The sequence below is a fragment of the Saccharothrix sp. CB00851 genome, assembly GCF_001905065.1.
GTDB lineage: Bacteria > Actinomycetota > Actinomycetes > Mycobacteriales > Pseudonocardiaceae > Actinosynnema.
In genome coordinates, this window is sequence record NZ_LWLC01000030.1 from 56,476 (window position 1) to 101,292 (window position 44,817).

38 protein-coding genes and 1 pseudogene (1 of these 39 only partly in view) are annotated in these 44,817 nt (G+C 72.0%); 19 read left to right on the forward strand and 20 right to left on the reverse strand.

Annotation, left to right across the window (positions count from 1 at the left end):
- The 4 genes from A6A25_RS27255 to A6A25_RS27270 all read left to right on the forward strand — a co-directional run.
- Positions 1-1,267 carry the 3' portion of a pectate lyase family protein gene (locus A6A25_RS27255; RefSeq protein WP_198932878.1) on the forward strand. 329 nt of this gene lie to the left of the window's left edge, so only the last 1,267 of its 1,596 coding nucleotides appear in the window; its start codon lies beyond the left edge, outside the window; the stop codon is at positions 1,265-1,267.
- Positions 1,268-1,580: 313 nt separating this feature from the next.
- Positions 1,581-3,071, forward strand: a complete 1,491-nt coding sequence (locus A6A25_RS27260) for an alpha/beta fold hydrolase (RefSeq protein WP_073894900.1) — start codon at positions 1,581-1,583, stop codon at positions 3,069-3,071.
- 23 nt (positions 3,072-3,094) lie between these two features.
- A complete protein-coding gene (locus tag A6A25_RS27265; protein ID WP_073894902.1) occupies positions 3,095-3,976 on the forward strand; it encodes an alpha/beta fold hydrolase in 882 nt (293 codons plus the stop codon).
- Positions 3,977-4,384: 408 nt separating this feature from the next.
- Positions 4,385-5,848, forward strand: a complete 1,464-nt coding sequence (locus tag A6A25_RS27270) for a family 43 glycosylhydrolase (RefSeq protein ID WP_198932879.1) — start codon at positions 4,385-4,387, stop codon at positions 5,846-5,848.
- Positions 5,849-5,904: 56 nt separating this feature from the next.
- Here the strand turns inward: A6A25_RS27270 and A6A25_RS27275 are convergent, their stop codons facing one another.
- From A6A25_RS27275 to A6A25_RS27290, 4 genes are all read right to left on the reverse strand, one after another.
- The gene (locus tag A6A25_RS27275; protein ID WP_073894906.1) at positions 5,905-6,834 is read right to left on the reverse strand and encodes an AEC family transporter; all 930 of its coding nucleotides are present in this window, start codon (positions 6,832-6,834) and stop codon (positions 5,905-5,907) included.
- Positions 6,831-7,961 carry an L-talarate/galactarate dehydratase gene (locus tag A6A25_RS27280; RefSeq protein WP_073894908.1) on the reverse strand — a complete coding sequence of 377 codons (1,131 nt, stop codon included), beginning with the start codon at positions 7,959-7,961 and terminating at the stop codon, positions 6,831-6,833. Before A6A25_RS27280 ends, A6A25_RS27275 begins: the two co-directional genes overlap by 4 nt.
- Positions 7,962-7,976: 15 nt before the next feature.
- A complete protein-coding gene (gene kdgD / locus A6A25_RS27285) occupies positions 7,977-8,885 on the reverse strand; it encodes a 5-dehydro-4-deoxyglucarate dehydratase (protein ID WP_073894910.1) in 909 nt (302 codons plus the stop codon).
- 74 nt (positions 8,886-8,959) lie between these two features.
- Positions 8,960-9,850, reverse strand: coding sequence for a LysR substrate-binding domain-containing protein (locus tag A6A25_RS27290; protein WP_073894912.1), 891 nt, complete (start codon positions 9,848-9,850; stop codon positions 8,960-8,962).
- Between the two features lie 43 nt (positions 9,851-9,893).
- Here A6A25_RS27290 and A6A25_RS27295 point away from each other — a divergent pair, with 43 nt between their 5' ends.
- Complete coding sequence (locus A6A25_RS27295; RefSeq protein WP_143193450.1) at positions 9,894-10,727, forward strand: endonuclease/exonuclease/phosphatase family protein; 834 nt, start codon at positions 9,894-9,896, stop codon at positions 10,725-10,727.
- On the opposite strand, the gene A6A25_RS27300 is transcribed toward A6A25_RS27295, so the two are convergent.
- A complete protein-coding gene (locus A6A25_RS27300; protein WP_073894914.1) occupies positions 10,715-11,212 on the reverse strand; it encodes an MmcQ/YjbR family DNA-binding protein in 498 nt (165 codons plus the stop codon). The two genes, A6A25_RS27295 and A6A25_RS27300, sit on opposite strands and share 13 nt — an antisense overlap.
- Before the next feature lie 85 nt (positions 11,213-11,297).
- Positions 11,298-12,305 (reverse strand): lytic polysaccharide monooxygenase auxiliary activity family 9 protein, encoded by a 1,008-nt coding sequence (locus A6A25_RS46690; protein WP_073894916.1) that lies wholly within the window; start codon positions 12,303-12,305, stop codon positions 11,298-11,300.
- Between the two features lie 491 nt (positions 12,306-12,796).
- Between A6A25_RS46690 and A6A25_RS27310 the strand changes: the two genes are divergently transcribed.
- The 3 genes from A6A25_RS27310 to A6A25_RS27320 all read left to right on the forward strand — a co-directional run bounded on the left by A6A25_RS27310 (position 12,797) and on the right by A6A25_RS27320 (position 16,100).
- Complete coding sequence (locus tag A6A25_RS27310; RefSeq protein WP_073894918.1) at positions 12,797-13,465, forward strand: polysaccharide deacetylase family protein; 669 nt, start codon at positions 12,797-12,799, stop codon at positions 13,463-13,465.
- 11 nt (positions 13,466-13,476) lie between these two features.
- Complete coding sequence (locus A6A25_RS27315) at positions 13,477-14,730, forward strand: SGNH/GDSL hydrolase family protein (protein ID WP_073894979.1); 1,254 nt, start codon at positions 13,477-13,479, stop codon at positions 14,728-14,730.
- Between the two features lie 140 nt (positions 14,731-14,870).
- Positions 14,871-16,100: a sialidase family protein gene (locus A6A25_RS27320; RefSeq protein WP_073894920.1), complete on the forward strand. Its 1,230-nt coding sequence runs from the start codon at positions 14,871-14,873 to the stop codon at positions 16,098-16,100.
- A gap of 21 nt (positions 16,101-16,121) precedes the next feature.
- Here the strand turns inward: A6A25_RS27320 and yczR are convergent, their stop codons facing one another.
- Positions 16,122-17,336 carry an aminotransferase class I/II-fold pyridoxal phosphate-dependent enzyme gene (gene yczR / locus A6A25_RS27325; protein ID WP_073894922.1) on the reverse strand — a complete coding sequence of 405 codons (1,215 nt, stop codon included), beginning with the start codon at positions 17,334-17,336 and terminating at the stop codon, positions 16,122-16,124.
- A 17-nt stretch (positions 17,337-17,353) separates the two neighbouring features.
- Between yczR and A6A25_RS27330 the strand changes: the two are divergent.
- Positions 17,354-18,340, forward strand: a pseudogene (locus A6A25_RS27330) (trans-sulfuration enzyme family protein); the annotation flags it as partial.
- Positions 18,341-18,574: 234 nt separating this feature from the next.
- Here A6A25_RS27330 and A6A25_RS27335 read toward each other — a convergent pair.
- The gene (locus tag A6A25_RS27335; protein ID WP_073894924.1) at positions 18,575-19,444 is read right to left on the reverse strand and encodes an AraC family transcriptional regulator; all 870 of its coding nucleotides are present in this window, start codon (positions 19,442-19,444) and stop codon (positions 18,575-18,577) included.
- A gap of 167 nt (positions 19,445-19,611) precedes the next feature.
- Between A6A25_RS27335 and A6A25_RS27340 the strand changes: the two genes are divergently transcribed.
- The 4 genes from A6A25_RS27340 to A6A25_RS27355 all read left to right on the forward strand — a co-directional run bounded on the left by A6A25_RS27340 (position 19,612) and on the right by A6A25_RS27355 (position 22,660).
- Positions 19,612-21,291 carry a sigma-70 family RNA polymerase sigma factor gene (locus A6A25_RS27340; RefSeq protein ID WP_073894926.1) on the forward strand — a complete coding sequence of 560 codons (1,680 nt, stop codon included), beginning with the start codon at positions 19,612-19,614 and terminating at the stop codon, positions 21,289-21,291.
- 82 nt (positions 21,292-21,373) lie between these two features.
- Positions 21,374-21,769, forward strand: coding sequence for an ATP-binding protein (locus tag A6A25_RS27345; RefSeq protein WP_143193451.1), 396 nt, complete (start codon positions 21,374-21,376; stop codon positions 21,767-21,769).
- A gap of 28 nt (positions 21,770-21,797) precedes the next feature.
- Positions 21,798-22,172 carry an STAS domain-containing protein gene (locus A6A25_RS27350; RefSeq protein ID WP_143193452.1) on the forward strand — a complete coding sequence of 125 codons (375 nt, stop codon included), beginning with the start codon at positions 21,798-21,800 and terminating at the stop codon, positions 22,170-22,172.
- Positions 22,173-22,330: 158 nt separating this feature from the next.
- Positions 22,331-22,660, forward strand: coding sequence for an ATP-binding protein (locus A6A25_RS27355; protein ID WP_073894981.1), 330 nt, complete (start codon positions 22,331-22,333; stop codon positions 22,658-22,660).
- A gap of 12 nt (positions 22,661-22,672) precedes the next feature.
- Here the strand turns inward: A6A25_RS27355 and A6A25_RS27360 are convergent, their stop codons facing one another.
- The 5 genes from A6A25_RS27360 to A6A25_RS27380 form a co-directional block, all read right to left on the reverse strand.
- Positions 22,673-24,367: a serine/threonine-protein kinase gene (locus A6A25_RS27360; RefSeq protein ID WP_073894983.1), complete on the reverse strand. Its 1,695-nt coding sequence runs from the start codon at positions 24,365-24,367 to the stop codon at positions 22,673-22,675.
- 312 nt (positions 24,368-24,679) lie between these two features.
- On the reverse strand, positions 24,680-25,180 hold the full coding sequence (locus A6A25_RS27365) for an arsenate reductase/protein-tyrosine-phosphatase family protein (protein ID WP_241828940.1): 501 nt from the start codon (positions 25,178-25,180) through the stop codon (positions 24,680-24,682).
- Positions 25,177-26,655, reverse strand: coding sequence for a hypothetical protein (locus A6A25_RS27370; protein WP_073894933.1), 1,479 nt, complete (start codon positions 26,653-26,655; stop codon positions 25,177-25,179). The genes A6A25_RS27365 and A6A25_RS27370 overlap by 4 nt, the downstream gene beginning before the upstream one ends.
- A gap of 31 nt (positions 26,656-26,686) precedes the next feature.
- Positions 26,687-28,951 (reverse strand): alpha-N-acetylglucosaminidase, encoded by a 2,265-nt coding sequence (locus A6A25_RS27375; protein ID WP_073894935.1) that lies wholly within the window; start codon positions 28,949-28,951, stop codon positions 26,687-26,689.
- 15 nt (positions 28,952-28,966) lie between these two features.
- A complete protein-coding gene (locus A6A25_RS27380; RefSeq protein WP_073894938.1) occupies positions 28,967-32,254 on the reverse strand; it encodes an AfsR/SARP family transcriptional regulator in 3,288 nt (1,095 codons plus the stop codon).
- Between the two features lie 190 nt (positions 32,255-32,444).
- On the opposite strand from A6A25_RS27380, the gene A6A25_RS27385 reads away from it, so the two are divergent.
- The gene (locus A6A25_RS27385) at positions 32,445-33,956 is read left to right on the forward strand and encodes a hypothetical protein (protein WP_073894940.1); all 1,512 of its coding nucleotides are present in this window, start codon (positions 32,445-32,447) and stop codon (positions 33,954-33,956) included.
- Between the two features lie 270 nt (positions 33,957-34,226).
- Positions 34,227-35,747, forward strand: a complete 1,521-nt coding sequence (locus A6A25_RS27390) for a C40 family peptidase (RefSeq protein ID WP_073894942.1) — start codon at positions 34,227-34,229, stop codon at positions 35,745-35,747.
- Between the two features lie 273 nt (positions 35,748-36,020).
- Here A6A25_RS27390 and A6A25_RS27395 read toward each other — a convergent pair whose 3' ends face one another.
- Positions 36,021-36,377: a hypothetical protein gene (locus tag A6A25_RS27395; protein WP_073894944.1), complete on the reverse strand. Its 357-nt coding sequence runs from the start codon at positions 36,375-36,377 to the stop codon at positions 36,021-36,023.
- 217 nt (positions 36,378-36,594) lie between these two features.
- On the opposite strand from A6A25_RS27395, the gene A6A25_RS27400 reads away from it, so the two are divergent.
- Positions 36,595-37,491, forward strand: coding sequence for a hypothetical protein (locus tag A6A25_RS27400; RefSeq protein WP_073894946.1), 897 nt, complete (start codon positions 36,595-36,597; stop codon positions 37,489-37,491).
- Positions 37,492-37,532: 41 nt separating this feature from the next.
- On the opposite strand, the gene A6A25_RS27405 is transcribed toward A6A25_RS27400, so the two are convergent.
- The 5 genes from A6A25_RS27405 to A6A25_RS27425 all read right to left on the reverse strand — a co-directional run bounded on the left by A6A25_RS27405 (position 37,533) and on the right by A6A25_RS27425 (position 40,624).
- On the reverse strand, positions 37,533-38,249 hold the full coding sequence (locus A6A25_RS27405; RefSeq protein ID WP_073894987.1) for a spermidine synthase: 717 nt from the start codon (positions 38,247-38,249) through the stop codon (positions 37,533-37,535).
- A gap of 168 nt (positions 38,250-38,417) precedes the next feature.
- Positions 38,418-38,831 carry an arsenate-mycothiol transferase ArsC gene (locus A6A25_RS27410; protein ID WP_198932881.1) on the reverse strand — a complete coding sequence of 138 codons (414 nt, stop codon included), beginning with the start codon at positions 38,829-38,831 and terminating at the stop codon, positions 38,418-38,420.
- Positions 38,828-39,529, reverse strand: coding sequence for an aquaporin (locus A6A25_RS27415; protein ID WP_073894948.1), 702 nt, complete (start codon positions 39,527-39,529; stop codon positions 38,828-38,830). The genes A6A25_RS27410 and A6A25_RS27415 overlap by 4 nt, the downstream gene beginning before the upstream one ends.
- On the reverse strand, positions 39,530-40,219 hold the full coding sequence (locus tag A6A25_RS27420) for an arsenate reductase/protein-tyrosine-phosphatase family protein (RefSeq protein WP_073894950.1): 690 nt from the start codon (positions 40,217-40,219) through the stop codon (positions 39,530-39,532). It abuts the gene before it with no gap.
- A gap of 48 nt (positions 40,220-40,267) precedes the next feature.
- Positions 40,268-40,624 (reverse strand): MmcQ/YjbR family DNA-binding protein, encoded by a 357-nt coding sequence (locus A6A25_RS27425; RefSeq protein ID WP_073894952.1) that lies wholly within the window; start codon positions 40,622-40,624, stop codon positions 40,268-40,270.
- Positions 40,625-40,793: 169 nt separating this feature from the next.
- Here A6A25_RS27425 and ligD point away from each other — a divergent pair, with 169 nt between their 5' ends.
- Both ligD and A6A25_RS27435 read left to right on the forward strand, forming a co-directional pair.
- A complete protein-coding gene (ligD, locus tag A6A25_RS27430) occupies positions 40,794-41,777 on the forward strand; it encodes a non-homologous end-joining DNA ligase (protein ID WP_241828941.1) in 984 nt (327 codons plus the stop codon).
- A 62-nt stretch (positions 41,778-41,839) separates the two neighbouring features.
- Positions 41,840-42,322 (forward strand): DinB family protein, encoded by a 483-nt coding sequence (locus A6A25_RS27435; RefSeq protein WP_198932882.1) that lies wholly within the window; start codon positions 41,840-41,842, stop codon positions 42,320-42,322.
- Positions 42,323-43,017: 695 nt separating this feature from the next.
- On the opposite strand, the gene A6A25_RS27440 is transcribed toward A6A25_RS27435, so the two are convergent.
- Entirely contained in the window at positions 43,018-43,509 is a 492-nt protein-coding gene (locus tag A6A25_RS27440; RefSeq protein ID WP_073894954.1) for a hypothetical protein, read from the reverse strand.
- Between the two features lie 121 nt (positions 43,510-43,630).
- On the opposite strand from A6A25_RS27440, the gene A6A25_RS27445 reads away from it, so the two are divergent.
- Positions 43,631-44,767, forward strand: a complete 1,137-nt coding sequence (locus A6A25_RS27445; protein ID WP_158073830.1) for a VanZ family protein — start codon at positions 43,631-43,633, stop codon at positions 44,765-44,767.
- Positions 44,768-44,817 lie beyond the last annotated feature (50 nt).

Sequence of the window (44,817 nt, forward strand, 5' to 3'; positions counted from 1 at the left end):
CACCGGCAACTACTACTACCTGGGCCTCACCAACGCCGGTAGCGCGGCGCTCGGCAAGCGGGTCGGCGGCGGGTTCACCGTCCTGGCCACCGCACCGGCCACCGTCGCGGTCGGCATCTGGTCCACGCTGCGGCTGGAGGCGTTCGGCAGCACGCTGCGCGGTTTCGTCGACGGCGCGCAGGTCGTGACGGCGACCGACGCGACCTTCGGCAGCGGCCGGATCGGCGTGGCGACCCACTACGCCGCGGCGACGTTCGACGACGTGCTGGTCACCGACGTGGCCGGACCCGGCGGGCCGACGAGCACCACGACCACGACCACCACCTCGCAGCAGCCCGGCACCTGCGCCACCTCCGGCCGCCCGACCGGGTTCGCCTCGGTCACCGCGTGGGGCCAGGGCGGCACGACCGGCGGCGCGGGCGGACCCACGATCGAGGTCGACACGGCCACGGAGTTCCTGTCCGCGATCGCCCAGACCGGGCCGCTGAACATCTGCGTGCGCGGCATGATCGCGCTGCCCGGCCCCATGCACAACGTCACCTCCGACAAGACGATCGTCGGCATCGGATCGGCCTCCGGCTTCACCGGCGGCGGGCTCAACATCGGGCTGCCCGCCTCGAACGTCACCACACCGCCCGCCGACGCGGTGCACAACGTGATCATCCGCAACCTGGTGTTCCGCGACTGGGCCGACGACGCGATCAACGTGCAGATGTTCTCCCACCACGTGTGGATCGACCACAACGACCTGTCCCACGGCTACGACGGCGCCATCGACATCAAGCGCGGCTCCAGCTACGTCACCGTCTCCTGGAACCACACCCACAACCACACCAAGAACATGCTGCTGGGCCACGACGACAACAACGGCGCCCAGGACGTCGGCCGGCTCAAGGTGACCTACCACCACAACTGGTTCGACCGGACACCGCAGCGCAACCCGCGCGTGCGGTTCGGCGAGCCGGTGCACATGTTCAACAACTACTACGTCTACAACACCGACGTCGGCGTGGCGTGCCAGGCGGACTCGGGCTGCGTGGTCGAGGGCAACTACTTCGAGGACGTCGAGGAACCGGTGAGCAACAGCTACGCCGGTCCGGGCGGGCGGTGCGTGGCGCGGAACAACGTGTTCGTCGGCGAGTCCGGCCAGCCCGACTGCAGCGGCACCGTGCAGGAGCCGCGCGACTACTACCCCTACACGCTGGACGACCCGAACACCGTCAAGGCCACCGTGACCGCCGGCGCGGGCGTCGGCAAGATCGGCTGACCGACAACGGCGTGGCCGACTTCCCGTCGGCCACGCCGCCCTTCTCCCGCCGCTTCCACCCGCGTGTCGAACCTCCAGGTCCCGCGTGTCGTACCTCCAAGTCCCGTGTGTCGTCCACTCAGGACCCCCGAGCTCCACGCTCGGGACCCTGTCGGGCGACCCGAGGCCGAACGCGAACGGAGAACTCGGGGGTCCTGAGCGTTCGACACGCGGGGCGCGAGCGTTCGACACGCCGGGCGTGACGATCCCCGCGGTCGGTCGTTGGATCACTGCGGTCCCCGCGACCCAGCGCCCCGACGACCCGGAGGAACCCATGCGCCTCGTGATCGCCCTCGCCCTGGCGGCTGTCGCCGTGACCCCACCGGCCGCCGCGAGCACCGATCACCCCGCTCCGGACCACGTCTGCGTCGCGAGCGTGCCCGAGACCGACCCGCTGGAACCCGGACCGGTGAACATCTGCGTCAGCGTGTTCAAGCCCGCCACCGCCTCGCGGGACAACCGCGTGCCCGTGCTGCTGCACAGCCACGGCTGGGGCGGCAGCCGCACGTCCGCGCCCGGCTCGTTCCGGCGCTACCTCGACGCGGGCTTCGGCGTGGTCAGCATCGACCAGCGCGGTTTCGGCGAGAGCGGCGGCAAGGCGCACGTGGAGGACCCCGCCTTCGAGGGCGAGGACGTCATGCGGGTCATCGACCACGTCGCCACGCTGGACTGGGTGCGCCGCAACGGCCCGGACGACCCGGTCCTCGGCGCGATCGGCGGCTCCTACGGCGGCGGCTTCCAGTTCGCCGGCGCGTTCACCGAGATCATGAAAACCGGCCGCACCCGCTTCGACGCGCTGGCGCCCCAGATCACCTGGCACTCCCTCAACGACAGCCTCGCGCCGCGCGAGGTCGTCCGCACCACCTGGGTCACCGCCCTGTACGCCGCCGCCCTCGACGCGCACACCTCGACCCTGCACGCCGGCTACGCCGAAGGCCTGCTCACCGGCGACTGGCCCACCACCATGGACGAGTTCTTCCGCGACAACGGCCCCGCCCACCACGCCGCCGCCGGCCGCCGGCTGGACATCCCGGTGCTGCTGCGCCAGGGCATCAGCGACAACCTGTTCCCGCTGGACCAGGCGATCGACAACTTCGACCGCGCGCTGACCCCGCGTGCCCGCGCGAACAGCCTGCTCATCGGCTACAACGGCGGCCACGCGCTGCCCAACGCCATCCCCGCCGGGTACGCCGTGGCGGGCGACGCGTGCTCCGCCAGGCACGGCGGCTACGACGAGCTCGAACTGCGGTTCCTGCGCGAGAACCTGCAAGGCGCACCGCGCACGATCACCGGCCACGGCCGCTACCAGCTCATGACCGCCCAAGGCGGCTGCGTCACCGCGGACTCCGTCGCGCCCACCACCGCCGTCGCGCTGCCCGACATCGTGACCGCGGCCGGCGTCGGCCTGCCGCAGGCGATCAAGATCGCGGACGGCCCGCTCACCGTCGCCGGTTCACCGACGCTCGACGCCGTCGTCGGCACGCTCGGCCTGGACAGCCGCGCGTTCTTCGCCCTCAGCGTCGGCACCTCACCGCTGGACGCCAAGGTGATCCAGAACAACGTGCTGCCACACCGCGAGAAGAGCCTGAACCTGGGCACCCGTCGCACGATCGAACTGCCGTCCGTCGCCGCGTCCATCCCGGCCGGCCAGTCGCTGTTCCTCACCGTCACGCCGATCTCGGACATGTTCCTCCTGCACGGCAGCCGCACGCCCGGCGTGATGGTGCTGCGCGACGTCACCGTGCGCCTGCCCGTCCGCGGCTAGCGTGCGTGGCTAGGTTCGGAGCCATGGACTTCGAGGAGATCGTGATCGAGACCGATCGGCTCGACTTCCCCGCGCTCGCGGCGGGCGACGGGCCGGTGGTCGTGTGCCGGCACGGGTTCCCCGACCACCCGGCCACCTTCGGGCCGCTCGCCGAGCACCTCGTCACCGCGGGCCGTCGGGTGGTGGCGCCGTTCCTGCGCGGCCACCACCCGACGACCGCGGACCGGATGACCTACGCCGACAGCATCACCCTCGCCGCCGACGCCGCCGCGGTCGCGCGGGCGCTGTCCCCGGACGCCGGGATCGACCTGATCGGGCACGACATCGGCGCGGGCATGGTGGGCCGGCTGGCGGCGGCGTGGCCGGAACGGGTGCGGCACGCGGTCACGATGGCCGTGCCGCCACCGAAGACCCTCGGCGCGGTGCTGCGCGATCCGGCGCAGCAGCAACGGTTGTTCTACCTGTGGCTGTTCCAGGTCCCCGGCGTGGCGGAAGCCGTGCTGGAAGCCGACCGCGGGCTGGTCGACCACCTGTGGGCCACCTGGTCACCCGGCCTCGACCCCGGCGCCGGGCACCGCGCACGGGTGCACGAGATGTACGGCGACCCGGACGTGCTGCGCACCGTGCTGCGGATCTACCGCGCCAACTTCGACCGTTCCCTGCACGACCCGGACCTCGCACCGCTCGCCGCCAAGACCGAGTCGACGGCCACCGTGCCGCTGCTCGTCCTCGCCGGCGAGGACGACGGCTGCATCACGCCCGAGCACTTCGCCGACGCGCACACCGCCCTCGCCGAGGGCTCGTCGGTGCGAATCCTGGCCGACGCGGGCCACTTCCCGCACCTCGACCGGCCGGACGAGGTCGCCCGGCTCGTGCTCGACTGGTTCGACCGCCCCGCCCCGTGAGCCGGCCGGCGACCCCCGGACTCGCCCCTCATCCGCGCTGGTCCACCCGGATTGTGCGACTTGTGAGCGTTAACAGGTGCTAGTCGCGGCAGAGTTACGGGGAGATCAGTGCCGGCAAAGCTACCCTTGAGCTACCTCGCCCAGTGCTGTTAGCGTTAACACACCAGCGCGAACCCGGCGCGCGTGCCTGTATCGACACTGCTTCAAGGAGGAAGCCGTGCCCTCGACCAGCGCAGTGCCGCGAAAACCGGTGCGCGACCCGGCCACCGGCCCCGTCGCCGCGATTACGAACCTCTGACCGACCGCCCTGCGGGTGGCCGGCGGCCCCGTCCCCCGCCGCCGGCCACCACCCCACCCTGCGCGCGTTCGAGCGCGACGGGGAATTCACCCTTCACCTGAGGAGTGGTTGTGCTGTTCGCTCAACGTCGAGGAACCGCCTGGCGGGCCCTGCCGCTCGTCGCCGCCGTGGTCGCCGGGCTGGTGCTCAGCCCGGTCGGCCAGGACCAGGCGTCGGCCGCGCCCGGTCCGTCGTTCACCAACCCGGTCGTCGGGGTGCCCAACAGCGCGGACCCGACGCTGGTGCAGTACAACGGCAACTACTACTACGTCGCCACCACGTGGTCCTCCGACGTGGTGATGCGGCGGTCGTCCACGATCGCCGGTCTCAAGAGCGCGCCCGAGCAGCTCGTGCTGCGCACCGGCGGCACGCGGATGTGGGCGCCGCACCTGGAGATGGTCGGCAACCGCTGGTACCTGTACTACTCGGTGGAGATGTCCGGCGCGCCACGGCGGACGCACGTCGCCGAGAGCGCCGGGTCCGACCCGATGGGCCCGTACACCTACCGGGGCGTCGTCAACCTCATGCCGAACAACGGGTGGGCGATCGACGCGAGCCTGCTCAAGCTCAACGGTGCCCTGTACATGACGTTCTCGGCGTTCCACGGTGACGGGCTCCAGTCGCTCTACATCGCACCCATGGCGAGCCCGATCCAGACCAGCGCGTTCGGTTCCCGCATCTCCGCGCCCACGCTGGCCTGGGAACGCCAGGACGGCGCGGTCAACGAGGGGTCGTTCGCGCTGCAGCGGGGTGGCCGCACGTTCCTGACCTACTCCGCCAGCCACTGCAACGGCCCGAACTACAAGCTCGGCATGCTGGAGTACCGCGGCGGCGACCCGTTGGCGCAGAGCTCGTGGACGAAGTTCGCCAACCCGATCTTCCAGCGCAACGACGCCAACGGCGTGTACGGCCCCGGCCACCACTCGTTCTTCACCTCACCGGACGGCACGGAGACCTGGATCGCCTACCACGCCAACTCCTCGGCCTCCCAGGGCTGCGGCACCACCCGAACCACCCGCGTGCAGAAGATCTCGTGGAACGCCGACGGCACACCGAACCTCGGCGTCCCGGTCTCCACCTCCACCGTCCTGCGAGGACCGTCGGGTGAGACCGGCGGCCCGACCCGGGTGGAGATCCGCAACCGGCACAGCAACCTCTGCCTGGACGACTACAACTTCGTCACCACGCCGGGCGCGGAGGTCCGCCAGTGGACCTGCAACGACCTGGCCGTGCAGGACTGGTACCTCCAGCCGCTCGCCGACGGCTACTACCAGATCAGCAACGGCCACAGCGGCCTGTGCCTGGACAACAAGGACTTCGCCACCGCGCCCGGTTCGGTGGTCCAGCAGTGGACCTGCAACGGCCTGGCCGTGCAGCAGTGGCGGATCACGTCGGTGGGCGGCGGGTACTCCACGCTGACCAACCGGCACAGCGGCCTCTGCCTGGACAACTACAACTTCGGCACCGCACCGGGCGCCGAGGTGCGGCAGTGGACGTGCAACGGCAACAACGCCCAGCAGTGGAGCCTCGCCTGACGCGGCCGTGACGTGGTCGAGCGGCCCGGGTACCGACCCGACCGGGCCGCTCGACGTCACCCCAGCACAACGGCGATCCCGGTGAGGACCGGCACGGACAGGACGGTGGTGAGCAGCACGGCGTCGCGGGCCAGCTCCGTGCCCCGGTCGTAGGCGGTGGCGTAGACGAACACGTTCTGCGCGGTCGGCAACGCCGAGGCGATGGTGACGGCCAGCAGTGCCGGGTCGTCCAGGCCGACGACCCAGCGGCCGAGCGCGTAGGCCAGCGCAGGCTGCGCCACCGTCTTCAGCACGACCACCAGCCACACCTGACCGGCCGCGCCGCCGGACGCGGGGCGCGGTGCGCCGTGCAGGCTCGCGCCGTAGGCCAGCAGCGCGGCCGGGACGGCGAGGTCGGCGAGCAGTTCGACCGGCCTGAGCACCGGCGACGGCGGCATCCAGTCCACGGCGGCCAGCGCCAACCCCAGCGCGCAACCGATCACCAGCGGTGTGCGCAGGGGTTGGGTGAGCAGCTGGGTGCGGGTCGGCGCGGTCTGCCCGGGGGCCCGGGACGCGGCCAGCACGGTCAGCCCGATCGGCGCCATGACCAGCACCTGGAACAGCAGGACCGGCGCGACGAGCGAAGCGTCGCCGAGCACGTACACGGCGATGGCGACGCCGAGGTTGCCCGCGTTGACGTAGGACGAGGCCAGCGCGCCGGTCGCGAGGTGACCGGCGCGCGGCTTCCACCGCCACCGTGCGATCACGACGTAGAGCACCGCGCACACCACCGCGCTGCCCGCCGTGGCGACCAACGTGGTGGACAGCAGCACGGCCGGGTCGGCCTCGGCGAGGGTGAGCAGCAGCAACGCCGGTGTCGCGATGAAGTACGACAGCCGCGACAGCACCCCGGCCGCACCCTCACCCAGGACGCGGGCGCGACCGGCGATCCAGCCGACCGCGATCACCGCGCCGAGGGTGGCGAAACCGGCCAGGACCGCGTTCACCCCGACACGGTGGCGTTCTCGACCGTCCAGGCGCGGGTCTGCTCGCTGAGCGTGATGCCCAGCCCGGGTCGGTCGGACAGGTGCATCCGCCCGTCGCGGGTCTCCAGGCGTTCGTTGAACAGCGGGTGCAGCCAGTCGAAGTGCTCCACCCACGGCTCGCGGGGGTAGGCGGCGGCCAGGTGGACGTGGATCTCCATGGCGAAGTGGGGTGCGAGCTGGAGGTGGTGGTGGTCGGCGAGGGTGGCGAGCCTGAGGAACTGCGTGATCCCGCCGACCCGCGGCGCGTCGGGTTGCAGGACGTCCACCGCGCCGGCCTTGATCAGCTCGTAGTGCTCGGCGACGCTGGTCAGCATCTCCCCGGACGCCACCGCGGTGGTCAGCGACCGGGCCAACCCGGCGTGGCCCTCGACGTCGTAGGCGTCCAGCGGCTCCTCGATCCAGACCAGGTCGAACTCGTCCAGCGCCCGGCCCACGCGCGCGGCCGTGGGGCGGTCCCACTGCTGGTTGGCGTCGACCATCAACGGCACGCCGTCACCGAGGTGCTCGCGGACGGCGGCGACCCGGCGCAGGTCCTCGGCGGAGTCGGGCAGCCCCACCTTGATCTTGATGCCGCCGACGCCGGACTCCAGCGTGCGGGTCGCGTTGTCCTTGATCTGCTCGACCGTCTCGTGCAGGAAGCCACCGGAGGTGTTGTAGCAGCGCACCGAGTCGCGGTGCGCGCCCAGCAACTTGGCCAGCGGGAGGTTCGCGCGCTTGGCCTTGAGGTCCCACAGGGCGATGTCGAACGTTGCCAGCGCCTGGGTGGCCGCGCCGCTGCGCCCGACCGACGCGCCCGCCCACACCAGCTTGGTCCACAGCCGGCCGATGTCGTTGGGGTCCTCGCCGATCAGGTCCGGCGCCACCTCGCGGGCGTGCGCGAACTGGGCCGGTCCGCCCGCGCGCTTGGAGTAGGAGAACCCGACGCCCTCCAGCCCCGCCTCGGTGCGGATCTCGGCGAACAGCATCGCGACCTCGGTCATCGGCCGCTGCCTGCCGGTGAACACCTTGGCGTCGCTGATGCCGGTGGGCAGGGGCAGCGTCACCGAGGACAGCGTGACCGAGCGGATCCGGTCGGAACTGGCGGGCATCGCACTCCTCCGCGGTCAGGCGAACTGTCGTACCAGGGCGGTCAGCTCGGCGCGTTCGTCGTCGGTCAGGTCGGTCAGCGGCGGGCGCACCGGGCCGCCGCCACGGCCCACGGCGGTCAACCCGGCCTTCACGATCGACACCGCGTACCCACGCCGCCGGTCGCGGATGTCCAGGTAGGGGATCACGAAGTCGCGCAGCATCCCGTACACGGCGGTCCGGTCCTGGGCGCGGACGGCGGCGTAGAACTCCAGCGCGAACTCGGGCACGAAGTTGAACAGCGCCGACGAGTACGTGGTCACGCCGAGCTGCAGCAGCGGCAGGGCGAACGTCTCCGCGGTCGGCAGGCCGCCGATGTACATCAGCCGGTCGCCGACGCGGGCGTAGGTGCGGGTCAGCTGCTCGACGTCGCCGACACCGTCCTTGAGCCCGATCAGGTTCGGGTTGCGGTCGGCGAGCTCGGCGACGGTCACGTCGGTCAGCACGGCGTTGGCGCGGCTGTAGACGATCACGCCCAGCCCGGTGGCCCGGCACACCGCGGAGACGTGCTCGACCAGGCCGCGCTGGCTCGCCTCGGTGAGGTAGGGCGGGAACAGCAGCACGCCCGACGCCCCGGCCGCCTCGGCGGCCCGCGCCTGCTCCACCGACACGGCGGTGGCACCGGTGGCCGGCGCGATGACCGGCACCTTGCCGCCCACCTCGTCCACCGCGGCCCGAACCACCCGGTCCACCTCGGCCGGGGTCAGCGAGAAGCCCTCGCCGGTACCGCCCGCGGCGAACAGGCCCGCCACGTCGAAGCTCGCCTGCCAGGCCAGGTGCTCGCGGTAGCGGGGCTCGTCGAACCGGAGGTCGGCGTCGAAGTGGGTGACCGGGAAGGAGAGCAGCCCGGAGGCGAGTCGGTCGGCGAGAGCGGCTGGGTGCGTCACGACCTCAACCTATGGACCAGTGGTGATGCTTGTCCAAGAGTTGTTTAGCATTGCGCAATACCCTGACGGTATCACTAGAACGGCGTGCGGCCTTCCAGGACGCTCAACGTCCGCCACAGCGCGGGGTTCGCCGACGCCTTCAACCACACCAGGTGCAGTTCCACCGGCTGTGCCACGGCGGTCTCCAGCCGGACGAACTCGACCCCGTCCAGGCGCAGCCGCGCCGCCGACTCCGGGACGAACGCCACACCCCGACCGGCCGCCACCAGCCACAGCATGGTGAGCACCTGGCCGACCGTGTGCACGGTGTTCGCCGGCGCTATCGGCACGGTCCGCACGACCAGGTCGTAGAAGTAGCGCGCGTCGGTGGGGGAGTGCATGATCACCGGCTCGCGGACCACGTCGGCGGCCGTCGCGGCACGCCCCAGCGTCGGCAGGTGGTGCCCGGCGGGCACGGCGACCAGCAGCCCTTCCCGGTGCAGCAGCCGCGAGCCGAACGCGGAGTCGTCGAACGGCGGCCGACCGAGGCCGAGGTCGATCTCCTCGTTCACCAGCGCGGCGACCTGCTCCCGGGTCACCAGCTCGACCAGCTCCACGTCCACGTCCGGCAGGAGCCCGGCCAGCTCGTCCAGCAGCCGGCCGAGCACGCCGTAGGTCGCCGCCGCGGTGAACCCGACCCGCACCACCCCGCTCGACCCGGACGACACCCGCCGGGCCAGCTCCGGCGCGGTCTCGGCCAGCGACAGCAGCCGCCGCGCCTCCACCAGGAACACCTCGCCCGCCGCGGTGAGGGTGACCCGCCGGTTGTCGCGGATCAGCAGCCGGGCGCCGACCGCCCGTTCCAGCTTCTGGATCTGCCTGCTCAACGGCGGCTGGGTCATCGCCAGCCGGGCGGCGGCACGGCTGAAGTGCAGCTCCTCCGCCACGGCCACGAAACCCCGCAGCTGCTCCAGCGTGAACGCCATGCCGGGAAGGTATCAATCCGCTTCGGTCGACGTCGGTCCGCGCATGAGGCCACTCGGCGGTACGGCGGGCGACCGACCGGGTGTGAGCCTGGTCGGCATGGGCCTCCCTCGCCGCATCACCGGTCTCGTCCTGGCCGTCTTCCTGCTCAGCGCCCTCGTGACGGTGCCGGCCACCGCCGCCACCGCGTTCAAGGTGCTGCAGATGAACCTGTGCAACAGCGGTGTCGCAGGCTGCTACCAGGGCGGTCGGGCCGTGGACGAAGCCGTGACGATGATCCAGCGCCGCGTGCCGGACGTGGTGTCGGTGAACGAGGTGTGCCTGTCCGACCTGTCCCGGCTGACCGCCGCCGTGGGCGCCGGCGCCGAGTACCAGTTCGCGTTCGCGCGCCGGAAGACCACGGGCGCGAACATCGAGTGCACGGACGGTCGGGGCGCGTACGGCAGCGCGATCATCGTCAAGGAAGGCATCCGGACCGGCGGTCACGGCACGTACGCGGCCCAGGACAGCGGCACCGAGGTCCGGGCCTGGGGCTGCGCGCTGAGCGAGGTCCGCGCCTTCACCGCGTGCACCACCCACCTGAGCACCACCGCCACGACGGCGTTGGCGCAGTGCAAGGAACTCGTGCCCGCGATCGTGCTGTCCTACGACCCGACCGGCTCCGCCACGACCCGGCACGTGGTCGTCGGCGACCTCAACCTCCGGTACAGCCCGGGTTCGGCGACCAGCGCCCAGAACTGCGTCCCGTCCGGCTGGTTCCGCAAGGGTGACGGCGACGTGCAGCACGTCATCGCCCGCACGCTGACGTTCGTGTCGACGCAGGAATACGCGATGTACCGCACGGACCACCCGGCGTTCGTGGTCAACTACACGTTCTGAGCCGCTTCACGCAGCACGCGCACGGCCTTCGGCCCGACACCGTGCATGGCCAGCAGTTCGGCGTCGGACAGCGCCGCGACCTGGGCCAACGTCGTCAGGCCCGCGTTCGCGAGTGCCTGCGTCGCGGGCCGTCCGATGCCCTTGGGCAGGTCGCCGACCTCGCCCGGCACGGCGGTTTCGGCCGCCGAGTCCCGCGCGGCCAGGCTCTTCGGCGCCCGCGAGAGCCACGCCCGCCGCACCCAGTGGTTGAGCGCCTGGCCGTCGATGTCGCCGAGCGGCACGAGCACGCCGCCACGGGGCAACCGCTCGGCGGTCGGGTGCGCGGCGAGGAACGCCTCCGCCTCGGCCGGCGGCAGGTTCAGGTGGACGCGGCCGTGCTCGTCCACCGAGGCGAACCGCTTGTCCCGCACCCGGAACGCGCGGTCGTGCTCGGTCGACTCGGGCAGGGACAGTGCCGTCTTGCGCAGTTGGGTGATCGTCGTCACGCACCGATTCCACCACGCCCCGCGGCACCGTCCACAGAGGCCGGCCGCCCGTGGTGGGCAGCCGGCCTCCGGTGTCAGCGTGCGGTCAGGACGCGGTGCAGGACAGGCTCGGGGTCCCGAGCGTGCCCGAGGCGACGAAACCGAACGTGGTGCTCGCACCTGCGGCGAGCGAGCCGTTGTAGTTGACGTTGCGCGCGGTCACGGACGTGCCGCTGGTGGTCGCCGCGGCGCTCCAGATCGAGTTGATCTGCTCGCCGTTGGCGAAGGTCCAGGTCACGGCCCAGCCGCTGACGGCGGCGGCACCGGCGGTCACGCGGACCTCGGCCTGGAAGCCACCGTTCCACTGCGAGGTCGTGCGCAGGGTCGCCGAGCAGCCGCGGGGCGGCGCGTCGGTGGTCGTGGTCGTCGTTGTGGTGGTCGTGGTGGTGGTCGTCGTGGTAGTGGTGGTCTGCCCGCCGCCGGTGAAGTTGACGTCGCTGCAGAAGTAGTACGACTGGTCGAGGTGGCTGGCCTGCCACACCGTGTACAGGATGTGGTGACCGGTCCGCCCGGGCGCGTTGACCTGGACGGGCGTGGTGCTGCCGGTGGAGATGCGACCGGTCTGGCCGACCAGCTCCAGGTCGCTCCAGCGCAGCTTCTGCGTCTTGGGGTCGAAGCCCTGCCGGGTGGCGTAGACCCGCATGTAGTCGGCGCCGTGCGAGGACTGGTCGTGCAGGTTCAGCGTGAACTGGGCCGGGCGGTCGACGGTCTTCCAGTTGCCGGGCTCGTCGAACGCGGCGTAACGCCCGTTGTGCGCGAGGCCCGCGCTGCACAGCTGGCCGTCGGGGATCACGGACTCGTGGCGGCCGGCGACACCCTCGCGGAACAGGCCGTTCCAGTTGTACATCGCCGAGGAGTCGGTCTGCCAGGCCTTGTAGCACATGGGGTCTTCGGTGGCCATCTGCTGCGTCGGGCCGTTGGGCCACCGGTGGTAGCAGGCGTACTGGCGGGCGGGCGGGTCGCTGACGGCACCGTGGGCGGACGCCGTGCCCGCGCCGAAGGTGACCAGCAGGGTCGTCAGCAGTGCCAGGCAGGCGCCGAGTACCGCCGACACCCGAAACAGCGCGCCCGGACGGGCCGGGACCCGTGCGGTCAGGGCGCCTCGCGACTGCTTGGGAGCGCTCCCAGAGCGGTGAAGCATGTGAACCGCCAAATCTTCGTTGATCGACGTTGGACTGCCGCGGTTCCGCGTGAGCCGGAGCCGCTTACTGCTGGAACTCGCCGACGCGGAAACCGCGTGGCCGGCTGGGCGAGGTGCTCTTAGCGCTCTCTGGGAGCGCTCCCAGCGAGGTCAGTGTCGAGAGGTGCGGGAGCGTCGGCATCGGCCATTCGGGTGATGTTGCGCAAAACCGTCTGTCGGGCGGAGCCCGGGTGGCGGAACGGGCGCACCGGCACCGCCGTTCGGCTGCTTGCGCGCCGCGGGCACCGGGTCCCCGCGCGCGAGCGGGAGGCCAGTTGAGACTCGAAACTTCCGCGAAACGTCTGGTAGGTGGGTTGATCCCGACCCGATAGTGACAGCGCTCGTCCGACGGAAGGGGTTTCACGATGCGGTGGAGAACGGTGCTGTTGACCACTGGCCTGGTGCTCGGTTTGAGCTCGGCCCCGGCGAGCGCGACCGAGCCGGTGATCGTCGACTCCACCAAGCACGGCGGCCGCACGGTCTCGTTCACCTTCGACGACGGCCCGAACCCGGCGGACACGCCCCGGCTGCTGGAGATCCTGCGCAGGCACCACGTCAAGGCGGTGTTCTGCCTGTGGGGCGACTTCGTCGTGGAGAACCCCGACGTGGTGCGCCAGATCGTGCGTGGCGGGCACATCCTGTGCAACCACAGCATGCACCACGACAACATGGGCGACTGGACGCCCGAGCAGATCGAGGCCGACCTCAAGCAGACCAGCAAGGCCATCCACGACGCCGTTCCCGGCGTGCCGATCCGCTACTTCCGCGCGCCCTACGGCAGCTGGGGCCAGACCCCGCAGGTCGCCGCCAAGCTCGGCATGACCTCGCTCGGCTGGAAGCTCGCCATCGGCGACTGGGAGCCGCCGGGCGTGGACGAGCTGGTGCGCCGGGTCAAGGAAGGCCTCACCGAGGGCGCCGTGGTCCTGATGCACGACGGCCCGAACGAGCGCGGCCAGACCGTGGACGCGGTGGCCCGGCTCATCCCGGAGCTGCGCGCCGACGGCTGGCGCTTCGACCGCCCCGCCCGCCGGTGAAGGGCCGGGACGTGAAGCGCACCGCCACAGCGGCGTTGACCGCGCTGCTGCTCCTGCTGCCGGCCGCCGCGTCGGCGTCGCCCAAGGCGACCTGGGTGGGCGCCTGGGCGACCTCGCCCACCACCGTGCCCGCCTCGGACACCACTTCGTTCCAGGACCAGACCCTGCGGCAGGTCGTGCACCTGAGCGTGGGCGGCAGCACGGTCCGCGTGCGGCTGTCCAACGAGTTCGGCACCCGGCCGCTGGTGATCGGCGAGGCCCGCGTAGCACGGCGGGCGGGCACGGGTTCGGCGATCGACCCAGCCAGTGACCGGCGGCTGACGTTCGGCGGCCGACCGTCCGCGACCCTGCCGCCCGGCACGCCGCTGCTCAGCGACCCGGTGGCACTGCCCGTGGCAGCCGACTCCGACCTGGTGATCAGCATCCACCTGCCCGAGCACACGCCCGGCAACACCGTGCACGCGTTCCCCTACCAGGACGGGTGGGTCGCGGCGGGCAACGTCACCGGCCGCGCGGAGATCATTCCGACCGCCGTGCTGGGCAAGTGGCACTTCCTCACCGGTGTCAGCGTCACGGGCGGCAAGCGCGGCTCGACCGTGGTGGCGTTCGGCGACTCCATCACCGACGGCGCGGAGACCACGCGCGGCGCGAACCGGCGCTGGCCCGACGTCTTCGCCCGCCGCCTCCAGGACGAGCGGAGCCTGCGGCACCTCGGTGTGGTCAACGCGGGCATCGCCGGCAACCGGCTGCTGCACGACCCCAACCCGCCCGTCGGTCACCCGGCGGAGGGCTACGCGGCGTACTTCGGGCAGGCCGCGCTGCGCCGCTTCGACCGGGATGTGCTGGCACAGCCCGGTGTCGGGCACGTCGTCGTGCTGCTCGGTGTCAACGACCTCGGCCACCCCGGCACGAGCGCGCCGCTGTCGGAGAAGGTGACCGCGCAGGACATCATCGGCGCGCACCGGCAGCTCATCGCCCGTGCGCACGCGGCCGGCCTGCGGATTTACGGCGGCACGATCACGCCCTTCCGGGATGACACGTTCGGCTTCTTCAGCCCGGAGAACGAGGCCGCCCGCCAGACCGTCAACCACTGGATCCGAACCAGCGGCGAGTACGACGGCGTGATCGACTTCGACCGCGCCCTCCGCGACCCGGCCCAACCCGACCGCCTGCTGCCCGCCTACGACAGCGGCGACCACCTCCACCCGAACGACGCCGGCATGGCCGCCATGGCCGCCGCCGTGCCACTGCGCCTGTTCCGTTGACCGACTGCGGGGCCGTCCGGACATTGGGACGGCTCCGCACCCGTTCATCTCGCGGCAACCCCTCGTTCGGTTACGAACTTTTGCGATCTTGGTTATGTTGGGTCGGAAGTTTCGTAGCGCCTGGACCGGGGGAGTGCCAGATGTCGCTGTTGCGGATTTGGGCTGTCGTCACCTTGGTGGCCGCCACCGCCGTGCCGCTGTCCGGTCAGGCCGCCGCCGCGGCGCAGTCGCACTCCGAGAAGATCATCTTCGACGGTGGCGGCGGCGACGTGCTCAACGGGCTCCGCTACCACTCGTTCCGCATCCCGTCGCTCATCCGCACCAACACGAACCGGCTCATCGCGTTCGTCGAGGGCCGTGCGGCGAACAACGCCGACTTCGGCAACATCAACCTGGTCTACAAGGTCTCCGACGACAACGGCGCGACCTGGTCGAACCTGCGCGAGGTGGTGGGCGCCGGCCAGGGCACGTGGGGCAACCCGACCGCCGTGGTCGACCGCTCGAACAACAAGATCTGGCTGTTCCTCAACTTCCAGCCCGAGGGCCACTCGCCGGTCGACTCGTGGGACGACCGGCAGGTGTGGCTGACCTCCAGCACCGACAACGGCAACACCTGGGCGTCGCCGGTGAACATGTCCCAGACCCTCAAGCCCCGCACGCTGGCCAACGGCCGCAGCTGGAACTGGGACGCGGTCGGCCCCGGCGTCGGCATCCAGACCACCTACCGCAACCCCGGCCGCCTGGTGATCCCCGCCCAGCACCGCAACCTCTACAGCGACGACCACGGCGTGACGTGGAAGTCCGCGCCGCTGCGGACCACGACCGGCGCGGCGATGGAGGAGACCGGCGAGTCCACCGTGCTGGAGCTGGCCAACGGCGAGCTGTACCGCAACGACCGGCCGACGTCGGCGACCGCGCGGATCCAGGAACGGCGCTGGGTCACCCGCGGCACCATCGAGTCCGGCTTCCGCCCGTTCGCACCGGCGAGCTGCCTGCTCGACCCGGTGAACGAGGGCTCGACCATGCGCTACAACGCCGACGCGCCCGCCCGGCTGGCGTTCGTGAACTCCGCCAGCACCGAGACCCGCACCAAGATGCGGATCCGGATGAGCGAGGACGAGGGCCGCACGTGGGCCTACAGCCGACCGTTCTCGGACGCGCCGCTGCCCGGCGAGGGCGGCAGCTACCGGGAGGGCGGCTACTCCAGCATCGTCAAGACCGCCGACTACCACGTGGGCGCGCTGATCGAGGTCAACGAGAACACGTCGTCGAGCTCCACCTCGCACCGGTCGATCGCGTTCCGGAAGGTGAACCTGCCGTGGATCCAGGGCGGTGTCCGGGACGCGGGCTGCGACGGCGGCATCTCCTGACCGGCGTCCGGCCCGGGCTCCTCAGACCGACATCGACGGCACGAGCGGACGACGGGTCGACTCGGCGCCGAACGCCCGCCACGCGCCGGCCAGAGCGGCGACCGCGGCGCTGATCACCGCCGGTTCGGCGGTGAACGGCACCCGCAGCCGGTCGCCGCTGCCGCCCGTCGGGTCGAGCGAAGCCCCCGGCAGCACCGCCACCCCGTGCCGCAACGCCACCTGGGCGAACGACGCGGCGTCCACCCCGGGCAGCCGCACCCACAGCGTCTGGCCGCCCTCGGCGGGCGTGAACTCCCACTCGGGCAGCTCCTCGCGCAGCCGCGCGCACAGGTGGTCGTGCTGCCGCCGCAACGCCGTGACGCGCTCCGACCGCACGGCGTCGAAGTCGGCCAGCAGTTCCACCGCCGCGAACTGGTCCAGCACCGCGCCGCCCAGGTCGTGCACCGCCTTGAACCGGGCCAGCCGGGCGACGAGCGCCGCGTCGGCCCGTACCCAGCCGACCCGCAGCCCGCCCCACACCACCTTGCTCAACGACCCCACCGTGATCGCGCCCGCGGTCGGTGGCGGTGCCGGCGCGCCGGTCAGGTCGAGGTCGGCCAGCACCTCGTCGAACACCAGCGGCACGGCACCGGCCGACCGCGCCAGGCGCGTGCGCTGCATCGCGCTCAACGACGAGCCGGTGGGATTGCGGAACGAGGGCATCGCGTACACCAGCGCGGGCGTGCACCGGGCGAGCGCACCCGCGAGGTCGTCGGCCGCCCGGACCACCGCGCCGACCTCCCGGAACAGGTCCAGCGCACCGGGGTACGTCGGCGCCTCCACCAGCACCTCGTCACCCGGCCGCACGAGCGCGCGCGTCAGCAGCGCCAACGCCTGCTGGGCACCCGTCGTGACCAGGACCTGGGCCGCCGTGGTCGGCACGCCGAGGTCGCGGTACCGGGCGGCGAGCGCCGCGCGCAGCACCGGGTGCCCGGACGGGTGGTAGCCCAGGTCGTCGCCACCCAGCCGGTCCACGGCCCGCCGTTGGGCCTCGACCAGCCGCGGCGGCGGCGCCGACGGCCCGGCGCAGGCGAACTGGATCACCCCGTCGGGCGGTTCCAGCAGGTTCACGAACATCGGGTTCGCGGTCTCCGCACGGGCCGCCGCCGCACCACCACCCGGCGACACCCACGTGCCGCTGCCGCGCCGCCGCGTCAACCGACCCTCCTGCCGCAGCAGGTCGTACGCCGCGATCACGGTCGTCCGGCCGACCGCGAGACCGGGCGCTGGAGGACGCCGTCGCCGGGCTCGAAGGGGGCGCGGCGGCGCTGGCCACCGCGTCGGGGATGGGCGCGATCAACGCGGTGCTGCTCGCGACCCTCAAGTCGGGCGACCACCTGATCGCCCAGCGCGCGCTCTACGGCGGCACCCTCGCCCTGCTGCGCGACCTGGAGGAACGTTGGGGCGTCGCGGTCACCTACGTCGGCGGCCACGATCCGGACGAGGTCCGCGCGGCGCTGCGGCCCGAGACCAGGGTGCTCTACCTGGAGACGATCGCCAACCCCACCGGCCACGTCAGCGACCTGCCCGCGCTGAGCGCCGCCGCGGGCGACGACGTGCTCGTGGTCGTGGACAACACGTTCGCGTCACCGCTGCTGTGCCGCCCGATCGAGCACGGCGCGGACGTGGTCATCCACTCGACCACCAAGTACCTCGGCGGGCACAGCGACGTGACCGGCGGTGTGGCCGTGTTCGCCGACGACGCCCGCTACCGCTCGGTCTGGCGGCACTCGGTCGAGCTGGGCGTCACACCCGACCCGTTCGCGGCCTGGCTCACGATCCGCGGCCTGCGCACCCTGGCGCTGCGCGTCCGCAAGCACGAGGAGAACGCCGGGATCCTGGCCCGACGCCTCGCGGCGCACCCGGCGGTGCGCGTGGTGCACTGGCCCGGCCTCGACACGCACCCCAGCCACGCCGTCGCGGCCCGGTTCCTCGGCGGCTTCGGCAGCACGTTCGCGTTCGACGTGGCGGACGCGGCGGCGGGCCGGAAGTTCGTCACCGGCGTCGAGCTGGCCCGGCTCGCGCCGTCGCTGGGCGGCACCGAGACGTTGGTGCTGCACCCCGCCAGCACGTCACACCGGCAACTGGACGAGGAGCAGCTGGAGGCGAACGGCATCACCGGCGGCACGATCCGGCTGTCGGTGGGCATCGAGGACGCCGACGAGCTGTGGCAGGACCTCGCCCGGGCCTTGGAACGCTGACCGGGTGGCCGCCCCCACGGCGGCCACCCGGTCGATCACGCGGCACCCGCCCGCCCCGAAGAGCGGGCGGTGCGCTGTTCCCCCCTGCCCGGGAGGCCCGGCTCCCCAACCAGACCCCCGACACCAGAGAAGAGGGCGGTGGGGCGGCGCTGGATACACCCGGCGCCGAAATTCGTCCCGTCACCGGCCTGCCCGGTCGACGGGGGAGCACGGCGCCCGGCAGGTCGTCCGGCGTCAGGCCGGTTCGATGGGCAGCCAGAGCTCGCAGGTCGCGGTGCTGAAGTCAGCCGCCCGGTCGAGGACCGCGACGATCGAGGGCCCCGGCCGCAGCCGCCACGGATTGGACGGGAACCACTCGGTCGCGGTCGCCGCCCAGACCGTCTGCAGGGCCTGCGGGTGGGGTCCGCTGGTGCGGAAGACCGCCCACCTGCCCGCTGGCACCTCGATGGCGTCGAGGTCGTCCGGGCCCGCCGTGTCCCGCGAGACGGCGACGCCGTGCAGGTAGGTCAGTTCGCTGCCCTCGGTGGCGTCGGGGTCGACGTCGTCGCTGACCTGCAGCAGGCCCGCCGGCTCGGTGTTGCCGAGTGCTTTGAGCCGGACGTGTTCCTCCTGCGGCAGCGCGGCGATGTGCCGCTGGATGTGCGGGTTGACGCCGTGGTGGATGAGCGGGACGCGGGTGGCGTGTCCGACGAGCCGGAACGCGGGGCGGTCGACGATGCGGGTGTCCATGGCAGTGCTCCCTTCGACGGTCAGGCGGAACCTGAGCTGTGGTTGTGCGCGAAGGGGGCCTCCGTCCCGGCGGACGTCACCGGGGTTGGCGCCGTGGACCGCCCGGAACGCCCGGCCGAACGCCTCGGTCGAGCCGTAGCCGTGCCGGACGGCGATGCCCAGCAGGTCGTCCTCGCCGCGGACGACGTCCGCCGCCGCCACGGTCATGCGGCGTCGGCGCACGTACTCCGACAGCGGCATGCCCGCCAACGACGAGAACATCCGGCGCAGGTGGTACCCGGTCGTGCCGACCGACCTGGCCAACCCGTCGACGTCGAACTCCTCGCCCAAGTGCTCCTCGACCAGGTCGACGAGGCGGTTGAGTGCCGAGATCACGAGGCCTCCTCTCGACCTCAACCCTGACCGGACGCACCCCGGTCGCGCCCGACCGCGGCGAACCGGTCCGATCAGTTTCCACCCCCACTGGCCTCGATCACCCGCCGGCCTGTTGGATATGGTCCGCACTGAATCGCTCACCTACCGTGCATGGAGGTCGACGTCCGGTGATCGGGCATCCCGACGAGCGCGACCTGGAACGGTGGGCGAACGCGGACCTGGCGGCCCTGCGCGACGACCTGGACCACGTGCTCAACGCCGACACCGGCTCGTCGTCCGGGCTGTCGGCGGGTTCCTCGGGCGTGCCACCGTCGTCGCGGCCGCTGTCGGACGCCGAGCTGATCGAAGCCGTGCGGGGCGGGGAGATCCAGGCGTACGGGCAGTTGTTCGAACGGCACGTGCGCGCGGCCCGCACCCTGGCCCGGCACCTGGCCTGGTCCAGCGCGGAGGCCGACGACCTGGTGTCGGACGCGTTCGCCAAGGTGCTCGACACGGTGCGCGCGGGCGGCGGCCCGGACTCGGCGTTCCGCGCGTACCTGCTGACCGCGTTGCGCCACACCGCCTACGACAAGACGCGGCGGGACAAGAAGCTCAGGCTGGCCGACGACGTCGAGGCCGTGTCGGGCGTGGAGAAGGTGACTACGGTGCCGTTCCACGACCCGGCCGTGGCGACGCTGGAGCGGGCCCTGGCGACCAGGGCGTTCGCCAGCCTGCCCGAGCGGTGGCAGACGGTGCTGTGGCAGACCGAGATCGAGGGCCAGTCCGCGGCCGAGTTGGCGAAGCTGCTGGGGTTGACCGCCAACGGCGCGTCGGCGTTGGCCTACCGGGCCCGTGAAGGCCTCAAGACCGCCTACCTGCAGGCGCACCTGGCGGACAACGCCACCAACCGCTGCCGCGCCACCGTCGCGAAGCTGGCCGCGTGGACCAGGGGCGGTCTCACCAAACGGGAAACCGCCCAGGTCGAAGCGCACCTGGACGAGTGCACGACCTGCCGCGCGATGGCCGCCGAACTGGCCGACGTCAACGGCACGCTGCGCGCGGTCGTCGCACCGCTGGTGCTCGGCACGGGCGTGTCCGGCTACCTGGCCACCACCGCGGGCACGGCGAAGGCGGGCTCGGCCGCCGCGAGCCTGGCCGCCACCTCGGTCACCACGACGGCACAGTGGCTCGGCGTGGCGGCGTCGGCCACGGCGGTGGTCGCGGCCCTCGCGCTGGGGCTGAACACCGCGCGGCCGGTCGTGCCGACGGTCGACGCCCAGCCGCCCCCGGCGACGGCCGACCAGCAGCCGCCGGACGTCACCTCGTCGTCCCTTCCCGTCACGGGATCCGTGCCGGGAACGGGGTCCGGCGGGCCGTCGGTGACCACGACCGAGTCGGCCGACCAGCCGGCCGGACCGGTGCCGTCGGGTGCGCCCACGACCACCACGACCGTCGAAGCCCCGGCGCAGCCGCTGGTGCCCGTCGTACCGGCCGGGTTCACCATGGCCACCGGCGGACCGCCCGTCGAGCTGCCCGTCACCGTCCGCAACACCGGCTCGACGCCCCTCGCGCCCACCACGCTGGTGCTGACCCTGCCCGAAGGCGTCCAGGTGGTGGGCGCGGGCAGGAACCTGCGCGGCAGGCCTCTCGTGCGGTTCGACGGCGCGGCACGGGTGGGCTGCCCGGCGGGCAAGGGCACGGTGACGTGCACGACCGAAGCGGAGTTGCCCGCCGGCGGGTCGGTGACGTTCGTGTTCCGACTGCTGGCCGGCCCGAAGTCGGTCGGCGGCACGATCCGCGGCACGGTCACGGCCGGATCGGCGCAGCCCGTGCCCGTGGACGTGCCCCTCACGGTCACGCCCCGGTAGACCGGCGGGTTTGACCCGCTGGGCAGCCGGGTACCTCCGCCTTGTTTATGCCTTGAGACCACAGGGCATTGGAGGGCGCACCATGAGCACAGTCGAATTACCCAGGGACGGCGTGGAACTCGGCCTCCCGGACACCCCTCCCACGCCGAACGAGCTGCTCGGATTGGTCGCCGTCACGTTCCCGGGCACCGGCCACGACCGGCTGGTGGACATCCAGGTGGTCGCCGCGCAGCTGGTCGGCAACGCCTACCGCCACGCGGGCGCGCCTCGTCGGCTGCGGTTGCGCCGGGTGGTCGAGCACGACGTCGTCCGGGTCGAGGTGGAGGACGGCAGCCCCAGCAAGCTCCCGGTCCTGGGGCGTGTCGACACCCCTGAGGACGGCCGCGGCCTGGTCATGGTGAACCGGCTGTCGGTCAACTGGGGCCACGAGTCCCGCAGCGACCGCAAGACGGTCTGGGCCGAGGTCCGACTCGTCTGAATCGTTCCCGTCCACGGGGTGGGCGGTGATGCGACACGGGAGGCGATCGGTGGCGACCACATCTCCTTCACGCACGGGTTTCTCCTGCGATTGCCGCACCGGTGACGGCACGACGGTGATCACGGTGGCCGGTGACGTGGACATCGTCGCGGCGGACCGGATCCAGGACTACCTGGTGCGCGACGAACTCGGGCCGGACGGGATCCGGCTCGACCTGGGCGGCGTGACGTTCATGGGCGTGGCGGGCCTGGCGTTGCTGCTGCACGCGGCCGACCTGTGCCGCGACCAGGGCATGGACCTGACCCTGGTGGCGTCACCCGAGGTCACGCGGGTGGTCAAGCTGATCGACGCCACCGTCGGGCTGGTCGACCACCTGATCCCCGTGACGGCCGACTCCCGATGAGGTCGCCGTCACGTTTCCCGACGGGGGCACGGGGAACCCGGCGTCTACGTCCTGGGCCCTGACTGGGAGTGCCTATTTGCTGGAAGGCTCGTGTTGTGAACGTCGTCGATCGGTCCGCTGACCACGTCGACTTCGATCTGGAGGACACCGTTCCACCTGTGCGCCGCGCACGGAGGTGGATCACCGAGAACGTGCCGGAACTGGACCAGTCGACCCTGCTCGACCTGCTGCTGATCGCCGACGCCCTGCTCACCAACGCGTTCGAGCACGCCAGCGCGCCCCGCCGGTTGCGGCTGAGCCACCGCGGCGGGCACGTGGTCCGGGTGGAGGTCCACGACGGCAGCCCGGAACTGCTGCCGGTGCTGGGCAAGCCCGGCAGCCGCGGCCCGCGCAACAGAGGTCTGCTGATGGTCAACCGGCTGGCGTCGCGGTGGGGCGTCGACCCGGAGCTGGGTCACAAGGCCGTGTGGGGCGAGGTCGTCGCCTGACCACGGCGGTGCTCAGTTGTCGCCGCTCTTGCCGCCACCGCGTTTCCGGTCGTCCTTCTCGTCGTCGTCGTCCTTGTCGTCACCGTTGCCTTTGTCGATGCGTTGCGAGGACACGACTTCGTCAGAGTCGATCAGCGGCGTACCGTTCCGCACGACGAGCCGCAGGCGGTGCGTCTCCCGGAACCTCTTGCCCTCCACACCGGTGAAGTCGATGCCGATGGTCACGGTGTCGGGCCCGGCGGCGGTGGGCGGTGAGCTGACGGTGAGGTCCTTGACGTCCCGCCAGGACCGCTCGTACTGGTCGCGGCCTTGCGCCCGCAGGCCGGGGCCGAGCCGTTCCCAGGCCCGAGCGGTGTCCTTGGGCACCAACGCGTAGTACTCGGCCACCGCCCGCTCCAGCTGTGCGGGGGAGGGCGCCACGCTGCTGGGCGCGGACGTGGACGTGGACTTGACGGCACCGGCCGTGTCGTCGGTGGCCCGGCTGCCGTTGGTCAACACCAGGACCAGCACGACCAGCCCGACGGCGGCCGCGGCGGCCACCGCGATGAGCCCCGCATGGCCGCCGCGCGCCGTTCGCGGGGCCAGAGCGTTCGGGTGCGGCGCCACTGAGGTCCGCGCCGGACCGGTGTGGTACGGCGGACCGGCTGGGTTCGGTGCCACCGCCGTCGGGTGTGGGCCGGTCGGCGACCGGGACGGGTCCGCCTGCTCTGCGCCCGTCCGCGGTGACGGCGGTTGGCCGGTGGGCCAGGGTGTGGGGTCGGCCGGGGCTTGGCCTGCCGGCCAAGGTGTCGGGTCGGCCGGGGCTTGGCCTACCGGCCAGGGTGTCGGGTTGGCCGCGTGAGGGCTCGCCGGCAGGGACGGCGGGTCCGCCGGGTGCAGGTCGAGCCGGGTCGCCGCCGGCCGCGGCACGGTCGGCTCGCGCAGCCGTTCGGCGGCCTGCGCCATGGTCGGCCGGGTGGCCGGGTCGATGCGCAGCAGGTCCAGCAGCACCTCGGTCAGCGGCCCGGCCTGCGTCGGCGGGGCGAAGTGACCCGCCGCGACCGCGTGCAGCAGCGCGATGGCGTTGTCCCCGTCACCGAACGGCGGACGTCCTTCCACCGCCGCGTACAGCGTCGCTCCCAGGGCGAACACGTCCGAGGCAGGTCCGGGCTCACCGCCACGCGCCACCTCGGGCGAGAGGAACGCGGGCGTCCCCGCGAGCAGCCCCGTCCTGGTGACCGTGACGTCCCCGACCGCGCGGGCGATGCCGAAGTCGGTGATCTTCGCGGTGCCGTCCTCGGTCAGCAGGACGTTGCCCGGCTTGACGTCCCGGTGCACGATGCCCGCCGCGTGCGCCGCCGCCAGCGCACCGGCGATCTGCGCCCCGATCCGCAGCACCCGCTCGGCGGGCAACGGGCCCTGCGCGATCAGGTCGGCCAGCGTCCGCGCGGGCAAGTACTCCATGACCAGCACCGGCTTGCCGTCGTCCTCCACGACGTCGTGCACGGTCACCGCGTTCGGGTGCTGCAACCGGGCCGCGATACGCGCCTCCCGCGCCGCACGCCCCACCGCCGCCACCGGGTCGGATCCCTCCGGCACCACGAGCTGCTTGAGCGCGACCACGCGGTCCAAGCGCTCGTCCAACGCCTGCCACACCACGCCCATCGCCCCGGCACCCACGCGCCCGCGCAGCCGGTACCGCCCGGCCACCAAGCGCCCCACGTCCATCACCAGCGAACCCCGTCCTACCCGGTACCAACCGGTCAACCTTACGTACCCGGAAGGCCGTCGCGGGTCACCGGTCAGCCGCATCCACCGGCGACCAGGCCGTTGTCGCACGCCGGCACCACGGCCCGCACGCGGTCGCGGAACCCGAGCTTTCCCCGGCGCGAGGTGCGGCAGGCCGAGGAACGGCGGCGGAACCACTCGTCCGCCGGGGGTGAGCCGGGTCAGCGCCGGCCGCGTCCCGACCCCGCCGCGTCACGCGGGTTGGGCCACACCAGCCATTCGCTCTCCTCTCGTCGTCACGGGCCTGTCGCCCTACGGCTGTCGCTGCGCCCCGTCTTCAGCTGCGGGCAGGTGGTCGCGGACCCAGTGCAGCAGGCCGGGGACGGTGGCCTCGATGATGTCCAGGACTTCCCGGAACGCCTCCGGGCCGCGGTGGTAGGGGTCCGGCACGTCGAGGTCGTCACCGGCGGTCGGGTCGAAGCAGCGCAGGGGTCGGACGCGGTCGGCCGACCCGATGAGTCTCAGCAGCGCCGGTGGCGGGGTGGCGTCGAGCAGCAGCACCAGGTCGGCGGACGACTGCGGTAGCCCGATCCGGGTCGCGAGGTGGCCGGTCGGGTAGCCGTGCTCGGCGAGCACCCGCACCGCGCGCCGGTCCGCCGGTTGCCCCACCCGCCACGGTTCGGTGCCGGCGGTGCTCACCCGCACCCGGTCGGCCAGGGCGTTGCGGCGCAACTGCTCGCGCATCACCAGCGCGGCCATCGGCGAGCGGCACACGTTGTCGCGGCCCACGAAGCTCAGGTGCAACGCGGTCATCGCAACAGCCCTTCGCACGCCGACAACACGATCGCCTCGGTGCTGTCCGGTGTGGCCGGGTCGGCGCCGACCGGTGAACCGCGCAGCGGCGCCGGCCAGCCGTAGGCCACCATGTTGCTGCCGGCGCCGGTGATGTGCGGATCACCCGCACCCCAACCTGCCTCGTACCCACCGCGCCACGACGTCTCGTCGGCCGGCACGTACCCCTGGGTCTCGTTGGCGTAGGCCATGATCCACAGAGGCCCGGTGCCCAACCGCCCCGCCAGCCCTTTGAGCAGCACGTGGTAGCTGCTGAGCACTTCGTGCGCCAACGCGAGCACGGTCAACCCGCCGAACTTCCAGCACTGCAAGGGCATCGGAAAGCTCCGGGGAAAGCTGCCGTCGCCCAGCCGTCTCAGCACGACCTCGGCGTGCCGCACCTCCGCCTGCCCGAGGTGGCCGTCCAACCGCGACCGGTACTTGCGCTCCAACTCGGCCACCGCGCCGGGATCACCCAGATCGACCGAGAACGGCAGCTGCACCTCGATCAGCTCGCCGCGCACCGGCCCCGTCACCGGGGTGAACCGGTCGCGCCGCACCACCTCCAACACGGCATCGGCCAGGACCCGCCCCAGCTCGGCCGGTCGGTGCGGGCCTTGGCCGCCGACCGGATCGTGGTCGCCCGCGGTGCCCTGGAAGAACAACGCCATCACGCCGAGCTCCCGTTCGACCGCCTCCGCCGCGGCGCCCACGAAGTCGCTGTCGAAGACGTCGTCACGGCCGCGGCACACCGGGTGGCAGGTCGCACCGAACAGCACGGCCAGCGGCGCGCCGTCGTCGGTGTCGCGGACCAGTAGCACCGGCACGTCGGTGATGACGTGGTCGAGCCCCGCCCGGTTGAAGCCGATCTCCGCCGAGCCCTCGGCGTAGTGCAGGGTCGCCGGGATCGGCTGCTCACCGACGGTCCGCCGGACCAGTTCGACCACCAGGTCGACGAACAGCGCCGTGGAACCGTTGACCGCGTCGATGTCCGCCGGTTCCAGGCCCATCAGCACGTACGGGTCCGGGTGCGTGTCGCCGAGGAACGGGCCGCTGTGCGTGTGGCTGGCGACGATGAGGAAGTCCGGCGAGGCGACCAGCCGCTCCTGGTCGCACACCCTCCGCCGGATCTCCTGGTGCACGTCACGCGGGATGCCGACCACGTCGACCCGCACCAGCACCCGGACGCCGCGGTCGCCGTCGCGCAAGGTCAGGCAGTGGGCGTGCAGGTCACGGGCCACCGCGCCCTGGCTGCCGCGTTTCGTCCAGCCGTAACCGCCCATCCACAGGCTCGGCCACGGCGGCGCGTGGGGCGTGATGACGAGGTCGTTGTAGGCCACCGCGAACCCGTCCCGGTGCGGCTCGGCGGCGGCGGTGCCCCCGAGCCGGGTGGTGATGACGCCGGTGGCGGCGAGCAGCCCACCCCTCAGCAGGGTACGTCTGGTGATCGTGGTCATGGCTGGTCCTCGGGTGGTGTGCTGGTGCGGGTCAGATCGGGTCGGCGGCCAGTTCGGCGGCGATCCGGGCCGCGACCGGGTACGGCTCCCCGGTCGGCCGGGTGTCGTGCGGCTCACGGCCCCGGCTCCAAGCGGCCCCGCGCTCGGCCCAGTCGTCGAACACCGGTGGCTCACCCGACGCCGTGGTGGCGGGCAGCGCGTCGAGGAACCGCGTCCACCGCGACCGGTAGTAGCCGCCGAGCAGGCCGTGCCAGTCGCGGTGGGCGTACTCATGCAAGGTCGGCGCGGCGTGGACGCTCCACGTGGTGATGATCGTGCGTGCGTTCCACTCCAGCGACGCGCGTTCCTCCTCGTCGTCGGCCCAGCTCCGGGCCTGCGCCAGCCACCGGCCCAGCAGCCAGTCCTCGTGCGTGCCCAGCACCTCCTCGCAGAGGTCCAAGGCACGCAGGAACCGCGCACCGTGCCGCACGACCGCCTCGCGATCACGCGCCTCGTACGCGGCGCGCAACCGGTCGAGCAGCAGCCGACCGCGGTTGGCCAGCACCTGCCTGGTCACGTCGACCAGGTCGTACCGGTAGGTCTCGGTCACCCGCAGCTCCGGCGCCACGGCCAGGAGTTCGGTCAGGCAGGGCGCGAACTCGGCCGGGTCGTAGCGCCACTGCGCCGGACCCCACTGCGACACCGACCCCACCGTGAGCGCCGGTTCGGCCGCGAAAGGAGTCTCGTGCGGTCCTTCACCGCTGGTGTGGCCGGTGGAGGCGTAGGAGTAGGCGGTGCGGAGCAGGATGGCCCACGCCCTGGCCGCGTGCGGGTCGTCACCCCCGTACCGACGGCGGGCGTAGCCGCGCACCCAGACCGCCAGGTCGACCGGTTCCCGCCGCCACGGCGTCTCGCCGAGCAGGTCGAACACGACCGGGTTGTGGCGGATGCCCTCCGGCACGACCGCGGTGCCGACGAGCCGACGGCGCGCCGGGTCGACCCGCACCTCGGGCAGCGTACGACCGGGTTCGACCAGGGTGCCGAACATGCCCAGCCTGCCGCCGAAGTTCCCGATGGTGCCCCAGCACCACGGCGCACCCCAGTAGGCGTCGGTCTCCTGCCACTTGCGCGAGTCGTCGGAGTCGAGGTCGAGCACCACGACCCGGCTCTCGTCGACGGCGTCGAGCAGGTCGCGGCGCGGGTTGGCCTGCCAGCCCTGCACCAGCCACCGCGCTCCCGGCACCGCCCGCGCCAACGCCTCCTGCACGGCGACCGCCGCCGCGCCCAGGTCGGCACCGTCCAGCAGGGACGGCAGCTCCTCGTCGCCCACCTCGTGGAACAGGTCGTTGGAGTAGTGCGTGGTGGTGCCGAAGTGCTCGGCCTGCGCGCGGTAGAACCGGTCCGCCACGGCCGCGTAGAGCGGTTCGGTGCAGTCCAGCCAGTACGGCCGCGGGTGGCCCGCGTAATCGGCCTGCGCGACGACGTGGACGCCCGGGTTCCGCTCGGCGAACACCCGGTCGGGCACGTGGCCGACGAAGGCAGGGAACACCGGCGTGATTTCCAACTCGCGCATCCGGTCCGCGATCCGCCTGCCCAGGTCGCGCCGTCGGTGCAGCAGCCCGGCGCTCACCGGTCCGCTGTGGGCCGACGCGCCCTCGTCGTACCCGGTGATCTCGCCGTACCACTGCCACGGCTGGTGGGCGGGCTGCGCGATCCACTGCCGGACCTCCGACTCCGACAGCCCGAAGTCCTGGAACGTCTCGTACCAGACCACCTCCTGGCCGGTCAGCGCCAGCGCGCGGTTGACGCCGGCCGCGGCGAGGAGGTCCAGCTCCCGCTCCCACTCCGACCAGCCCCAGAACGGTGTGGTGTAGCCGAAAACGGTGAAGTTGTAGGCATAGCGCTCGGCCAGCTCGGTGGACTGCCGGATCGGTCCGTCCGGCGCGGGCACTTCCGCGGGCAGCACGACGCGGTCGCCGTTGCCCGACAGGTGACCGCCCGCCACGTGCTTGAGCCACCAGTGCACGCCCGAGAGCAGGGCGACCGGGCTGCTGCCGGCGACCCGGACCGCCCCGGGCCGACCGCCGATCTCGAACGCGTCGGCCTCGCCGGGCGCCGGTTCGAGCCCTTCGAGGACGAACCCGGCGGCGGCCCTCTCGCCGAGCAGCCTGCCGATCGCCGCACGCACGGGCTCGAGTTCGCGCGCGGTCGCGCCGAACGCGGGGGCGGGCGAACGACCCGCGGCGGCGCCGAGGCCGGTGAGCGCCACGGCGGCCAGCGAGCCGCGCACGAACGTGCGCCGGGGAAAGCCTGGCATGGCGCGGTCCTCTCGTCAGGGTGCGGTCTGCTGCACACCTTCCGAGAGGTCGATGACTTCCGGTTGACGCCATGATGACTTCACCCGGTGCAGCAGCAAGGCCATCTCCGTGATCTCCGCCGCGCCGATCCGCTGGAACAGCGCGAGGGCGGCCTGCCACAGCTCCTCGGCCTCCTCCGGCCGCCGGGCCAGCGAGCCGAGCAGGCGCAGCGCCTGCGCCTGGCCGAACGGGTCGCCGATCTCCCGGTGCAGCCGCAGCGCCTTCCCTGCCAGGTCGCGCGCGGCATCGTGGTGACGCAGGTCCAGTTCCATGCGCGCGGCCTCCACCAGCGCCTGCGCCTCACGCAGCCGGAACCCGGAGTTACGGGCGAGCCTCAGCGCCGCCTGCACCTCGATCAGCCCTTCGCCGGCCCGCCCGGCGGCACGCAGCTCCCGGCCCGCGCCGAGCCAGGCGGTGATCTGCCCCTGCGTGTACCCGGCGTGCGCGCTCAACACCAAAGCCTCGCGGTGCCTGCGCCGGGCGGTGGCCCGGTCGCCGGAACGCAACGCCGTCGAGCCGAGCGTGTTCAACGCGTCCGCCTCGTAACGCATGTTGCCGGTCCGCCTGGCCAGCTCCAACGCCTGCGTGCCGCACTCGACCGCCTCCTCGTAACGCCCGGCCTCGCGGTGCGTGGCGGCGAGGTTCTGCAGCACCTCCGCTTCGTCGTGCCGCGCGTGCAGGCGTCGGTAGGTCTCCAGGGCGGCCTTGTGGTGCGACAGCGACTCGTTCAACCGGCCCTGCCGCAGCCGGACACCGCCGAGGTTGTTGCGCGCGGTCGCACCCGTGTGCGTCAAGCCCAACTTCTCGCACAAGGTAAGCGCGACCTGGAGGTGCTCCTCGGCGCGGTCCAGCTCACCGCGTTCCAGGTGCATGAAGCCGAGGTTCACCAGCGTGGCGGCCTCCGTGCGGCGGTCGCCCAGCTCCCGGCACAACACCAGGGCACGTGACGTGTGCTCCACCGCCGTGTCGACCTCACCCAACTCCAAGTGCACGATGCCGAGGTTGCTCAGCACCACGGCCTCACCCGTCCGTGACCCGGCGGCCCGGTGACCCTCCAGCGCGACGTCCAGGTCGCGCATCGCCGAGTCGTAGTCACCGCGGCTCCAGTGCAGCATCCCGCGGCTGTTGTGCAGGAACGGCACCACGTCCCGCTGGCCGTGCGCCCGTGCGGCGGCCAGTGCCGTGTCGGTGGCGGCGAGCAGGTCCGCGTCCAGCCGGCGCGAGTACAGGTAGCCGCGCACCGCGTCGGCCAGGTGCCAGCACAACTCGGGGGCGGCCGTCGCGGCGTGCTCGATGGCGGCGACGAGGTTCACGTGTTCGGCGGCGAACCAGGCCGCGGCCTCGGCGCCGTTGCCCAGGTAGGGCACCACCGGTTCGCTGCTCGGCGTGGGCCGCGGCAGCCTGCTCAACGTCGGGTTGAGCAGTTCGGCCGCCGCGTCCGCGGTGTGCAGGCAGTGTTCGAGCCAGCGGCGCAGCGCGGCCGTCCGCTCCGGCTCGGGATCCTCCTCCGCGGCTTGCGTGCGCGCGTACAGCCGCAGCAGGTCGTGGAACTGGTAGCGGCGGGGCGCGTGCTGCTGCACCAAGCTCGCCGCGGCCAGGGCTTCGAGCAGCCGCGTGGCCGTGCCGAACGGCACCCCGAGGAGCGCGGCGGCGGCCGGTGCGGTGAAGTCCGTGCCCGGCAGCAGCCCCAGCCGCCGGAACAGCACCTGTGCCTGCGGCGTCAGGGCCGCGTAGGACGCGCTGAACGTGCTGCGCACGGCGGCGCTGTCGTCACCCTCCACGGCCAGGGCCGCCAAGCGGTCGTCCTGCTGCAGTTCGGCCACGTAGTCGGCGATGTCGGGCTGGGGACGGGCGGACAGGTTGGCCGCGGCGATCCGCAGCGCCAACGGCAGCCGCGCGCACAGACCGGCCAGCAGCCCGCTCGCCGCGGGCTCCGCCTCGACCGCGTCGGCGCCGAGGATCGCGGCCAACAACTCCCGCGCCTCGGTCTCCGTGAGCACGTCGAGGGACAACCGGCGGGCGCCCTGCAACGCGGTGAGGCCGCGCAGCTCGCTGCGGCTGGTCACCAAAGCCGCGCAGGCGGCGTCGGCGGGCAGCAGGGGCCGCACCTGGTCGGCGTCGGCCGCGTTGTCCAGCACCACGAGCATCCGCCGCCCGCTCAGCATCGCCCGGTAGTGCGACTCCTGCTCGTCCTGCGCCAGCGGCACCTGCTCGGCGGGCATGCCCAGCACCCGCAGGAAGTAGCCGAGCGCCTGCGTCAGCGACGTCGGCCGCGTGTTCGAGTAACCGTGCAGGTTGACGTGCAGGACACCGTCGGGGAACTCCGCGTTCAACCGGTGCGCCAGGTGGACCGCCAGCGCCGACTTGCCGACACCGGGCGGACCGGACAGGACCACGATCGGGGCGGCCGCCCCGCCGGTGGCGCGCAGCCGTTCCTCGGCCTCGCGGATCAGCTCGTCGCGGCCGACGAAGTCGCCGATGTCGGGTGGCACGGCGGGCCGCACGCGCACCACCCGTGCCGTCGGGGCGGCCAGCGCCGGGTCCTCCCGCAGGATCGCCTCCTGCAGCGCGCGCACCTCCTCGCCCGGCCGCAACCCCAGCTCCTCCACCAGCGTGCGGTCGAGCTCCTGGTAGACGTGCAGCGCGTCGGCCTGCCGGTTGCACCGGTGCAGCGCCAGCATCAGCTGCGCCCAGAACCTCTCCTGGAACGGGTGTTCGGCGGTCAGCGCGGTCAGCTCGCCGACCAGCTCCTCGTGCCTGCCTAGCGCGAGGTCGGCGTCGACCCGCTGTGCCAGCGCCCGCAACCGCTGCTCGGTCAGGGCGGGCACCACGTCCCGGTGCAGCGACTCCGACGGCACGTCGACCAGCGCCGGTCCCCGCCAGAGCGTCAACGCGCGGTGCAGCAGCTCGGCGCGTTCCTCCGGTCGGGTGGCGACGCCTGCCTCTTTGGTCAGGGCGGCGAACCGGCCCACGTCGACCTGCTCGGGGGTGACGTCGACCAGGTACCCGCCGGGGCAGGTGCGCACCACGGCGCCGTCGCCGAGGGCCTGTCGCAGCCGCATCACGTACGCCTGGCACGTGCTGCGGGCCCGGTCCGGCGGTTCGTCGCCCCACAACGCCGTGACCAGCGTGTCGACCGGCACGACCGCACCCGGCTGCTGCAGCAGCGCGGCCAGCACCACGCGGTGCTTGGCCGCCGACAGGGTAACCGCGACCCCGTCCCGTCGCGCGGTCAACGGCCCCAGCACACCGAACTCCCACATCGCCGCCGCCCCACCTGATACGCCATTCGGAGTACTTGAATGGTACGGGTGCCGTCGATCGGTCTTCCGTCGCGCGTCAACGAGCCGTCACTGAACGTCAACAAGCCGTCATCACCCCCTGCCACGGTTCACCCCACATCGCGGAACAGGGGGAGGAACCATGTCGTGCACTTCGCGCGGTCGAACGGGGATGTCGCTGGTCTTGGCGGCACTGGCGCTGGTGGGGCCCGTCGTGCCGCCGTCCGCCGCGGCGGAGCGGGACCGGCCGACGGGCGGGCGGATAGCCGTGCTGCAGGGGGACCGGCTGTACGCCAACGAGGGGGACATAGCGGCGCCGTGGGTGCTCCAGGAGGAGGGTGTGTCCGACTACGACCTCTTCGGTGACCGGATCGGGGTGGTCAGGGCCGGTGCCTTGCTGGTAAAGGAGGGTGATCTGGAGCCGGGTTGGCACACGGTCAACCCCGATTCGGTCACCGGGTTCCAGTTGGAGGACGACCGGATCGGCTACCTCGACCACGGTGAGCTGTGGGTGGTGGAGGGTGCGCTGGACGCCGAGCCGGTGCTCCAGGAGCGGGACGTGCGGGCGTTCCAGCTGCACGGCGACCGGATCGGCGTGCTGAAGAACGATGGCTCGCTGCTGGTGAAGGAGGGTGATCTCGGGCCGGGGTGGGAGGTGATCAACCCCGATTCGGTGACGGATTTCCAACTTTCGGGTGACCGCATCGCCTTCGCGGAAGGCTCCGAGCTGTGGGTCAAGGAGGGTGACCTGAGCGCGGACCCGGTGTTCCAGGAGCGGGACGTGCGGAAGTTCCAGCTCTCCGGTGACCGGATCGGGGTGCTGAAGGCCGACGGCTCGCTGCTGGTGAAGGGCGGCGACCTGGAGCCCGGTTGGTTCACCGTGAACGCCGACTCGGTGACCGACTTCCAACTCGACTACGACCGCATCGCGTTCACCGAGGGCAGTTCGCTGTGGGCGAAGGAAGGGCCGCTGGACGCCGAGCTCGTGCACCAGGAGGACGGCGTGTCCGCGTTCCTGCTCGCCGGCGACCGGGTCGCGGCCGTCAAGGACGGTGCCCTGCTCGTCAAGGCGGGTGACCTCGGGCCGGGCTGGCACACCGCCGCGCCGGCCGACGTCACCGGCTTCCGGCTCGTGCTGCCGCCGCGCGCCTCCGGCCTGGTGTCGTTGGCGGACCTGAAGGCGATCTTCGGCTACCTCGGCGACGAGCGCCTGATCGAGGAGGGCCTGCCCAAGCTGAACGAGGAGATGCGCGAGGGCCGGATCGACAACCCCGCGCGCATCGCCGCGTTCGTCGCGACCCTGCGCCGGGAGAGCGGGTTCCGCTACAACGCCCAGGAGGCGGGCAACCCGAGCAACTACCGCGGTCGCGGCTACATCCAGCTCACCGGCGTCGCCAACTACCGCGGCGCGGGGGAGCACCTGGGCCACGACTTCGTCACCACACCAAACGACGTGGCCACGCTCGAGTGGAGCGCACCTGTCGCCCGCTACTACTGGACCGTCGCCCGACCGAACACCAACGACTACGCCGACGCCCTCGACATGGGCGGCGTCAGCAAGAACATCGGCTACGCGAACCCGGCGCAAGAGGACCCGCGCCGCTGCGCCGACTTCAAGGAAGCCTTGCGCCACTTCAACGGCGGCGAACTCCCACCGGGCCACATCAACTGCAACCGGCGCTGACCCGGCCAGCCGCAACGCCGCGCCCCTCGCATCCCAAACCCGCGGCGACCAGCCACTCACCGCCGGCCAATCCGCGAGGCGCCGGCAATGCCGCCGGATGGTGGGGCCCGGCAACGCGGCCCGTGGGCATCGCCGCGCGGATCTCGATGAGCGGTGCAAGACCAAGTAAATCGATGGCGGCGCTGCGCCGGCAGTGACCCCTCGAGCGGGACCGGACCCATCAGTCACAGCTGGCCCTTGTCGGGGCGCGGAAACTTCAAGGAGGACAACATGACGACCACGTTGGTGAGGCTGCTCCTCGCTGCGGTCATCGCGTTCGGGATCGTGCCGGCGGCACACGCCGGCCAGGTCGCTCGAGCGGCGCCGGACTGCGGTGTGCTCGGCGGTGGTGCGGCGGTCGAGGCGGAGCGTGCGGTCGCGGAGGCCTGCGGGTTGGTCGGTACGCCGTACTCGTGGGGTGGTGGGCACGGCAAGGAGCCGGGGATCACCTACGGCATATGCGATCCGGCGCACGGTGCGCCCAACGACTGCCACGTGCGAGGCCTGGACTGCTCCGGATTCGTCCGGTACGCCTACGCGTTGGCCGTGGGCGAGGACATCATCGACGGGACCACCCGCATCCAGTGGCAGAGTTCGCGGGCGGTCGGCCGGTTCTCGCGGGACGAGGGCTTGGCCCCGCTGGTCCCGGGCGACCTGCTGTTCTACGGCGCCACGGCGGGCAAGATCCACCACGTCGCGATGTACCTCGGTGACGGGTGGATCGTGGAGGCGCCGCAGTCCGGCCAGCTGGTGAAGGTGTCCGACCACTCCCGCCACCGCGACTACTTCGGCGCGCTGCGGCTGTTTCCCGGCGGCACGGGGAGCGGTCCGGCGCCGGGTGCCGATCGGGTCGGGTACGTGGACCACGGTGAGCTGTGGGTCGCCGAGGGCGAGTTGGGTTCCGACCCGGTGTTGCAAGAAGGCGGTGTCCGGCGGTTCGGGATGTCGGGCAAGCGGATCGCCGTGCTCAACGACCAGGGTGCGTTGCTGGCGAAGGAAGGCGACCTCGGTCCGGGCTGGCAGGTGGTGAACCCGGACTCGGTGACGGACTTCCAGCTGTGGGGCGACCGGATCGGCTACCTCGACCACGGCGAGCTGTGGGTCAAGGAAGGCGGTCTGGACGCCGATCCGGTGTTCCAGGAGGCGGATGTGCGGAAGTTCCAGCTTCACGGCGACCGCGTCGGCGTGCTCAAGCAGGATGGCACGCTCCTGGTGAAGGAAGGTGATCTCGGACCGGGGTGGATCACCGCCGAGACCGGTGTGGCGGACTTCCAGCTCTTCGGTGCGCGGATCGGCGTGCTGAAGAACGGCGAGCTGCTGGTGAAGGACGAGGAGCTGACCGCGCCGTGGGTGTCGCAGGAGCACGGCGTGAGCCGGTTCCAACTGTCCGGCGACCGCATCGCCGCCCTGGTGGGCGAGGCGCTGCTGGTGAAGGAGGGCGACCTCGGCCCCGGTTGGGAAACCGTGGCCGCCGATTCGGTGGCCGACTTCCAGCTCGACACCGACCGGATCGCCGTGCTGGAGGGGTCCGGTGAGCTGTTCGCCAAGGAAGGCGACTTGACCGCGCCGTGGGTTTCCCAGGAACAAGCGGTCGATGCTTTCCAACTCGACGGTGTGCGCGTCGCGGTCGTGCGGAATGGTGCCCTGATGGTCAAGCACGGCGACCTCGGTCCGGGATGGCTGACGGTCAACCCCGACTCGGTCACGGCATTCCAGATCGGTGCCGACCTCAACATCCCGACCCGTCTCTGACGGTCTCGCTTTTCCACACTCTCCGGCCTTCCCGGTAATTGCCAAGGGAGGTCGGAGAGTGGTGTGCGGTGCAAATGGGCAAACGGGATGGGGCAGTGCGTCGAAAGGGTGGGGATCAGGCGCGAAGGGTGGTGTGCTGGAAGGCTCGGCATTGTCGCGTGGAGATGCGGTCATACGGAGATGTCATCGCATGGAGGCCCGGCGACCTGGAGATGCGGTCACATGAAGCCGCCCCCGACCGCGGTTGCGGTCGGGGGCAGCCCCTGAGTGTGCTCAGCAGATGCGGACCGGCGGGGTCTGGAAGCGGCGTTGGCCGCGGACGTCCATCCAGCCGACGATGTCCTGGCCGCACTGCAGGTTCTGCTCGAGCCAGGCCGTGCCCTTCGTCTCGTCGGGGTAGATCTCGACCTCCTCCGGGGACGCGTGGCTGCCACCGGCGTGGTCATAGCCGAAACGCACCCAGACAGGGTTGCCGGAACCCTTGGCGTACACGACTCCGACATTGCGGGCCTCGACGGCCAGGCACAGCATGCCGCTGTCCAGCGAATTGCACCCGTAGCCGGACTCCAGAGGTGCGGCGGAGGCCGGTGTCACCACCACTCCGACGCTCAGCGCGGCGGCGATCAACAAAGCTGACAGAGACTTCCTCACGGTGAACCCCCAGATTCGATTGCGTTGGATCGTCCGTTTTTCGATCCGGTTACCACGGTATGCAGGGTCTTGGTTGCTGTCGATTACCCGATGGTGTGAACGCGGAGCCGGAAATTATTTCGGGCACTTCGGTCGGTCCGGGTGGGAAGTGGGCCTTGACGGCTGTTCGATAATGGGGTGAACCTGGGAGGTCTGGATGACGCAGCCCACGTTCCTGCTCGGTACCGGCAGGCCGTCGCTCGCCCTGGACGACCTCCCGGAGCCGGAAGAGGTCTTCCGCGTCCGCCGTCTCGGCCCGCGCCAGGTGGTGCAGTTCGTGGTCGGCCCGAGCCTGATCGCGTTGGGCATCTCCATCGGCAGCGGCGAGTGGCTGTTGGGGCCGCAGGCCGTCGGCCAGTACGGGTTCATCGGCGTCGGCTGGGTCATCCTCGTCTCCGCCGTGCTCCAGACCTGCTACAACGTCGAGATCTCCCGGTACGTCGTGGCGACCGGCGAGGTGCCGGTGGTCGGCTGGGGCCGGGTGCCGCCGGGCTGGAAGTTCTGGGTGCCGTTCTCCTTGCTGCTGTTCTACTTCGCGTTCATCTTCGGCGGTTGGGCGGCGGGCGCGGGGCAGGGTTTGTTCGCGCTGATCACCGGGCGGGTGCACCAGCCGAACGAGGTCGAGTGGGTGCGGCTGCTCGCGATCGGGCTGCTCGTCGTGGTCTTCCTGATCACGCTGACGGCACGCTTCGAGGCGCTGGTCCGCAACTTCACCGATGCCGTGCACGCCACCAGCCCGCGGCTGCGCAAGCTGGTCGAAGGCGACCCGCGGCGGTTCTGCTACCCGTTCATGCTGCTGGTGCTGGCCGTCATCGCGGGCGCGCTGCACCTGGCGCTGCCGGTGGAACTGGTGCAGATCTCGGCCAACATGTCGAACCTCGGCGCGCTGATCTTCCCGTTCGCGTTGATGTACCTGAACTCGAAGCTGCCGCGACCGGCCCGGCCGAGGCCGTGGCACTACGTCCTGTTGGTGCTGAACGTGCTGTTCTTCGGGTTCTTCTTCGTCAACTTCGCCTACGAGTTCATCACCGGCACCGCGCTGGTCCGCTTCTGACGACGGCGCGGTCGGCCGGAGTCCGGACGGACGCCGCCAGGTCAGGCGGGGGTCGTGCCCAGGTAGACCGTGGCCGTCGCCTCACGTTGTTGCAGCGGGTTGTGGAAGCGGACGACCTCGGCGCGGGCCCGGTCGAACCGGTCGGCGAGCGCCGCGGTGCAGGCGTCGTCGGGAGGTTCGTTGGACCAGAGGGCGAACACGCCGCCGGGGTCCAGGCGGGCGGCCACGCGGCGCAGGCCTTCGGGTTGGTAGAAGTCGGCGTTGTCCGGGTGGAGCAGGTGCCGGGGCGAGTGGTCGATGTCGACGATGATGGCGTGGAAGCGCCGTTCGGGGTCCGCCGGGTCCAGACCCTGGTCGGAGCGCGAGAGCGCGAAGAAGTCCGCGTGGACCAGCCGGCAACGCGGATCGGACGCCAGCGCCTGCCCACCGGGCAGCAAGCCGCGCTGGTGCCACTCGATGACCTCGCCGAGCGCGTCGATGACGATCATCGACCGCACGTCCGGGTTCTCCAGCACGGTCCGCGCGGTGTAGCCCAAGCCCAGTCCGCCCACGACGACGTCCAGCGGCCCGTGCAGGTCCGCGAGCGCCAAGTGCGCCAGTTCCACCTCGGACACGGTGAACAGGCTGGACATCAGGAACTCGTCGTTGAGCTTGATCTCGTGGACCTCGCGGTCGAAGACGGGGTCCCACCGGCGGCGCAGCACCAGTTCGCCCAGCGGCGTCCGACGCCAGTCCAGTTCCTGGAAACGCGCACTCATCGGGTTACCTCCGGGTCGGTCCTCGACGGTGTGGTCGAGGACCACAGTGGACCGCGGGCACGCGCCGAGCGCGCGGCGGGACCATCGTCGCAGCACGGTCCCGACCGGGTGTAGGCAGGTCCCGGCCGGAGTGGGGGCGGCTCCGGCCGGGACCCGGTGACTCGACGGTCAGGCGGGTCCGTCGAGGAGTTCGGCGAGCAGGCCGCGCACGCGGCGGTCGATGTCGTCGCGGATCGGGCGGACGGCGTCGACGCCCTGGCCGGCCGGGTCTTCGAGGTCCCAGTCGAGGTAGCGCTTGCCCGGGAAGACGGGGCAGGTGTCGCCGCAGCCCATGGTGATGACGACGTCGGAGGCCTCGACGTCCTCGGTGGTCAGCTTGGACGGCACTTCGGAGGTGATGTCCAGGCCGAGTTCGGCCAGCGCCTCGGCGGCGGCGGGGTTGACCTGGTCGGCGGGCGCGGAGCCGGCCGAACGGACCGTGACGCGACCGAGGGCGTAGTGCTGGAGCAGGGCGGCGGCCATCTGCGAGCGACCGGCGTTGTGGACGCAGACGAACAGGACTTCGGGCTTGGTGCGGCTCAACGGACGTGTCCTTCGGTGACGGTGGTGACGGTCGGTTCGGCCGGGTGGAGAGTGCGCAGGAGCGGCACGGCCACCACGACGGCGACGAGCTGCGCCAGCACGAACACCGGTACGGACGACGGCGCGATCCCGGCGAACGAGTCGCTGAACACGCGGCCGACGGTGATGGCGGGATTGGCGAAGCTGGTGGAGCTGGTGAAGAAGTACGCGGCGCCGATGTACGCGCCCACGGCGGCCGGTGCGAGCGCGGCCCGGCCCGTGCGGACCAGCGAGAAGACGACCAGCAGCAGGCCGGTGGTGGCGACGACCTCGGACAGCCCGTGCGCGAGCGTGGCCCGTTCGGTGGTGCTGATGCTGACCGGCGCCGCCTCGAACATCGTGTTGGCCAGCACCGCGCCGGTGACGCAACCGAGCACCTGGACCAGCGCGTACGGCGGCACGTCACGCCAGGGCAGACCGCGGAACGCGGCGTCCACGACGGACACGACCGGGTTGAAGTGACCGCCGCTGACCGGCCCGAAGACCAGGATGATGGCGTACAGGCCCACGGCGGTGGCCGCGGCGTTCTCCAGCAGTTGCAGGCCGACGTCGCCGGGTGAGAGGCGTTGCGCGGCGATGCCGGAGCCGATCACCAGGGCGGCGAGCAGCAGGCTGCCGAGGTACTCGGCCAGGAGCCGGTGGGGGAGCGGGCGGGGCATTCAGGATCCCTCGACGGCGGGGCGGACGGCGGGCACGAGGCGTTCGACGCGATCGGAGAGGTCGTGGAAGGCGGCGTCGAACGCGTCCGGCGTCCCGACCGCGGCCGGATCGGGCACGGACCAGTGCAACCGGTCGGCGTCGTCGGTGAGTTCCTCGTGGGCGTTGTCGCACACCGCGACCACGAGGTCGTCGGGACGCAGCACGTCGTCGAGGCGCTGAGGGCGGGCACGGGTCAGCGACAGCCCGTGCGTGCGGGCCGTGGCGACGGCCAGCGGGTGCACGCGTTGTGCCGGTCGGGTGCCCGCGCTGGCGGCCGGGACGCTGCTGCGCCGCTTCCACAGCGCGGCGGCCAGCTGCGAGCGGGCCGAGTTGTGGCTGCACACGAACACCACGCGTGGCGCCTGCCGGAGGCCGCTCGGCACGAGGTCGCCGAGCGCGGCGGTGCGCAGCCGCAGGTAGGTGCGCCGGTGGTCGCCCTCCGACCGGGACCGCTCCACGATCCCCGCCTGTTCGAGCAGCTTCACGTGGTGGGCGAGCAGGTTGCTGGGCAACCCGAGCTCGCGACCGACCTCGCCGGGTGAGGCGTCGCCGAGCACGAGCAGGTCCACCACGGCCAGCCGGGCGGGCTCGCCCAACGCCGCGTGCACGCGTGCGCGCGCCACCGTGCCCGAAGGCCAGTCAGTACCCATTGACTCAATGATGCTTGAGCAGTTCGCCGCCGTCAACAGCGGCGGGCGTCACCGCGCGCGTTGCGCCGGGTCGGGCACCTGAGCGACCAGCTCCTCGGGCGCGGACAGCCGCCAGGCCTCGAAGACCAGCTCGGACAGCTCGTCGGCCTCGATCCCGGCCAGGTAGACGACCACCCAGCCGAAACCGCCGGAGGTGAACTGCTCCTCGAACACGTCCGGCCGATCGGCCACCAGCGCCTGCTGCTCGGACAGCAGTTGCTTCAGCCCGACGGTCTGCGTGCGCGGCCAGTAGTAGCCGAACCGCTTGCCGTGCACGCTGAAGGAGCTGTAGTCGCTGCCTTCAGCGCGCTTGACGTCGACGAGCGCGTTCACAATGCGGATGAACTCGTCACTACTCACTGTCACCGGGTCCCCCCACCGAAGTCAGGCGCACAGTGTAGGTCGGCCCGGACGGGAGCGAGGCGGCCGCCGCAACCACGCTCAGCACCGCCCACGATCGTGGCCGCCGATGTGCGGCCACCGGCGGCGCGGGTGACACTGGGCGGGCCGTGGTCCGTCTACAAGGGACGGTCGCATGCTGTTGCGCACCGAGTCCGGGTTCCCCGAGTTGATCAGGCCCATGCTGGCGTCGTCGGGGCAACTGCCGACGGGGGCCGGGTGGGCGTTCGAGTTCAAGTGGGACGGTGTCCGAGCGGTCACCTACGTGCGCGGTGATCGGGTGCGGGCGATGACCCGCAACGACCTGGAGGTCTCCGCGACTTACCCGGAGGTGCGGGCGCTGTCGTCACTTCTGGGTGAACGTGAGGCTGTGTTGGACGGCGAGATCGTCGCTCTCGGTGCCGGGAAGCAGCCCGACTTCGGCCGGTTGCAGGCCCGGATGCACGTCGTCCGGCCAGGTGACGACCTGGTGGCTCGCGTGCCGGTCGTGTACTACGTGTTCGACCTGCTCCACGTGGACGGCCGGTCGCTGCTCGGCGCACCGTACGCGCAACGGCGGCAGGAGCTCGCGGACCTGGGGCTGGGCGGGCGTGCGGAGGTGCGCGTGCCGCCGACGTTCATCGAGGCGCACGGCGAGGACGTGCTCTCGGTGGCCGAGGACTACGGGCTCGAAGGCGTGGTGGCCAAACGGGTGACGTCGCGCTACGAGCCGGGGCGGCGGTCGACGGCTTGGGTGAAGGTGCCGTTGGTGCGCACGCAGGAGGTGCTGATCGGCGGCTGGCGGCCCGGTGACGGACGTCGTGCGGGCACGATCGGGTCGTTGTTGTTGGGGGTGAGGTCCGACGACGGGCTGCGGTACGTGGGCAAGGTCGGCACCGGGTTCACCCACTCGGCGTTGCTGGACCTGCAGGAGCGGCTGCGGCCGTTGGCACGGCAGGGTTCGCCGTTCGTCGACCCCGTGCCCGCCGACCACGCCCGCCGCGCGCACTGGGTGCGGCCGGAGCTGGTCGGCGAGGTCGAGTACCGCACGTGGACGACCGACGGACGGTTGCGGCACTCGTCGTGGCGGGGGCTGCGGCCGGACAAGGACCCCGACGAGGTCCGGCTGCCGACGCCGTGACCCGGAATTGTCGGTGCCGCCTGTTAACGTCCGCCGTGATCCGATCAACAGGGGGCGGACCGGTGGAGGACGAGGAAAAGGCGGCGCTGTCGCTGTTCCTGAACGCTCAGCGCGGTGCCGTGTTGGCGATCCTCGAAGGACTCGACGAGGACGCTGTGCGGACGGCGGTCCTGCCGTCGGGTTGGACGCCGCTGGGCATGGTCGAGCACCTCGGTTACGCCGAGCGGCACTGGTTCCAGGAGATCCTCCGCGGCCACGCCGACCCCTTACCGTGGCCGGACGACCCGACACTCCTCACCACGCCACGCGGACCGGCGGAGGTCTTCGCCTTCTACCGGGAGCAGTGCGAGCGGTCGAACGCCGTCCTCGCCACCACGCCGCTGGACACCCGCCCGGTGGGCCGGTTCCCCGACCCGTTGGGGGCCGAGACCACCGACCTGCGCCGGATCGTGCTGCACATGATCGAGGAGACCGCCCGCCACGCCGGCCACCTCGACGCGGTGCGGGAACTGCTGGACGGCAAGACCGGCCTCGGACCACGCTGACCGGGCCAAGCCACCGCCCGGCCAAGCCGCCGCCCGAACCACCCGGCCAACCGCGTCCGCCGCGGGGCTGCCGCATCCGCCAGGTCGGGCGACCGCATCGGGAGGGTGGGGCGACGGCATCAGCCAAGCGGTGCTGCCGTGTCCGCGCCTTGGGCAGCAGCATCCGCCAGGGTCGGGCGGCGGCGTCCGTCGGCTGGGGCTGCGGTGGCCGTCCGAGCATGGAAGTCAGCGAGCGTTACCCCAGCCACCTCCTGACCTGCACTTTCGCCGATGGCCGTGTGCACGATCGGGTGATCATGCTGCCGGCATCAAAGAACACGGTGTTATTATTCGTCTGAAACGTCGGGAGAAACAACAAGGCCCGCCTCGACCGGCCACATGCCCCCAGCGGCCCACTGCCCTCTCGGCCACCGCCCGCCGGACGGTGCCGCCGCAACAGCGGCATCGCCGGGTCGGGGACCGCGTCCGCCGGGTTGGGCGGCGGCATCCGTCAGGTCGGCGACGGTGTCCGCCGGGTGGGGCGACCGCATCCGTCGCGCTGGGCCGCCGTCGCGCGGGGCCGCCGTGTCCGCGCCTTGGGCAGCGGCATCCGCCAGGGTCGGGCGGCCGCGGTGGCACACCGGCTGGCCGCTGCCACCGTGCCGGCCGGCCGGGACGACTGCGTGGCGGTTGGGACACCACGAGGCGGTCGGGGGCTAGCGTGGGGTGGTCGCGTTGGCGGCTGGTCGGGGGTGTTGTGGTGGGCACCAGCGGCCGGGGCGGGGGACCGTGACCGTCGGTGCGAACGGGGTCAGCAGGCGCAGCACGGTGGCCAGGCGGGGTAGGTGGTCGGTGGGCTCGTGGATCCAGCGCACCGGGCCGTCCGCGGTGACGCTGGGTGGCAGCGGCAGGTGGTGACCGTTGTCCAGCAGCCTCATCCGTGGTGGCAGGGGTGATCGGGCGGCGTCGGTGGTGTCGACCAGGAATGCCCAGAGGTCGGTCGACAGGGCCAGGGCCGGTAATGCCGCCTCGACTCGCTCGCCGAGCCGGGCGTCCACCAGCAGGCCGCCGATGCCGCGTCCGGTGGGCAGCAGCACGTTGCCGTCCGCCAGCACGAGCGGCCAGCGCTTGGCGATGGCCAGGCGTTCCACGGTGGCGTGCACCTGGTTGGCGTAACGGGTGGCCGCGCAGGCCGCTGAGTCGTCCATGGATCCCCCATCCCTCGGTGGAAGCACTCGACAGGGGTTCGGTGCGGCGGCCAAGTCGGTTCGACCACTCGATCAGGTGACTGGCGGGCGGGTGGTGGAGGCACGGCTTAGCGTGGCCGCCGTGTCGGTGCGGCTGAGCGAGTCGATCATCACGCTGGTGCTGTTCGCCCTGCTGGTGCCGGTGGCGGTGCTGCCGTGGGTGCACTGGCAGTACCGGCGTCACGGTCGGCTGCGCGGGTGGACGGCGGTCGTGGCGGCGGCGGGCGCGCTGTACGGGTGCGGTCTGCTGGCGTTCACGCTGTTCCCGCTGCCGGACGTGACCGGCGGGTTCTGCACGGGCCGGACGGCGCACGACTACTGGCAGCCCCGGCCGTTCGCGTCGCTGGACGACATCGCCGCCGCCGGGTTCTCGCCGACCAGCCCCGCGTTCCTCCAAGTGGCGCTGAACGTGGTGCTGTTCGCCCCACTGGGTTTCCTGCTGTGCTACCGGTTCCGGCGCGGTGTCGTGGTCGCGACCGCGATCGGGCTGCTGGTGTCGCTCGCGGTGGAGACGATTCAGGGCACGGCGGTGTTCGGCCTCTACCCGTGCCCGTACCGCATCGCCGACGTGGACGACCTGATGACCAACACGGCGGGCACGGTCGTCGGGTGGCTGCTCGCGCGGTGGGTCGGCCGGTGGCTGCCCGCGGCCGTGCCGGAGCCCGTGGCCGACACCGGGCCGCCCGGCCTGGTGCGCCGGGGGCTGGCGTTCGCGGGCGACCTGCTCACCATGGCCCTGGTGCAGATCGCGTGCCGGGTGGTGCTCGTGCTGGTAGGTGAGGGCACCGGGACGCATCGGCTGACGGACCTCGCGGTGTCCGACTGGTTCGGGGCCGTGCTCGGCGTTCTGGTGCCGGTGGTCTCCACGGTCGTCGTGCCGCTGCTGCGCGCCGACCGGGCCACGCCGGGGCAGGTGGCGTTCAACCTCGCCCTGACCGACGCGCGCTCGGGCGGCATGGCGCCGGCGCGGGCGGTGGTGCTGCGGTTCGTGGTGTGGTGGCTGCCGGTCCTGCTGCTGATCTCGACCGGGCACGGCGGTGTCGTGCTGTTCGCGGCCGTCGTGGTCGGCCTCGCCGCCCGCTCCCGCACCGACCGCCGCGGCCTGCTCGGCCTGATCTCCGCCACCGACACCACCACCGCGAGAGTCCTGCGTTCAGCGCGCGAGAGTCCAACGCCCAGCACCCCTGAGTTCAACATTCGGCATAAGTACGAGCCCTAAACTTGCCGTTTAAGGTCCCGGTCGGTGACGTGCACCCCGGTTGATCATGG

Bases quoted from the DNA above. Each gene is read 5' to 3' on its own strand.
- A6A25_RS27405 (WP_073894987.1), bottom strand. From the start codon at position 38,249: ATGAGTGCGCGTTTCCAGGAACTGGACTGGCGTCGGACGCCGCTGGGC.
- A6A25_RS27345 (WP_143193451.1), top strand. From the start codon at position 21,374: ATGAGCACAGTCGAATTACCCAGGGACGGCGTGGAACTCGGCCTCCCG.
- A6A25_RS27375 (WP_073894935.1), bottom strand. From the start codon at position 28,951: ATGCCAGGCTTTCCCCGGCGCACGTTCGTGCGCGGCTCGCTGGCCGCC.
- ligD (WP_241828941.1), top strand. From the start codon at position 40,794: ATGCTGTTGCGCACCGAGTCCGGGTTCCCCGAGTTGATCAGGCCCATG.
- A6A25_RS27415 (WP_073894948.1), bottom strand. From the start codon at position 39,529: ATGCCCCGCCCGCTCCCCCACCGGCTCCTGGCCGAGTACCTCGGCAGC.
- A6A25_RS27380 (WP_073894938.1), bottom strand. From the start codon at position 32,254: ATGTGGGAGTTCGGTGTGCTGGGGCCGTTGACCGCGCGACGGGACGGG.
- A6A25_RS27360 (WP_073894983.1), bottom strand. From the start codon at position 24,367: ATGGACGTGGGGCGCTTGGTGGCCGGGCGGTACCGGCTGCGCGGGCGC.
- A6A25_RS27310 (WP_073894918.1), top strand. From the start codon at position 12,797: ATGCGGTGGAGAACGGTGCTGTTGACCACTGGCCTGGTGCTCGGTTTG.
- A6A25_RS27370 (WP_073894933.1), bottom strand. From the start codon at position 26,655: ATGACCACGATCACCAGACGTACCCTGCTGAGGGGTGGGCTGCTCGCC.
- A6A25_RS27385 (WP_073894940.1), top strand. From the start codon at position 32,445: ATGTCGCTGGTCTTGGCGGCACTGGCGCTGGTGGGGCCCGTCGTGCCG.
- A6A25_RS27290 (WP_073894912.1), bottom strand. From the start codon at position 9,850: ATGGCGTTCACGCTGGAGCAGCTGCGGGGTTTCGTGGCCGTGGCGGAG.
- A6A25_RS27260 (WP_073894900.1), top strand. From the start codon at position 1,581: ATGCGCCTCGTGATCGCCCTCGCCCTGGCGGCTGTCGCCGTGACCCCA.
- A6A25_RS27365 (WP_241828940.1), bottom strand. From the start codon at position 25,180: ATGACCGCGTTGCACCTGAGCTTCGTGGGCCGCGACAACGTGTGCCGC.
- A6A25_RS27265 (WP_073894902.1), top strand. From the start codon at position 3,095: ATGGACTTCGAGGAGATCGTGATCGAGACCGATCGGCTCGACTTCCCC.
- A6A25_RS27440 (WP_073894954.1), bottom strand. From the start codon at position 43,509: ATGGACGACTCAGCGGCCTGCGCGGCCACCCGTTACGCCAACCAGGTG.
- A6A25_RS27320 (WP_073894920.1), top strand. From the start codon at position 14,871: ATGTCGCTGTTGCGGATTTGGGCTGTCGTCACCTTGGTGGCCGCCACC.
- A6A25_RS27400 (WP_073894946.1), top strand. From the start codon at position 36,595: ATGACGCAGCCCACGTTCCTGCTCGGTACCGGCAGGCCGTCGCTCGCC.
- A6A25_RS27390 (WP_073894942.1), top strand. From the start codon at position 34,227: ATGACGACCACGTTGGTGAGGCTGCTCCTCGCTGCGGTCATCGCGTTC.
- A6A25_RS27420 (WP_073894950.1), bottom strand. From the start codon at position 40,219: ATGGGTACTGACTGGCCTTCGGGCACGGTGGCGCGCGCACGCGTGCAC.
- A6A25_RS27295 (WP_143193450.1), top strand. From the start codon at position 9,894: ATGAGGCCACTCGGCGGTACGGCGGGCGACCGACCGGGTGTGAGCCTG.
- A6A25_RS27280 (WP_073894908.1), bottom strand. From the start codon at position 7,961: ATGCCCGCCAGTTCCGACCGGATCCGCTCGGTCACGCTGTCCTCGGTG.
- A6A25_RS27350 (WP_143193452.1), top strand. From the start codon at position 21,798: ATGCGACACGGGAGGCGATCGGTGGCGACCACATCTCCTTCACGCACG.